Consider the following 57671-nt stretch of genomic DNA (forward strand, 5'->3'; position numbering starts at 1 on the left):
GTTCTTCAGACCTTCCATAAGTTTGCAAACGTCGATACAGAAAAAGGCCTCGTACTGATAGCAGCAAGAACAGCACGGCACCGATCAGGCCGTACTCGAAAACGATCCCGAGCCAGGTAATATCAGCAAGGAAGAAGAAGTGGTGAAAGTAGGCAATCAGACTGTCTTGGCTGGTTGGGCTGATTGTGCCCACACCAAAGATCCAGCGCATGGGGTCATCACCCAGGAACTGTGTCGCCAAAAGGATACTGATCGCGCGAGTGTCAAAGCCTGTACTGACGTCAGCGCTAAACGTGGTGGCGAGATAGCCAACCGAAAATATCGCAGCCAGTAAAACAGGAACAAGGATCATCAGAAAGACCCGTATCGCGGGGCGTGACCAAAGGAAAACGTTGAGTACCAGAACGCCTGTAACTCCGATAACCATCGCCCGGGTCTTTACAATAAAAACAACAACAAACAGAAATATAGCCGCGCCGATCAGGTAACGGAGGCTTCTCTCAAAAACGGCACGTCGAAAGCAAAAAAACAGGGCAATGATCGGAAAGTACATCGACATTCGAATGCGATTACCCCGATGATCATGCGAAAAAAATGGCGCATCTCCGACCACGTACTCGGTGCTGTACCAGGAATCAGGTATGAACAACCAGAATGCAATAAGCACGCCGGCCACAACAATACCCAAACGAATGAAACTGCGCTCAATTTCATACAAGGTTGGTTTTATCGTCAGCAGCACGGCCAAAAATGAGAAAAAATACAGCAGCGGCAGCAGCTTGACTTGAGCGGTGATACTGGTGAAGAAAGTCTGATGAAAATAAACACCGGCCGCGAAGCTTGGAACAAGTAAAAGCCACGACCATGAGACAAGAATCTGGCGAGTCATCGGAAATCGCGGGTAGTGACGCAAAGCAATGAATGCGGGCAACGAGATAACGGGAAACGCCTTGGACAACGCCCACAACGGCCAGACGGCAACGATGTAATGGAACACTTGACCGAAAAATAACAATAACCCGGCCAACAGCCAGACGACACCTCTGCGAGCCAAAGCAGGCGAGAACAAGGGTGCCAGTTCAGGCTCGGTAGGGGCGCTATGCATGCAGTGACATTTCTTGGGCCAGGTCAGACTGTATCAAGACCTTTAGACAGAACGCAGAAACCTCAGGGTTGATTAGTGTTTGTCTCGTTTGTAAAGCTGTAATTGATGCTCTTGTTAAACGGCAGGGCCAGATTGATGTACTGATTGATCCATTGATTAAGCTCACTAATGGAAGATTGCGGAACGAAGATTGTGTCCGAAGGCTGTAAAACCACGACTTGATCCGGGTCGCCTTGTCGTGTCAAGGAGACCAGATTGACCGTTCGTAACATGGGGCGTCCATCTGGCGCGCGACGAATCAAAACAATCTCTTGGGTACGGGCTGTATCACGCAGCCCACGTGCGGCCGTAATTGCTTGTAAAGGATCCATGCCCGGGCGCAGCAGAACTTCGCCTGGTTGAACCACTTCACCCCCCACATACACGCGACTGTTGTATTTAAGGACACTCACGAGAGCATGGGCGTCGGCAACGATACCTTTGGCAAGGAGAACCCGATCAATCTCGCTTGCCAATTGTTCGATTGTGCGCCCCTCGGCTTGTAGCTGACCAGCCATGGGCACGGTAAACATGCCGTCAGGCGCTACAGCCGCCTGGTGGTTGAGCTCGGCATTGAAAGGAAATGACACAGCCAGATCATCGCCAGGTTGGATTCGATACACGTAGGGCCCCGAGTCAACCCAGGTGGCAAAGCCTTCAGGTTGCCGGTAAGATTGCTCGACCCAAGTTGGGGTACATCCAGTCAAGGCAAACAGTGCAACAAAAAACACCGATACAAGTGTGTGATTGGAGCGAATGGTGTCATGCGACAGGGACATGTGGTACAGACCTTTGAAAAAACCTCACAACGGATGAGGTGTACACGAACAACATTTGAGTGTCATAATAAGGCAGTTTGTTTGAAATAGTAGCTTTCCTGACATTTTAGATTACGCGCGGTCAAGTAGGTACCCCGCCGGTCGTCCCGAAATTCAAGATGATTTTGAAGACTGCGTCCTTCCCAAGAAAACTCGATCATTTTTGACTTTGTGAGGCCATAGCAAGATGAAACAGAGGTTTGCCTTGGTACCCTTGAACGGTCAAATGCAAGATCTCTATTGATGCAGCTGAACTTGTATTTTGCTCACGCAACCGCAAGATGCCGCGAAACGCGGGGTCGCATCAGCGCCTCCACTTTGCTGCTTCAAGCGGCTCACAAACAAAGACTCCTGCTCTGTCAGGGGATTGTCATTTAGTATGGTTATATCCACCAGAGAGAGGCCGGCAAGTCGAGGGGCAGCTGCCCTGACGGTTCGTGACTATCTGAATACCTGTTTTTACTACCGAAAGGTAGGTATTGCGGTATTTTTAGCCATTATGCTGCTGGGGCTCATCGCTACGTGGCTTTTCCCCATGCCGTACCGCGCACAGGCCACTCTGCTGGTACTGAACGCGGCTTACTATGACCAGTCAAACAGTACGCAAGGTGTTCAGCTGACGCCCGCTGTGGGTCAGTTGGTAAGCGTTGAGGCGCAAATCATTAATAGCCCCGAACTGCAACGCAATGTTGTGATGTCACAACTGGGCAATAACGCAGCTCCAGGTCTGATCGAACGCGATCTGCAAAACTTCAAGAACAATTTTCATCTTAAGCAAAACGATCTTGCCAACACCATCACCCTTTCCTTTTACAGCAATGATCCCGAGCAGGCCGCCAAATCATTAGAGTCATTGCTAAAAGTCTATTTTGAGCAACGTGCCTCCATCTTGACATCAGGCCGCGCCGGGATGTTGATAGACCTGAGAGACGAAGCTCGCGTCACGCTTGAGAAAGCAAATCGTGCATTGACCGAATTTCAAAAAGCACACGATGTCGTCAACATTCAAGACCAGATCGCCCGGGCCGTCGCACTGGAAAGTCTGCTCGTGCAACGAAAAATGGAGAATGAAGCAGCATTGGCTCAAGATCGCAGCGGTCTGGAGGCTTTACTCGCCGCGACTGAAAACGTCACAGAGAACGTTCTGCTTTTTACTGATAACTCGGAAATGATGCGATCCCAGGCGACAATGCGGTTGTCGCTGATGGAGCTGGAAGCACGTCGAGCTGAATTTGCCGCTCGATACATGGAAACATCTCCGTTTGTGACGCAATTGGATCGCCAGATCGCGGAGTTGCGCGTCACTCTGGAGAAACAAAAGCTTTCTGATGGCGTGTCATCCCGACACGGTCGAAATACTTACTACGACACTGTTCAAGACAAGATTGCTTCGCTGAAAACCAGTATTGCCGGGGAAGTAGCCCGCCAGGAGGAGCTGGAGGTACAGGTCGAGACAACGCGAGCGCGATTACGCAGCCTTATTTCCGTATCCAACCAGATGCGCCAACTGGAAGTTGAGCGTGACATCGCTGCGGAAAGCTTTCGCGAACGATCACGTCAAGCAGAGCTGGCGCTCAGCCAACAAGAGCAGGCCCGGGAAGTTAATAGCACTAACGTGCGGGTGATTGAGGCTCCAGAGGTACCATCGCGCCGTACCGTTTCGATTTCCATGCTGATTGCAGCCTGTTTTGTCGCTGCGCTAACAACCGCCGCGCTGGTCAGCTTGCTTCTATCCTCACTGCGGGAGACCTTCTTAAGTCCGGAGCAAATTGAGCGCGCACTTTCTTTGCGCGTCTTGAGTTCGCCCATTTCACCACGCGGCCGCATGCGTAAACGGGATGTGACCAATGACCTGGCCACTTATGGAGAGCATAGCCAGTTAGCTTCAAAAATATACACTTTGCCAGGTGACCGAGGTAAGGTCGTGATGGCTATTTCTCATGACAAACATGACGGAGCGCAAGCGGTTATCAAACAGTTAGCATTAGCACTAGAGGTTCGCACAATCAAGCCTGTTTTGATCATGGATATGTCATCAGGTTTGGATGAGCACGCATATGGCAGTCCTAACGATGAAGGAAAGGTGGTCTGGGAGTGTCCTGACAGTGCAGTCGCTTTGTCCTGCTCAATGCCAGAGAATGCGTTTGAAAACCAAGATAATAACGCGCTCGCTTTTTATCCGGTTGAAAATCATAACATTGTGATCGCACGTCATCGACTTTCCGCTCAACATCTTGCTCAAAACAAGATTTCCGAGATGTTTGATGTAGCACGTTCGTATTACGACTATATACTGGTGGACATGCTACCCGTCGGGCGATCCCCGGTAGTTATCGAGAACGCCCCCCTGGCTGATGCGGTATTTTTGGTTATCCGAGCAGAATCGACTCGCAAACCAATAGCCCAGATGCTAAAGAGTCAAGTACAGGAGGCCGACGGCAATATTATTGGTGTCGCCATGACGGATCGTCGTGTTTATATTCCTGACTTCGTTTACAAAGTCATGGCAAATCGCTCCCGAAACTTGAAAACATCATGACTCAGATCAGCGCAATATTGCCACTTAAAACGCGCGGACGTCACTACGCTGACAATATTGGCCGTTGCGACATTTTGTTCTCCTCATTAAGACATTTCACGACGCCAGAAACCTTTAGCCGGTTTGTCATTGTCGTGCCCCATGAAGAGGTAGATGAGGTCAAGTCCTACGCCAAAGCCTGGTCCGATTTTCCGATCGTCATTGTGGACGAATCTGAACACATGGCAGTCTTCGGCGAGTTTTCACAACGCCATCAAATCCGGAATTGGCATCGTCAGCAGATCATCAAGCTTTATGCGCCAGCCCTGATTGATACCGAGTACTTCCTGGTCTTTGATCCAGACTGCTTTGCGACGCACCCATTCACGGCAGACTCATTAGTTGTCGACGGCAAAGCCGTGACACATTACATGCCGCGTGCGGCTGAACCGCATTTTTGGGAAGCGTCTGCACAGCTCCTGCAGCAGGATCCGTTTCTGGATCGTGACGGGATCTGGTGGACCCCCGCGACATTGTCTCGGACTCTCTGTCTCGCTCTGCATCGGCAGCTTGAACATTTGTATGGCACAGAGTGGCGCAAAGTGTTGCTCAGCAATTACATGATCGACTGGACCGAATACACGCTTTATTGGCTTAATGCTGAGCGTGAGGGTTTACTGGATCAATATCACGCTGCTGCCAAACCAGGCCAGCCTACCTTGCATGCGAGTGAAAGTGTCTGGTTCGCAGACAAGATGCAAGCATGGGATCACGCCAAGCACTTTGCTGACGACAGTAAAGGTTTATTTGCTGTTGTTCAGAGCAATACACACATTTCCCCCCAGGCAGTGCAAAAACTGCTGTCACCCTATTTCCCCATTTCGATACAACCTTACGAGCGACATATTGACTATAAGCTGAAGGGTGCAGAACTCTATTCTGCCCTGACCCGCCGTGCATTAAAGTGGTTGCGACAGTTACGTGGAAAATAGTGCCTGACCCATTCGGGATCATCTCAAGGCACAGAAGACCGCAGGCCGTTGTCATCACATCGATACTGCCCTTCATCTGAATCCCAGAGTTCGACAGTTTGCCGCCTTCGGGCGGTTTTTGTTTGCTAATTTTCCTTTTGAATCAAAGAAAGGCTAACAAACAAGTCCGCACCGGCCACAACACCTTCAGTGCTGCATTGCTGTCGAGCCTCACAATGTGATCCGCCCATCGAATTCCACAGTATGTCGCGTTGCGCCGTACCCAATAACTTTTGGATCCCGATCGTTTACTATGGGTAGAATTCCGATTGTCTTAAAAAAAACCACACTGTTGCTTACAAGTCGCTAATGATTGAAGATGCTAACCATGTTCCTGCCAATACCACGCTGCAAACAGATGTTTGCATCATAGGCGCGGGGGCAGCAGGAGTCAGCCTTGCTCTCGCGTTACAAGACAGTGATTTGCATGTCACCTTGCTAGAAAGTGGTTCTGATCAGTTTGCGGAAGCATGCCAGGCGCTTTACCAGGGGAGCATTACAAACGAACAGTTGCACCCACCCGCAGACAGCTACCGCGTTCGTCAGTTTGGCGGGTCCACCACTTTGTGGGGTGGGCGATGCATGCCACTGGATCCGATTGACTTTGAGGAACGCGACTACATCGCAAATAGTGGGTGGCCAATCAACCAGGCTGATTTGTTACCGTATTACACGCAAGCGAATCAACTGTGTGAGGCTGGCGAATTTGCCTACACGGCAGAAAAAGCATTTCCAGCTTCTAGGCCGATGCGCCCAATGATCGGCGGTTTTGTCAGCGACACTTATTCAAGCGACACCTTGGAGCGCTTCAGCTGCCCAACCGACTTTGGAAAAAGATATCAAAGACGCTTGCAGCGCGGTCCTGTAAGGGTACTGCTCAACGCGAACGCTGGCTGCTTTTCGATTGGGAAAGATGTTCGAACAGCTGGCCCGCTACCCGTCAAAACACTGGCGGGTAATTACTTTACAGTGAATGCCCGTGTCTATGTCATTGCCACCGGTGGACTGGAAACGGCTCGACTTTTGTTAGCAAGCCCAGGCATGAGCGGCCGTGGACTCGGCAATGCGTATGGTGTCGTCGGACGCTATTACATGAGCCACATTGCTGGCACTATAGGTATCGTTGATTTGTCGCAAGCCTCTTCGGTGTGGCACGGTTACGAGATTGCGGAGGATGGCACCTATTGTCGCCGTCGTCTGGCGTTGGTTCCCCAAGCCCAAAGGGAGCTACGTTCTGGCAATTTCATCGCACGCTTGCACCACCCGCACATTCCAGATGCAGGACATGGCAGTGGCATTCTTTCAGCTCTCTACCTCGCACGACCGATCGTACCTTACGAATACGCAAAGCGCCTGTACGGAGAAAAGCCCGAGGCGCAAGCAAGCACCATCGCTCATCTGAGCAATGTCATTAAGGACAGCCCTCAAACGGTTGCGTTTCTTTGGAACTGGTTGCGCCGCCGCACACTAGCAGAGCGAAAATTTCCATCTGTGATTGTCCGCCCCAAGAACCTTCGCTTCTCCCTTGATTTCCATGCCGAGCAGGAACCAAATCCATCCAGCAGAGTGACACTTAACTCAAGTTTTGACCCACTTGGTATGCCGCGTATCAACATTGACTGGCGGTACAGCGAACAGGACCTTCGAACGGTCAACGTAGCACTTTCCGCTCTCAAAAACGCTTTTGAAGAAAGTAAAGTCGGGAGTTTTTCCTACCAACCCGAGGAAGTGGAATCAGAAATGACTCGCTATGGCGCTTATGGTGGCCACCATCTTGGTACGGCCCGAATGGGAAACGATCCTGCGACGAGCGTGGTGAATGCAGATTGTCGTTTACATGAAGTAGATAACGTCTATGTTGTTGGCGGGGCTGTATTCCCCACCTCAGGACAGGCTAATCCTACCCTGACCATCGTCGCCCTGGCTCTGAGAGCAGCGACCCATCTTCGTAAAACATTGTCTGCCGGCAAAGCCGGCAGCGCTCCTGCAACGACCCATCTATGAATACCATCCGAGTCCTGGTTCTTGGTGCGACCGGCTATATTGGACGTCACGTTGTCGACGCCCTAGCCTCAACCTCATGGTCCCGACCAGTGGCCGCCGCTCGCCGCGGGGCAACGGTTCAGCTCGACGCAACCGATGAGACCGCATTACTCAAGTCCGCTGATCACATAGATGTGATTGTCAACGCACTTGGGGGATCACCTGCAACGATGATTGCCAACGCAACGGCGCTTCGTACCACATTGATGCAGCGACCCAACTTGCGCTTGATTCACCTAAGCTCAATGGCAGCCTACGGATCTGCACGAGGCCTGGTCGATGAGACCCGGCCACTACTCGGTAACCTCGATGCTTACGCTGAGGCCAAAGCCAAGGCTGAGGAAATCCTGCAACCCTGTCAGGAACAGGTGACGATCCTGAGGCCGGGTTGTGTCTACGGAAACGGCAGTCCTCAATGGACGCTGCGAATTGAGAAATTACTACGCGCACACCGCCTGGGTGACCTAGGCGCCATCGGAGACGGATCAACCAATCTCGTACACGTTAATGATCTTGTCTACGCAGTGCTGGCAGCATTACAAACAAGCGAGGCCAGTGGCAACGCATACAATTTGGCCATGCCCGAAGCGCCGACTTGGAACGACTACTTGATTGAGTACGCCAGAGCACTCGCCGCCACACCGGTTACACGCATCGGGGCGCGTCGTCTGAAGTATGAAACACGACTCGCAGCACCCGTTCTAAAAATAGCAGAAATTCTCTGTCGGAAAATGCGGATTGACACGCGACATCTCCCACCAGCTATCACGCCCTCACTTTTGCGGCTTTGGCAACAAGACATCGTCTTATGCTCGAAAAAGGCGACGCATGACTTGAAAATATCATGGACCCCCTGGAAAAAGGCTATCCGTGAGGAGGCTCTTTTTCACCGACAACCCTGAAATCGATAAAAACATATTTTGTCAAAATGCAGGGGGAGCTGAAAAGCAAAACGCCAACCCCGAAGGATTGGCGTTTTGCTTGAATTTTTGGCTCCCCGAACTGGGTTCGAACCAGTGACCTGCGGATTAACAGCTAAAACCGGACAGAGTTAATTCACCATAACCGTTTGATTTTTTGGTTGTTTTATACATTGAGACCGCACGTAGATCATGCGGTTTTTGCATCAGCGTGCACGGATATTGCACTGTGGATTGGAGGCTAACGGTTGTCACGCCGCTAAAAGAAACGTCGTGAGTAGTACGATGTGGTCACCCATCTGTGGCTGCATTCGGCCAGAAGCGGCCGTCTACAGTCGTGAGAAGAGGACTTTCAATGATCGCAATAACATATGTCTACCAACTAAGGCAGTAGACTTGTTGAACAATCGGCTAGGCTTCAATGAGTGCCCTCGCTCTCGTCGCGAGGTCAGTGCAGAACTCCTGGTTCGCGCGCACCCAGAGCGCAAGGAAGGCCCCTCGAACGATCGGCTCAGGGATGAACCCAATAGCAATCCCTATTTGGTTAAAGAGAAGATGTGGATCCCGATTTGTGCGTGCAATTTCTTCGATCACTCGATGTACTTGGCCTTGGGCATCAGGAGGGCGTTGACAGGATACCGTTAATATGGCCAAGTCCCGGTCTAGCCTATTTTGAATCCCCTCAAAGACGGTGAGTTCTGGTTGAGTGCCGGGAAGTCGAATGATGCCCGCATCACGGTCTTCTTGTTGCTGTGAGTCACCATCAATCACACAAAGCGACTTGAATTGCACAGTGGGATTAGTCATGTGTCCACGATGAGTCTTCACTGCGTTCCCATCACCGTGTACAGCATGAACCTCGACTTGATCGTAGTCCGCCCCGAGCGTTTCACGGAGGATAGTATCCACCCATGTCTTTGCGAAGACATCTTCTACAAAAACCGCTAATTTCTTATCGACACGACCTGCAACCGCACGCAATGCCTCCACTGATAGTTTCCCTTGTTGGAGTTTGCCGTCGATACTCGCCCAAATAGCCTCGTTCGGTAGAGGCGACAGAGCGTAGTCGCTGTGGGTTGTAAAAATCGTCTGGATCGACTTCCGACTGGCAACGTCGATCAGATACTCGACCATACGCCGCGTAGCCACAGGATGGAGACCGTTCTCGATCTCTTCTATAAGAATCAAGCTATTCTCAGGTGCTTGTTCAATCTTCGTGACCATCCGAATGATCGACGATTCACCTGCTCCAAAGTGAAATTCGGAATATTGGTTCGTGCCAGCGTTGCCAACTAAAAACGTGTCGTCGTGACCGTATCGCGTTGCACGATAAGCGGCGACTGACTTTCCTAAAATATGTTCCACTTGCCTTACGACGCCTGCGGCAAGCGGTTCTAAAGGCAGGCTGTGCACATAGGTGGAGCGCATTAACTGTTTGTAGCGTGTTTTTTCGCCAGCTGGGACTGTCCGTTCAATGCCGAAAAATAAAACCTCACGGTCTGCAACGTCTCCGCGGACCCATTTCGCTTGTCGAAAATTTGAAGTCCTTTTGACCGTTTGTCGTGGATTGAGCTGTTTATCTATTAATTCGTACTCAACCCTCCACCCGGACATCGACTCATCGCCGACGGTGCTCTTCGGAAAGAACATGCTCGGCTTCACTGGCTTATAAGCACATCCAGCAGCGCCCAAGACAGCAGACTTTCCGCTCCCATTCGGTCCGATGAGGGCCGTTACAGGAAACTCGAAGTTAATGTCCTCGGTTATAAATCCGCGAATTTTCTCGATGCTTGCTTTGAGAAGATACTTTCCATAGTCATGCTTTCGGACTTTTTCCAACAATTCGGTCCTGGTTGAATCGCGGATTTCGCTAGTAGCCATCGTTTTCACTCCCCTTGCTTGCTGACTATGTGGCGTTAATGCCCTTGAAGCCTCACGTTGGAGCCAACTAGTGGCAGCAGGCTCGGGTCGAAAAACGCCCAGCTAAGACCCCATAGGGGACAAGCTGGTAAGTCGTCTACCTATGCTTTTAACCGTTGAGCAAAGTCGAATTCCGTGAGTGTGCTTCTTACAGAAAGTATAACTTGCGTGCGCAGCAAGACGTTGTGCAAGAGATTTTTATATTTGTTAGTGAACGACGGCTTTGCGGTTTTTATATGAACAACAGCTTTGGGTCGAAAGTTGCCGTTGGCGATGGTCCGTTTTCGACCCATAACAGCCCTTCAATCCCTTGAAGCGGACCTTCAATGTTCCGCATCATTGATAAGTGAAAGTAGACCGTAGCTGCGCTTTCATCTGTCCGATGCATGCGGTTGTCCAAGCGCTACTAGCCATTTTCACTGGAAACCGCTATAAAGTAGCGACTATGAGCCCACCCACGCTTAAGTTCATTTGCAACATAATCGAAGTATTCTACGTTCACCCACACTCCGCTCCCCCCTATTTGCACAACCTTCTGATTCCGCAACAACATGCCGAACGCATTATGGTCTGAGCCAGGCCCTGTTCTGAGGTTTACCGCTCGATCGGCAACCAAGTAGACACGTCCTTGGATATCTTGCTTCAGCGCATCTAACTGAATCGATATGGTTTGCTCCATGCCATCGATCCTGCTTAGCAGACGTTCTTCGGACTGCTCTGCCGAGATTTGCGAGAGATAGAAAAGGAACAAAGCAAAGACCAATCCTAAATAGAATTCGGCGCTCAGAGGGGCGAATGGCGCTTGAGCAGCTCTGTCCTTTACCGATTCCGCCAAGCTGTCCAATGGTTCAGCAGCATGGTCCGCAACCTGCTCCTCATACTCTTCGATTAGTAACCCATAAGCCTCCGAAAATGCCAGCGCCCCGTAGCCGTGAGTTATTCGCGTTGCAACAGTCGAAAACGCCTCTAGAATTGGACTGCGCTCAAGCGCCTGGATGGCTTTGATTGCCGGGGATTCTTGAAGGCTACGAATAGCCATGAACGCTGGAGATCCTTCGATTTCGCGTATGGCTTTCAGAGTCGGCGAGTCGTCGAAGTCACGTAGCATTCGCATGACAGGCGATTCTTCAATCCCCCGAATTGCTTTCATCGCGGGAGAGTTCTCCAAGTCTCTCATGATGCGGATGGCTGGTGAATTATCCAAATCCCTCATTAATCGAGCGACCGGCGAATCCTCGAACGCACGTATCGCCTTCATTGTTGGTGACTCGTCTAGAGCACGCAGAGCAAGTAATGTGGGGTTGTCGAAAATATCCTTCATGGCACGATGATTGTCCCCAAAGTTCTGACAGTTATTCAACGGACCTACCAATCCGCATATGCGATGATAGTACGAAGCGGCGAGCATTTGGCATGTCCACAGCAAGAACCTTTTGACGAATAGCCGCCACGGAAGAAAAACGTGAATAGCTGATCGTGGTCGAACCTCGACATTCGTAAATCGACCCGAAGAAGACATTTGCCTTATATTTGGGCTGGTCATGCGCAACCCTCGTAGGCACCACAAACAGACGTACACGATTTCTGGAAAATTTTTTCCGTACATCTGCTTAGTGGAATAACTATGAATTTAAGCCTTCCTTCGGCGTGAAACAGCGCATGCTGCCGAATTCAAAAATCATATTGATTGGGGTAAATCGAGAATGTTGACACCTACGTTCAACGCACTTCTCCGGGAAGCACAGTTCACTAAAGAAATGCTAGGAACTGGAGCTACTCAGATTCGACTAGCTAACTATGCGACGAAGGGCATCTATTTCCAGGCTTTCACAAGCCTTTCGACAGGACTGGAACGGATTGGGAAACTCTGCCTAATGCTCGACTATTTCATCGAAACAGGTGGGAAATTTCCAACGCTGAAAGAAATGAAGCATGAGGTTGGCCATAAGTTGGAACTTCTTTATCACCGCTCCCAGGAAGTCGTTCAAAGACGCTCCATTCAGCTTCGGTTTATGCATGATCTTTCTGATCCTGTTCGCTCGGCGATCATATCTGTGTTGCATGACTTCGCAGACGGTGACCGCTACTCCAACATTGACGTGCTTATCACCGGTGGCGCTTCGGCTGATCCCATTGCCAGATGGTTCAACGAGGTTGATATGCCGCTGTTTTCATCTTGTGTATCTCAAAAGAAAAAGGAGCAGATTGCGCACAACGCTAGAGTCGGTGCTCAGCTTATGAGCTCGTTCTCAATGGTTATGCACACCGCCGAGACAGGTGAAGAGATTTCAACCTTTGAGAAAGCAAGCCGATGCACAGGCATTTGGGAGGCAGTCGCGCCCCATCGTCAGCTAGCTGTTCTTCAGGTTATTCGGTATTGGACGGAACTCATCAGGGAGCTTGGGTATGCTGCGCAGGCTTTACCAGGCGAACACATCCCACACTTTGAAGAGATCTTTGGAATGTTCTATAACGATGACTCATACCTAAAATCGAGAAAAACGTGGGAGAAACTTTAGTAGATTATTAGGTCGTAGCGGGGCTGTTTCTGCTGACAGCCTGCAGCTACTGTAAACCCTGGTTTGAAAGGCCGCTTTTGGCCGAAATAGGCCATTTCTATCAGCACCGTTCCGGTAGCGCGGCAACTAAAGTCACACACGCTTTCACGAGGGTCTAGTGATCAGCTCGTGATATGCGGTTTGGCCGTCATATCGACCCAAGTGCTCGCATCACGGCCAGGGTGGTCTTCAACGTCGGATTGCCACGCTCACTGAACGATCGATAAAGCTGCTCACGGGAAAGGCCGGTTTTTTGGGCTATTTCTGTCATGCCCTTGGCTCGGGCAACTACGCCAAGGGCTTTGGCTATATAGGCAGCATCGCCTGTTTCAAAGGCATCGGCCATGAAGAATGCTATTTCTTCATCATCTACCAGGGCAGCGGCAGGGTCGTAGGTTGTTAGTTTTTCAGCCATCCTGGTCGCTCCATTCGGTGGCAAGTTTCTTTGCGGTAGCAATGTCGCTGGCCTGGATGCTTTTATCCCCGCCGCATAGCAGGATAACCTGAAGGTCCCCCGTCGCTGGAAGTAGACTCGATAGCCTAGGCCCTAGTGAATCCGCAGCTCGCTAATTCCGTCGCCTACCGGTTCAACATCACCTGGCAAGCCTTCCGCCAAACGCATCAAACGGGCCGCGGTAATGGTTCGCGCGCGTTTGTAACGGAGTCGGACCTCTCACTTCTCGTAGGTTGCTGTTTGCTTTAGCTCTATCATTGGCTAAATGTAGTCTATAAACTACGTCCTTGCAGTTTCTACTTAAGGCAGGGACGAAGCAATTGGTACTAAAGGTGGACGTGGATGAGCTAAGCGCCGAGTCTGCAAACTCCGCTGTGTATATCATTACTCGCTGGGTATACCATCACGCCAGAATTGAATATTGCGGAATGACAGATTGTCCACCAGATACGCCACTTCGTCCCGATAGGGCTTGATAGTCTGCGTAAACCTTTGTTTTGCATCTTCATCAAGTTCCGGCGCCGTGTTAACTAGCTCGTCTATGATCTGTGGCGCTTGATTCAGTGGCGATCTATAAAGGCGATTAAGGCAGTTTGAATAGTAGTTATCAAGGTTCTGCTGTCGTCGGATGAGTGCGGCGTTTTCTTCCCCTTGGCTAGGTGTCAGTGGCGCAGTGTTATGCATTTGGGCTTGTAGTTTTTGGCGAAATGGCTGGCTATATTCCTGAAACACTTCACCGGGCTTTAGCATCAGATCAAAAACACATATTTTGAGCAACGGTTCCCAAGTTTGCCGTATCTGGTCTTTTGTGGCTCCAGTTTCGCTGAGGATTTTTTCAAAACCCATTATCAGTTCACGCCGTTCGTCAAAAGTCGGCGTTCCACCAAAACGTCCCACCGAGCTGAACAGCCTCACCGTGGTTTTCGAAGTCAGTAGCGTTAGTTCTTTCAATCCGGTTAATGCTTGCTCTGCTTTGTCTATGGTGGCGTCCAGTCGCCTGACTTTGGCCTCTATCCCGAATCCTTTCAGAAATTCAAACCTGCTGACCGTCGCTGCAAATAACAGGACGATACCTGCGGCTATGCCTGTAGCCGCTAACGCCACAGAGTCCCGATATAACGCCAACAACCCGCCGACTAACGCAGTCAGCCCTGCGATTGTTAGGGCAGCGTCAACGATACCTATCTGAATGCTGCGTGCGGTGTAATGCGCGGTCTGTTGCTTAGTCATGCCTACTCCGTTGGATAGTTAAACCTTCCCACCCACACCTTTAAACTTCTCCACAAACGCCGCGATCTTCTGTAAAACAGTTTGTTTCTTGGTCAGGTATTGCGGGTTCAACGGGCTCATCTTGGGCAAAATGGTGTTCAGTTCGGTACCGTTTTCGCTGGCGTATTCGCGCCTCAATGAGTTGGCAATGTAGCGTCGGGCTTCTTCCGTGTTCAGGTTCTCTGTGCTGATCAGCTCGTTGGCTTCCCGCTGTTGTTCGGCTTGGGCGAAGGCGAAGAAGGCTTCAATGACGCTGGCTTTGTCGCCAAGCTGATCCAGGTTGGTTTGATTGATAAAGTCCACCACTAGGCTTTCTTTGGCGCGGTTGCCAAGGCTGGCGCGTATCACCCGGCGTACCTCTTCCACCAGGTCGGCTTTGCTTTTGGTTTTCTTGTTGTGCTGAAAGATCAACTCCAGAATGTAGTCCAGGTTGATCTCCTGGGATTTCAGCAGGTCCACCTCAAACACCACGTCGTCCCAGTCGATGGTAGAGGCGTCTTTTTCGTTGGCCGCTTTCTCTCGGCGCAGCCAATCGCGGATGTCGTTGTAGGTGGAACGGTAATCCTGAATTTTGCGCTCTGGCGGAATTTTTATGGCTTGAAGCGCCGCCAGGTCTTCATCACTCAAATAGTGCGCTGCTTTAAAAGCCTGTAGCGCCTCCGGGTCGTTAACGTCGATGTCTTGCAGAGCTTTCAAGCTGGCAAATTCATCATAATTCTGCAGTATGTTTTCTACCCGCAGGTATTCACCAAACAGTTTGGCAAAGGCTTTCTTGTCGGCTTCTTTTTCAATGGCCGCTGGGTCTGGAAAACGTTGTTCAAGCTCGCTGACGACATCCATAAAGCCGCGCCTTGCTTCACCGGTGACCACATCGGCAAAGCCTTCCATGTATTCCTTGTAGCTCTTTTCCAGCACCACGTTTTTGGTGTTTTTATCCCCAAACAGGGTTATAGCGTCGACCGTTGCCTTTTCCAGGTCGCGGAAGGTGACGATATTGCCGAAGATTTTAGTTGCATCGTAAATGCGATTGGTACGCGAGTAAGCCTGCATCAAGCCGTGGTAGCGCAGATTCTTGTCTACGAACAAGGTGTTCAGGGTGGGGGCATCAAAGCCGGTCAGGAACATGCCGACCACAATCAGCAGGTCGATGTCTTTAGACTTCACCCGCTTGGCCAGATCGCGGTAGTAGTTCTGAAAACCGTTGCTATCGACGCTAAAACTGGTTTTGAACCATGCGTTATAGTCGGCAATAGCCGCAGTTAAAAACTCTTTGGCGCTGCTGTTCATGGCAGAGACATCGAAGCTTTCGTCGGCGATATCACCTACCGCATTCTGCTCCTCGTTGGCAGCAAACGAAAAAATCGTGGCGACCTTCAGCGGCTTGTCGTTGCCTGCTTGAAGCTTGTTGAGCGATTCGTAATACAGCTTGGCGGCATCTACGCTGCTTACCGCAAACATGGCGTTAAAGCCCTTGGCACCGGCGTGCAAACGATGGGTTTTCTGGCGGTAGCTCTTCAGAATATACTGCGATATTTCCTGAATACGGTCTGGGTGCAACAAGGCCTGCCTGTTTTCTGCTGCACTCAGCTTTTTCTCATCTTGCTCGGTTTCAATGGCTTTGAACCGTGGACGTACATCGTTGTAGTCCACCTTGAATTTCAGCACCTTTTCATCACGAATGGCATCGGTAATGACGTAGGAGTGAAGTTCGCGCCCAAACACGCTGGCCGTTGTTTCAGCGCCCAGGGCGTTTTGCGGGAAGATGGGCGTGCCAGTAAAGCCAAACTGATAGAACTTCTTGAATTTTTTCTTCAGGTTCTTTTGCGCTTCACCGAATTGGCTGCGGTGGCACTCGTCAAAAATAAACACCACCTGCTTGCCATAAATGGGCAAGTCACCTTCGCTTTTCATTAGGTTGTTAAGCTTCTGGATTGTGGTGACGATAATCTTGTTATCGTCTTTTTCCAGGTTGCGCTTCAGGCCCGCCGTACTGTCAGAGCCATTCACGCTATCGGGCGAAAAACGCTGGTATTCGCGCATGGTCTGGTAGTCCAGATCTTTGCGGTCCACCACGAAAAACACCTTTTCTATGAACTCAAGTTCGGTGGCCAAACGTGCAGCTTTAAAACTGGTCAGGGTCTTGCCAGAGCCTGTGGTGTGCCAGATGAAGCCGCCGCTTTCCGTTTTGCACCAGCTTTTGCTTTGATACGAACTATTGATCTTCCACAAGATGCGCTCGGTGGCCGCGATCTGGTAGGGGCGCATAACCAGCAACGTGTCACTGACATCAAATACCGAGTAACGCAGCAACACATTCAACAGCGTGTTTTTCTGGAAAAAGGTTGCGGTAAAGTCCTTCAGGTCTTTGATCAGGCTGTTGTCCGCCTTCGCCCAATTCATGGTGAAGTCGAAGCTGTTCTTGTTGCGCTGGGTGGTGTTGGCAAAGTAACGGCTGTCGGTGCCGTTGGATATGACAAACAGCTGCAAATATTTGTACAGCGAGTTTTCGCTGTTGAAGCTTTCCTTGCTGTAACGGTGAACCTGGTTGAAGGCCTCACGAATAGCCACGCCACGTTTTTTAAGTTCAATTTGCACCAGCGGCAACCCGTTCACCAAAATGGTGACGTCGTAGCGGTTGGCGTGGCTGCCGGCTTGTTCAAACTGCTTGATGACCTGCACTTTATTGCGGGCAATATTTTTCTTGTCCAGCAGGTAAATGTTCTGGATGCGTCCGTCGTCGAACACGAAGTCGTGAATGTAGTCATCGTGAATTTTTCGGGTTTTATCGACGATGGTGTCACTGGGCTTGTCCAGATAGGTTTCAACAAAACGCCGCCATTCACTCTCTGAAAACTCTACATTGTTCAAGGCCTGCAGTTGCACCCGCACGTTGGCCAGCATGGTATCGGGGTTGTTTAAACCGGGCAGATATTCATACCCCTGGTTAACCAAGTCCTGGATCAGTTCACGTTCCAGATCACCTTCACTTTGGTAGCTTTCGGCTACCCTCCACTCCTTGGTGTACTTGTCCAGAACGATGAAGTTATTGGATTCAGCGATGGTTTTGTAGTCACTCATTGGGCCGGCCCTTTCTTGCTCAGCATCTTTTTCACGGCACGGTCAAAGTCGGACTCGATTCGCTGCTGCTTGTTGAACTTTTCGTATTCAGCAAACGCCTTTTGCTCGGCCTGGCTCCGGGTGATGGAACCGTAGCCCTCCAAAACCTGGTATTCGTTAAAGGCCAGAAATTTATTGACGCTTTCAGCAAAACTTGCCATGGTGAACGGCTTTTTGCGCTCGATAACGCCCTCGATATAATCAAAAAAAGCAGAGACGGTACGCTCCAGTTTCTTGATGTCTGCCTCGCTTAAATAGTTTTTTGCCACTACCGAGTCCGACTTCAATACCCGGCCCGCCGGTGCATTTTTGTAGGTGCTCATACCCATCAACGGCTGGCTGGCATCGGCTTTCAGTGCAATTATTTCTGCTGCCGTGTGGCCGGTTATGGCGAAGTGAAATTTGTCTTGTACGTGGGCATAAAACAGGCGTGTGGTTTCAGACTTCGGGTCGTAATCGATGCTGCATTCGGCAAAAATATCGGTAATCTGCTGGTAAATTCTCCGCTCGCTGGCGCGAATAGAACGCACCCGCTCCAACAGTTCGCGGAAATAATCCTTGCCAAAGTAACGGCCGTTCTTCAGGCGCTCATCATCCATGGCAAAGCCCTTGATGATGTACTCTTTGATCAACTGCGTTGCCCAGATACGGAACTGGGTAGCCTGGGCGGAGTTAACGCGGTAGCCGACCGAGATCACCGCATCGAGGTTGTAGTACTTCACCTGCTGGGTTTGGGTTAACCCTGCCACTGCACCGTGCTCAGTGGTTGTTTCCAAAATGGAAATAACCAGTTCCTCTTGCAACTCCCCACTGTCAAAGATATTTTTCAGATGCTTGGATATCGCCGGCACGCCTACGCCAAACAATTCTGCCATGCGTTTTTGGGTTAGCCACAGGGTCTCGTTGCCAAGCAGTACTTCGACTTTGATCTGGCCATTGGGTGCGGTGTAGAGCAGAAATTCGGTGGTCTGGTCTTGCAGGCTAAGGTTGGCCATAAGCTCCCTCCTATGCGTTTACAGAAGGCTTGACCGCTTCCGGTTTGGGGAAACTTAGCAGCAGGTCGCGGTAATATTCGTATTGCTTTTGGCGAAGGGCGATTTCGCGGGGCAAACCTTCTGCAATGGAGGTGGTGAGGGTGTCAAATTTATCGAGAATAGCGGCGATGCGCGCTTGTTCGTGGAGTGATGGTAACGGTATCGGAAAATTTAAAAACATTGGTCTACGCAGTGAGGTAACAGATGAACTCACTGACGCTCTTTGTATATACGTATAAAAATTTGCTTCTATATAGTGGTACACAAATCTCGAATCCATCGTGTTATTCGGGACAATACGATATGCCCGCTGATGCAGCGCATACTTACCTTGGGCGTAATGAAATACCTTCCCAACTCCTGCGCCATCTCCGGCAGTGATTATTGCAGTTTCATCAAAGTCAAATACGTTTAGTTTTAACGGCTCTCGGCCGCGAGCATAAAAAATATAATCACCATCCTCTATGGCATCTTGCGTGTCATGACTGCCTGTGCCGATTTGGGCCACTTCTCCCAACGTTTTCCACTCCACTTCCCCGTCTTCAAAACTTAGCAGCTTGTCGCGATAGTAGTTGTACTGTTTTTTGCGGGCAGTAAGCTCGGTGGTAAGCTCGGTGGTAAGCTCGGTGGTAAGCTCGGTGAAAGCATCCAGAATGCGGACGATTTCGGCCTGGATTTCAAGAGATTTTTTGGGTTTTTCCGGACATGGAATAGGTATTCTAATTTTCGCCATATCTGTGGCGGATACGTCAATTACCTTTGTTCCTTTTGCATACTTTCTTTTTTCACTTGAAAACTTATCTGTCTGGGAGAAATACGCAAAGTATTTTCCCAATATACAGCTGCCAGGCTTGAAGATGGTTGCATGCCCTCCGGTGACTGCTTGAAGTTCGCCAAGATATACGAGGGTTTTACCCACATCCTCCAGATTCTCGCTAGTATTTGTGATTACGACATCGCCCTTTTCAACCTTTCTTAGCTGCCTTGCCAAGTCAGAGGAAACAAACGACTTAGTCTTCGTCGTCGATAGTCCGTAGTATGTATAAATCTGGCCATAGTGAATAGCAGGTATGCCTTCTTCGGTGAAGTCCTTCTTCTGCAAACCATTGCCGCGAACTAACTCACCAAGTTCACCCAGAGGCTTCCAATCCACCTCAACCCCATCCAGCAGCCTATCCATAAAACTCACGCTGCTCATGTCCCAAGCTCCTTACCCTCAATCTCTGCCACAATCGCGTCAATTTCCGCCCGCAGCCTGTCGATCTTGGTAACAGTACTTTTCAGCTCCGCATTAATCCGGGCAATATCCACCACTTCACGGCTATCTTTGGCTTCGACATAGCTGCTAACTGACAAGTTGTAGTCATTTGCGGCGATGTCTTCAAAGGGAACGGATCGGGCAAGATGGTCAACATTTGCCTTGCTGTCGAACACCTGCATAATTTCTTCGACGTGTGCATCGGTAAGCGTATTGTTGTTGGTTTCCTTTTTGAACAGGCCACTGGCGTCAATGAATTGAGTGGTGGTGTCGGTTTTGTGTTTTGACAGCACCAGAATAGTCACTGCAATGGTGGTGCCGTAAAACAGGTTGGGCGCCAGCGAAATCACTGTTTCTACGTAGTTGTTATCTACCAGGTACTTTCTGATTTTTTGCTCGGCACCACCCCGGTAAAAAATACCGGGAAAGCAAACGATGGCGGCGCGGCCTTTGCTAGAAAGGTAGCTAAGCGCATGAAGCACAAAAGCGAAATCGGCTTTCGATTTCGGCGCCAGCACGCCCGCCGGGGCAAAGCGCTCATCGTTAATCAGCGTAGGGTCGTCGGCGCCTACCCACTTCACCGAGTAAGGCGGGTTAGACACAATGGCATCAAAGGGTTTGTCGTCGCCAAAGTGCGGGTCGATCAGGGTGTTGCCCAGCCGGATGTTGAACTTGTCGTAGTTGATGTTGTGCAAGAACATGTTCATACGCGCCAGGTTGTAGGTGGTGTGGTTGATCTCCTGGCCGAAGAAGCCTTCTTCAATAATGTGGGCGTCGAAGTGCTTTTTCGCTTGCAACAGCAACGATCCCGAACCGCAGGCGGGGTCATAAATTTTGTTGACGCTGGTTTGCCCATGCATGGCCAACTGAGCAATTAGCTTGGAGACGTGCTGCGGTGTAAAAAACTCACCGCCTGACTTGCCCGCGTTGGCCGCATAGTTAGAGATCAGGAATTCATAGGCATCGCCAAATAGGTCGATTTGGCTGCCGTGAAAGTCGCCAAGATCCAGGCCGACTACGCCTTTAAGCACAGCGGCCAGGCGCGCATTTTTATCCTTTACCGTATTGCCCAGGCGGTTGCTGGTGGTGTCGAAATCGGCAAACAGGCCTTTAATATCGCCCTCTGACGGGTAGCCGTTGGCCGAGCTTTCGATAGCAGCAAAAATAGCGGCCAAGTCTGTGTTCAGACTTTCGTTGCCAAGGGCGTTTTTGGTAACGTTTACAAACAGCTGGCTGGGGTAAATGAAGTAGCCCTTGGTTTTGGTAGCGTCGTCTTTTATTTCCGGCGTAATGACGCTATCGGGCAGTTCGGCATAGTTGATGCTGTCGTCACCTGCCTGAATATAGCTGGAAAAGTTTTCGCTGATGAAGCGGTAAAACAGAGTGCCCAGCACATACTGCTTGAAATCCCAGCCATCTACGGCACCACGGACATCGTTGGCAATGGCCCAGATTTGGCGCTGCAGGGCGGCCCGTTGTTGGCTACTCGTCATACTATTGATCCTGTTTCCGTTCACATCTATTCAAGCCGGCCACCCGTTTACAAAACAATGGCTCACCGGTTGTTTACGTTTAGTAACATCAAACCATGGCACTTGTCCAGACTCCCAACACAAAAGCCTTTAGCCAGCGCCCAAAAGCAAAACGCCAACCCCGAAGGATTGGCGTTTTGCTTGAATTTTTGGCTCCCCGAACTGGGTTCGAACCAGTGACCTGCGGATTAACAGTCCGTCGCTCTACCGACTGAGCTATCGGGGAATTGAAAGAACATAACTATAGCACATTTATTTTTTGGTGTGCAAGCCAGCCCTAACTTTTTTTGCGTTTAACTTTGCTTGCCAAACCGCTGCACCTGCAATGATCAAACGCTACACCCACCTTTAAATACCCTTTTAGCCGGCGGCAAGCCTGCAATTGGGTGTAGGCGGCGTAATCCCCCATTTTACCGTAAAAATGGGGCTCTTGTCAGACGACCATTGCTGTTTAAATTCACCCTGCATTGGCGACTTGTCGAACAGGGCCATGAGCTCGGTCGACCAGTACCCTCGACCGTCGGGCGTGTAAACGACCAGCACCCCACAATCAAGGGCGGTTTCAGGGGTCAGCCATGGCGACTGAAAGTAATCGGCGCTGATAAATACTTGCGTGTCGTCAGAAACATTCATGGCTACATTACCCCCAAACCAGGTATCGGACGCGACCAGTCTCAATGGGGCGTTGGGCACATGCTGCGCCCATACCTGCTGCAATTGCGCGGCGATTTCGGGGCCCGGGAATGTTGAGCGTGTCATACGCCCTGTCTCGTAAGCCACAGGGCCGCGCGCGACCGCGTAGCCGACGGCCATGAGCACATGCAAGGCAATAGCAACGACAGCGGTGCGGCGCAGCCATACCTGGTCGCTGCCCTTAAGGCGCCAGAAGGCGTAAAAGCCAAACAGAATAAAAAACGTTGTGCCCCATGAGGCCACCAGCTTGGTGCCCAAAATAGCCGACACCAGCAAGGTCATGGCAAAGGGCCCTAACCCCACCCACAACAAAAAGGCTCGCGCCTCGGGCGTTATCGACTGAGCATAGGTGTATGTTTGCGCCGAGTGCAAAGTGGGCGCGGCGTCGCGGCGCTGCCACCACCACAAGGCAAACCACAGCACAAAAAGCGGCGCCATCCGGGCCACCTGGTCTACCGAAAAATCAACCATGCTTTTCAGGACGTCGATATAGCCACCATCTACGTCCATGGAATTATCGGCGTAACGCAGCGGTGCAAAGTCGTGGGCAACCAACCAGAACACATGCGGCAACACCACCACTAAAAACACCACGGTTGCCGCGCCAATACCCTTCCATACGGCCGGGCGGCGCAAATACCCATGCGCCAACATGAAGACAAAAAACACCGCAAACTGGATGAGGGCACTGTACTTGGTCAGCATGGCCAAACCGGCCACCAGACCCAGCCATAACCAGTTAGACAACCCGTCGTCTCGTAGCGCCCTGAACAACAGCCAGATGCACGCGGCAATAGACCACAGCTGCGCCGTATTGTGGTTATATATGGTTGCCCGCAACGAAAAATACATGGTGACCGACACCATAATGGTGGCAATCAGGGCGCGGCGTGGCGTGGTGAACTCGCACCCCAGCAAGTACACAAACCATAAGGCCAGTGCCGACACCAGTTGCCCGGCAAAAAATGTCAGCCAAATAGGTCGACCAAACAGCTCTACCAGTACGTACATTAACCACGACGGCAACGGCGGGTGCTTTGAGTACCCCCACTCAAGGCTGGACGCCCACACCAGCTCTTCCATGCCGTCAAGATCAGGCGCTTTATGGCTGAAGGCACAAAGTGCCGTCCAGAGCACCACCACCACGGCCAAGTAGGCCAGCAATAACCAGTGTGTAGTGGAACCAGACTGACGTTGAAACGACGAAGGGACGGAACCAGAATGTGAAGTCATGAAGACGCCCGAGAGTAAAAATGGGTTAAGCGCAAATAATTAACGGTATGATGCTGATCTGATTTTTACGGGATTTTATGTGAATCACGGAGCCCATATGCGCAATAGTGGCATTTACTTTCGAAGCTTTGTAACCCTGCTGATTATTGTATCGGTGGCCTTCGGCTGGCTGCTGCTGCCTTACTACAGCGCGCTGTTCTGGGGTTGCGTGTTTGCCATCAGTTTTACGCCCCTGCATCGCAAGCTGCTGGCCAAGATACCGGCGCACCCCAATACAGCGGCGCTGGGCACATTGCTGCTGTGCTTGGTTGCCGTTATTTTTCCGCTGATCATCTTGACCAGCGCGCTCATTCGCGAAGGCGCCACCATTTACCGGCGCATCGAAAGCGGGCAGCTTAATCTGGGGCTTTACTACGAACGCATCATCAATGCCCTGCCCGAGTCGCTACACCACTGGCTCGAAGAGCTCGGCGTCGCCGACGTGTTCAGTATTCAAGAAAAGCTATCGGCCGGCGCCCTTGAGGGTAGCAAGTTCCTGGCCAGCCAGGCCGTCAATATCGGGCAGAACACGGCCGGCTTTTTAGTCAGCATGGCCATCATGCTGTATTTGCTGTTTTTTTTGCTGCGTGACGGCCCCTCATTGGCACGAACCATCAACCTGGTTATACCTTTAAGCGACGAGCACAAGCAGATGCTCATCCAGAAATTCATCACCGTCGTGCGCGCCACCGTCAAAGGAAACATTGTCGTGGCGGCCACGCAAGGCGCACTGGGTGGGTTCATTTTCTGGGTACTGGGTATCGACGGCGCACTGCTGTGGGGTGTGATTATGGCGTTTTTGTCGTTGCTGCCCGCTGTAGGCGCCGCCATCATCTGGGCGCCAGTGGCTGTCTACTTCCTGGTCACCGGGGCATATTGGGACGGCGCCATTTTGATTCTGTTCGGGGTGCTGGTCATTGGCCTGGTCGACAACATTTTGCGCCCGCTGCTGGTGGGCAAAGACACCAAAATGCCCGACTACGTCGTACTGATTTCTACGTTGGGCGGTTTGGCCACCTTCGGCCTTAACGGCTTTGTCATTGGGCCACTGCTGGCCGCCCTATTCATGTCGGTGTGGTCGCTGTTCCCGGCCGCCATCAACGCTCAAAAAACGTAACAAATTAAGGGTAATGTACCGAATAGCACTTGTTGTGCGTTGCAGACGCCCCAAAGCAACCACACAATCGGTACAATTTGCCTATTACATCCGGCGAGCCTAGGCCATTTTCCCTAAAAAATGTAACAATTCGCACAGGGCTTGCCATATTGCTGCACCTATAAAAACATTGCCATGGACAACACCCCCGACACACTGCCAAACCCAAACATCGACGTCAACGACCCGCATACGATTACGGCGGAGCTCGAAATTCAGTCGGTGCTGCGCAATATCCAGCGTCAACGTTCGCTATTGCATGTGCATGTGTCCAACAGCATCACGGCCATGATCAGCACCGTCCTCGACGTCGATCGCAACAGCAATCAATGGATATTCGACATTTCGGCCGACGCCAGCACCAATCAACGGGTACAGTCGGCCAACAAAATCATTGTCGAAACGTCGCTAGAAAAAATTCATATCAAGTTTGTATGCAGCGGTGTAAAACCCTGCGATTTCGAAGGCAAGCCCGCTTTGTGCGCTCCCCTGCCCCAGGCCCTCAGCTACCTTCAGCGGCGCGACTTCTACCGTATTAACACACCCATTACCCATCCGATCATGTGCCGCATCCCGGTGCGCGAACACCAAAAGCTCAAAGTGGTGTCGCTACCCTTGGGCGACATCAGCGGCGGCGGCATCGGCGTGTTCGACGATCATCATCTGCCCGAGCGCTCCATGGGCACCATCTACGACAACTGCGAAATCACGCTGCCCGATGTCGGTGTTATTACCGTCACCCTTCGTATTCAACACGTTGTCGCACAAGAGCTACCCAGCGGCAAAACGCGTTTTCGCGTGGGCTGTGCCTTCGTGCGGCCTTCCGGCCCCACCCTTAACCTCATCCAGCGTTACGTGGGCAAGCTCGAGCGCGAACTGATCGCCAAGCGGCGCGGCTTCGGTTAATGGCCACACGGCTTCCTGGCATTGCACCCGAAAAACAAAATTCGGTATAATTTTGGGCTTAGCTTTTACAGCTTTGGCCGATATAGCTCAGTTGGTAGAGCAGCTCATTCGTAATGAGAAGGTCGTAGGTTCGACTCCTATTATCGGCACCAAAATACAAAGCCCTTTCTGGCAACAACCAGAAAGGGCTTTTTCTTGGGCGGTATTGGCCGATGAATAGCCTGTGAACCTGGCCGCTACCAACCGTGGCCGGCGAAGTAGCCGGCAACGATTAGCGCACAACCGCAATTAACCAGGATTGGACTCAATCGGGGTGCCGTTGTCCTCGATGACGCGACTGACCTGCACCCAGGCAATACGGCGCTCGGTCACCTCGACGACCTCGAACTCGAGCCCATGTACAAAGGCACGCGCGCCGGGCTCGGGCAAACTGCCGAAATAGTCGAGCAACAGGCCCGCTACCGATGTGATCTCAACATGGTCAACAGGCAACGGGTCGACGTCTAGGGTCAGTTCCAGGTAGCGCAAGTCGGTGGCGCCGGCAACACGCCACTTACCTTCATCCAGCACCTGAATATCGGGTTGCTCATCTTCGTCGGGGAAGTCGCCGGCAATGGCTTCCAGAATATCGATGGGCGTAATCAACCCCTGAATGGTGCCGTATTCGTCGGCCACCAGCACCAATTGGCCACGCGAACGTCGCAAGGTTTCCATCGCGCTTAAGACACCCGTAATCTCGTTGATAATGATGGGCTCGCGCAAACACGACAGCTTGGCCAACGAACGGCCCTCCATAATGTCGGCCATCAGGTCTTTGGCGCGAGCAACACCCAACAGGGTGTCAAGGTCGCCACGGCAAACCGGAAAGAAACTATGAGGTGTGGCGCGCAGCATTTCAATAATTTTGGCCGGCTCGTCATTGACATCAACCCACGACATGTCGGAACGAGGCGTCATGATGGAGCGCAATGAACGCTCGCCCAGCGTCAATACCCCGCTGACCATCGTGCGCTCTTCGGCGGCAAAGACTTTGGCCGCTTCATCGGTCTCTTCGGCGGGCAAATCGCTCGACGTCTCGGACGCCGCTTTACGACCGCCCAAAATACGCAATACGGCTTCGGCCGTACGATCGCGAAACGGTATGGCTGCGCGATTGCGCAAAACGCTGCGCCGGGCCAACTGGTTGAAAAACTCGATAAGAATCGAAAAGCCAATCGCTGCGTAGAGATAGCCTTTGGGAATTTTGAACCCAAGACCTTCGGCCGTCAGGCTCAAACCAATCATCAGCAAGAAGCTAAGGCACAACACAACCACCGTGGGGTGCGCGCTGACAAAACGGGTCAGCGGCTTGGAAGCCCACAGCATGATCCCGATGGACACAATCACTGCAGCCATCATGACGGGCAGCTCGTCGACCATACCCACAGCCGTGATAACGGCATCAAGCGAGAACACGGCATCAAGGACGACGATTTGGGCCACCACAACACCAAACCCCGCGTACACCTTAGACTGAGCGTGCTGATGTGTACGCCCCTCCAGGCGCTCATGCAGTTCGGACGTGGCTTTGAACAACAAGAACAGACCGCCCAGAAGCAAGATCAGGTCACGCCCGGAAAATGACAGGGTGCCGATCGTGAATAACGGCGTTGTCAGTGTGACCAGCCACGAGACAATAGTCAACAGGCCCAGGCGCATCAACAGCGCAAGCGACAGACCAATGACGCGGGCCCGGTCGCGCTGATGCGGCGGCAGCTTGTCGGCCAAAATAGCAATAAAGATCAGGTTGTCGATACCCAGTACGATTTCGAGGACAACCAAAGTTAGAAAGCCTACCCATATATTGGGGTCTAGCAGTAATTCCATGACGAACAATTTCCTGAAAAGAAAATATCAATGACTTTTAATAAAACGTCGAGCCCCAAGTCGCAGGGTCAACGTATTTGATGCCAACAGCACAATGCGTTTTCAGGCCCGCAGTCTGGGCGGGTCGAGCATCGGAAAAGTCAGGACAGGGAATAGATAGACAGGGGCGGCGACGCGCTGTACCGGCGGCTCGGTCGTTACAGTACCAAGCGCCCAACGCACAACAGAGTCAGAAAGATCGGCATGAGGCGACTGGGACGCCGGGTCGGCGTGCGATGCCGCGACTTCGGAGGTGGCGTGCGACGAAGCGTCGACCAGAAAGGCAATGATGGCAGCTGGCGCCACCGGCGTTAACCCGACGTCGTCGAGCGATTCGTCGAGCAACTGGAAAGCAGTAAGGAAGGCGATGAACAGGACGAAAAATCGTCTCATACAGCGAAAGGAGAGTTTCGGAAGTTTCGAGTATAGCGGAACTTCCGTCGCTCGCCGTTTCGCCCACTACGCGGCCCGCCAGCCGTTGCGGGTCAGTTGTTGCAGTTGGGCCGGGTCATCATCAAGCCTGAACAGATGCAACCATTCGTTATCGACAAGCGCCTTTACCGCAGCATGGCGGTTGTAAATATCTTCAATCGGAGCCGCCGGGGCCGCCAGATACGCCGCCAGCCTTAAAGGCTCGTGACGCCAGCGCTTACCGTCGTGCACCGACTGCAAGGGCAAGCCAATGCGCAGGTCTCCACCATTGCCCTCGAACACGCCCAAATGACCGCCCACGACATTGTGCAGAATCTTGTTGCCGCTGCCGTAATGCCGATGATCGGTAACCGACGCGTAATACTGCATGTTGATCCAGTGCGCCACCACCATCGGCGCCGTCATGATCAGCTCGAGCACAGCGCCATCGGTGTCCCGGCGCCAATCATAGTCATGCAAAAAGGCACGGCCGGCCAGGTCGATATGACGGGTACGCGCACGAGGTGCGGCAATAAACGCGGCATTGTTGGCCAGCCCCCATTCGGGCCGAGGCTGGGACCAGTCGCGCGCGCGCTGCTCAAAGCGCTTCTTCAAAAGCGCATCGTTGTCAGGCTTGATACCCAGTTGCGGCGCCCGGCGACGACGCGCCATACACGAGGCCGCCTCAAGCCAAACTCGCCCCTGCGCCGACAGCACGGCGTCAAAGCAGATGACTTCATCTGTCGTCGTATCGTGCAGCGCGGCGACGAACTGGGTGTCATCAGGGATATCAATCGACAGCCCGCGCAAACCCGAACGGACTTGTGCGTCGTTCAGCAGCATGGCCAGCACACGCGCATTCAGCGCGCCGTCATGCCCGCCACATGCACCGCAATCGAGTCCGGCAGCATGCGGATTGTTCTGACTGGTGCTCCCATGACCCACTAACAATACTTCGGGTGCAAAAGGCCCAGTCAGACTCATATTTCGCAGGATACCGGCCACCAGCGCAATACGCTCATCTGGGGTCAATGGGACGCCACCCTTCTGCAATTGCCAGGTCACGTTCGCCGACTTGACCGAATCAGAGGCCTGCCCTGAAGACGGGAAAAAGCCCGCTTTGAACAGTTTGAACGCATAGCCCAGGCCCAGGCTTTCGACAAGACTGAATGTCGTCGGCGCAAGGCCGTTGCAATCGAGCATGCGAGCCCGCCGATTCAGACGCTGTGCATAACGCTCGGCTTTGTCATCAGACTTTACAGGCTGCTCGAGCACATCGATCTGCCCCTTGAGCAAACCCGGCAAACGCGCCTCGCTGCTCACGGCGCCCAAGGCTCGATAGCGTATTGGCAATCCGAAAAAACCGGCGAAGCCCAGCGTTTGTATCGTTGGGTCTTGGGCTTCGAGCGCACGCCGGTAGGGCTCGGAACGGACATCGATACAGAACACGGCCTGCAGATTGGGACGAACTGCCAATGGCGCAGGTACAGGCATGCGCAAACGCGCGTGCAAGGGCGAACGATAAGCGCGCTCTATATCCGCCTGCTTTTCCCACAGTAGCGTCTGGGCTTGCGCATGCCACTGCACCATGTCGTCTAGCGCCTGCCACTGTTTTTGCCAGGCCGCTTGCAATGACCGCCACACAGAAGGGTCGGCTGATTGGCAATGCCGCCACAACGCCAGTTCCCAGGCCAGGCGCACTGCCAGCAACTGCAGCATCATGTGGCTACCCACCCCGGGCGCAGCGTCGGCGTAACGATCAAAGTAGGCGCAAAGCGCCGCCCAACCTTTCACATCAAGCAGTAAGGCATGCAGGTAATCTTCGGCGCTGTCCCCATGGGGGACCAAGACCTCGATGGCTTCGGCAAATAATTGTTCGTGCGTGGGCGCCAGCCGTTCAAACGCATTATGCAACCCCGGTTCGCCCATCAAAATTTCTATGCCACGATCTGCCTGCACGAAGGCAAGCCACTCGGCATAAAGAGACCCGCCCAACACGCGACCGGACGCAGCGCTGCGATGCAAGGCGCCCTGCTCCCGCTGCAAAAACATGGCGCAAAACTGACTGATCTGATGCGTCACTTCATCAGACCATCTCATCTTGTGACGGCGATCTTGCAAATTATCGAGCCAGGCCGGAATATTTTTCCAATGCGGCGCTGCTACAGGCCTATTCGCTTTGCCAACGTCGGGCGCGCCATCAGGCCGCTGCTTTTCAAACCAACTGGCCGACATCAAACAATGCACATCACCCAGCGCGGCAAGCCTTGCCGACACGCAATGGAACGGTTCATCGCGCATTTCCCACCATGGGTTGACGGCAATCAGGGCATCCAGCGGCCACGACGGTGCAATGCGTGCGCACGCCTGCTCTGCAGCGAGCCGCCAGGCCGCTTGCGCTGCCAGGGGTTCGTTCAAATCGTTGGGCTTCATGGTGTTACCCCCTCGACCCGGGCAAAATGCGTGCCACGTGACCGCGACGGCACCGGCAGTTGTACCGGCCAGACACGCAAGGTAATGCGGGTGGCCCACTCATCCAGGTACAAGCCGGCAAACAGCCAGCGTTGAAAATTTCGGCCTAAGGGCGTGTCTGGCCCGTGCACCAGAAGCAGGTGTCCGGCAAACAGCAACGCAGTCAGCGCGATTAAAGCGATATCGGCCCAAAGGCCCACAGCAACCGGCACACCATGAACCCAGTGGCCAAACAACACCTTTTGCCCGACATACAAGGCGGCAATCAGAGCGGCGACAAACGTCGCATAAAGCATACCGCCCTTAACGGCAACGCTGGAGCGCTGGGCTACCAGCACCGCCAACGCCAGCCCCAACAACACCCAGGGGCCTGCCGGGCCCTGGCCACCCGATGCCAGGGCCCCCGCCCCGGCCAGACCTGCACCGACAAGCAATGCGGGAAACCAGACCCAGGCGCGCACCGCCGCCGCAGGCGACATTTGTGTGAGGCGATAGGCTTGCACAGCAGAGCCTGAATTTAAAAATGCAAAGGCCTTGTAGCAAGAGTGCGCCACGAGATGCAACAGCGCCAGCTCGAACAAACCCATGGCGCATTCAATAAGCATGAAGCCCATTTGGGCGCATGTAGACCATGCCAGCCTGACCTTGACGCTGATGCGCGTGGCCATGGACAACGCCGCCAGCACAACGCTGGCACCGGCAACGGCAATGACCAGCGCCTGCGCCGATGTGGATTGCAGCAACAACGGCCCAAACACGATCAGCAAGTACCCACCCATATTGACGACACCCGCATGCAGCAACGCCGACACAGGCGTAGGTGCCTCGACCACCTGCATCAACCAGCCATGAAACGGCAACTGCGCGCATTTAATCAGGGCGGCCATGGCAATCAGCACGGCGGCCCACTGTCCTGCGGTAGACGCGTCATTGTCAAGATAGTGCTGTGCAATGGCGCTGATTTGCCAAGTGCCATGCTCGTGGTGCAGCAACAAAAATGCAGCCAGCAAGAACAATTCTGCCAAACGGGCAAACAAGAACTTTTTGTGTGCGGCCAGTGCAGCGCGGGGCCGGTCGGGATAGAAGCGCAACAGCGCATGCAACGAAAAGCTGATGGCAACCCAGCCAGCCAGAAACACCAGCAAATGGTCAGCCGTTACGGTAACCGCCACCGACAGCAAAACACCCGTCAATGCCGCGTAGTAACGATATCGACGCGGTTCGCCTTGCAAATAATTTTGTGAGTATTTAACGATGACCAGCCCGATGAATGTGATCAATATCAACATGACCACAGACACGACATTAAGTGATGGACCCATGAAAACTTCCTAGTTGTTGGATGGCGCCAGTATGAATACGCCCAACCATTCTGTAAAATATATAATTATTAATTAATCGTTCGCTTTTATTAATATGAGCCGTCTGAACTACCATCATCTGTACTACTTTTGGCGCGTCGCGGTTATTGGCAACCTGACGCAGGCGGCAAAAAACCTGCATGTGTCGCAGTCGGCACTGTCGGCCCAAATTCGCCAGCTCGAAGACACGCTGGACGTCAAACTGTTCGACCGCGTCGGCCGCGCATTGGTATTAACCGAAACGGGGCGACGGGTGCTCGTCTACGCACAAGACATTTTTTCGAAAGGCCAGGAACTTGAGTCTTTGTTAAGACGCGGTGAAGAGCCCACCGTACAGACGTTGCGTATCGGCGTGCTGTCGACCATGTCCCGTAACTTCGTCGAAGCCTTTGTCTCGCCGCTCATGGGCAACCCCAACGTCCGGTTTACCCTGAACGCCACGCATTTCGACAACCTGCTGAACGGGCTGGGCAAACACCAATTTGATCTGGTGCTGTCCAACATTAGTGCCACATTAGGCACGGGGGCAGGCATCGATGGCGAACACCTTTGGCAAAGCCAGTTGCTGGCGCGCCAACCGGTATCTATCGTGGGCCCGGCGCACCTCAAGCCCGAGACCCGCTTCCCGATCGGTTACACCGACAAAAGCTGGATTCTGCCCGGTCGCAACAGCGATATACGCACGGCCTTCGAAGGCTTTTGCGCCCTCGTCCAATTTGAACCCAAGGTACAGGCAGAAACCGATGACATGGCCATGCTGCGCCTGCTGGCGCGAGATAGCGGGTCATTGGCTGTCCTGCCTGCGGTGGTGGTGCGCGACGAAATCCAGAACGGCGTGCTGGTCGAATACATGACGATTCCCAACCTTTACGAACATTTCTATGCCATTACGGTAAAGCGGCAGTTCGTTCCTGCCATCGTCGGCGAACTGCTTTCCCGCCCATTGCAGCAAGTCCTGCAATAGAAAGCATTTACACTAAAAGCGTTCACTCACGAGGTAACCAAATGGCCACAATCACCATCAATGGCAACGTCAAAACCATCGACGTTGCACAAGACACCCCACTGTTATGGGTCTTACGCGACGAACTGGGCATGACCGGCACCAAGTACGGCTGCGGCATGGCTCTGTGCGGCGCCTGTACCGTGCACATCGACGGGCAGCCGGCGCGCGCCTGTGTCACGCCGATTTCAGCCGTAGCCGGCAAAGCCGTCACGACTATCGAAGGCCTGGAATCCGACCCCGTCGGGCAAGTAGTGCAACGCGCCTGGGTCGACAACAACGTCGCCCAATGCGGCTACTGCCAGGCAGGCCAGATCATGACCGCCGCCAGCTTGCTGAAAACCACACCGCAACCCACAGAAGACCAGATCGATGACGCCATGAACGGCAATATTTGCCGTTGCGGCACGTATCCCCGCATTCGCAACGCCGTCAAGCAAGCCGCGCAAACCCTCGCGGGGGAGGCCAAATGAACAACAGCACACCCCACATTTCACGCCGCCGCTTTCTGCAAGGCAGCCTTGGCGCCCTGACCCTGGCGGTCACCAGCACAGGCATTATCTCTCGCGTACATGCGGCCGAAGCCCAGAAGTACGGGGCCGACTCGATGCCTGGCGGAACCGTCGACGACCCGCTGACGTTTATTTCAATTGCGGCCAGCGGCCTGGTCACGATTGTTGCCCACCGGGCTGAAATGGGTACTGGCGTGCGCACCAGTCTGCCCATGATTGTGGCCGACGAGCTCGACGCCGACTGGAACCAGGTCACTATTGTTCAAGCAGGCGCCGAAGAGGCCCGTTACGGCAACCAGAATGTCGATGGCTCACGCAGCGTGCGTCACTTCTTGATGCCCATGCGACGCGCCGGCGCGGCAATGCGCCAGATGCTTGCTACGGCTGCGGCACAACGTTGGGGCGTACCGCTCGACCAGGTACGCGCCGACAACCACAGCATTGTTCATGTCCCATCGGGCAAAAAACTGAGTTATGGCGACTTGGCCGCCGATGCAGCAAAGCTGCCCGTCCCCAGCGGCACAGCCCTCGTACTAAAGACGCCAGCCGAGTTCCGTTATATCGGAAAAGAAGCCGTCAAACTGGTCGACCTGGAAGACATCGGCGCCGGCCGCGCGACCTACGGCATTGATTTTCATTTGCCAGGCATGGTGTATGCCGTCGTGGCCCGCCCACCTGTCGTGGGCGGCAAAGTCAGAAAATTTGATGCGAACAAAGCTCTGGCGGTAGCGGGTGTTCTTAAAGTAGTCGAGATCCCGACGTTTTCAGGGGCGCCGGCTTTCCAGCCCCTGGGTGGCGTGGCCGTGGTTGCACGCAACACCTGGGCCGCCATGCAAGGCCGCGCGGCGCTTGATATTGAATGGGATGACGGCCCCAATGCGTCTTACGATTCTGCCGCCTACCGCCACACCCTTGAAGCGGCAGCGCGTGCACCGGGCCAGACGATGCGCAACGAAGGCAACGCAGCACAGGCATGGCAAGCCGCCACCGCCGAAGAACGCGTCAGTGCCGAGTATTACATCCCGCATCTGGCGCATGCTTCTATGGAGCCCCCGGCCGCCACGGTAAAAATAAGCGATAGCGGCGCCGAAGTCTGGACGTCAGTGCAAAACCCGCCAGCGGCGCAAAGCGCCGTCGCATCCAGGCTGGGCATCAAGCCGGAACAGGTCAAAGTCAATGTCCTGCTGCTGGGCGGCGGATTCGGACGCAAGTCAAAGCCCGATTTCGTCGACGAAGCAGCAATCGTGGCCAAAGCTATGCCCACGGGCACCCCGGTAAAACTGGTCTGGACACGAGAAGATGACATCAGGCACGACTACCTGCATACCGTATCGGTCGAACGCCTGGAGGCCGTCATGCGCAAAGACGGCCAGGTAGCGTCATGGCTGCACCGCAGTGCGGCACCAACCATCGGTTCGCTGTTTACTGAAGGCGCCGAGGGCGAGCAACTATTCGAGTCTGCCATGTCAGCGATCAACATGCCTTACCGCATCCCCAATGTTCGCATCGAAACCGGGAAGGTTCCGGCACACGCACGCATTGGCTGGTTCCGGTCGGTATCGAACATCCCCCACGCTTTTGCGGCGCAAAGCTTCATCGCCGAACTGGCCCATCGCGCAGGCAAAGACCACAAAGCCTTTGCACTCGACCTGATCGGCCCGCCCAGACGCATCAACCCAACGACGCTGGCCGACACATGGAATTACTCGGAATCACCCGAGACTTACCCGTACGACACCGGGCGGCTGCGCGATGTTATCGAAGCGGCAACACGCGGTGCCGGTTGGGGACGCGAGTTACCTAAGGGGCACGGGTTAGGCCTGGCGTTTTGCTACAGTTTTGTCAGCTACACCGCCACGGTGGTAGAAGTGGCCGTCAACGACCAAGGCGAGCTTCAAGTTGTGGCCGTCGACATGGCCATCGACTGCGGCCCGCAAATTAACCCGGAACGTATACGGGCACAAATGGAAGGCGGCGCGATTATGGGGCTCAGCCTGGCATTAAGCGGCGAGATCAGCTTCAAGAACGGACGTGTCGAGCAAGGCAATTTCCACGATTACACGGTACTGCGCCACCCCAAGTCGCCCCGCGTCATTCGCACGCATCTGGTTAACGACAATATTGATACCCCCCCGGGCGGCGTTGGTGAGCCGCCGGTACCTCCCGTGGCACCCGCCTTGTGCAACGCCATTTTTGCCGCCACAGGCAAGCGCATTCGCAGCTTGCCCATACGGGCCTTAACCTGAGTTGACAAAATCCCGAGGCAGGTTGACCCGAAAAGTAACTTGCTGAATAATCAGGTATTACTTTGATGCAAATTAAGTACCGGCCTTATACAGGCCGGTACTTTTTTCACCAAGGGGAAACATGGCCCAGGCAAACCGACTCATTCGCAAGACAAAATGGCTGCTGTCATCGGCGCTGCTGTCGGGGCAGTGCCTGGCCGCACCGGCATTTGTTGCCGACCCCTCCTCCTTCATCAATACCGAGTTTCTGGCCAGCCGGGCCCTTCTTGATATCAAGGCCCAGTATGCCTATGCACGCGGCTTCACCGGCAAAGGGGTCATCCTGGCCATCGTCGACAGCGGCCTCGATATCAACCACCCCGAGTTTCTAGGGCGCATATCCGCGTTGTCGCGCAGCTTTGCGAACGCATCGGCCCCCAACGACCTGAGCGACGTTGAAAAAGACGGGTCGATCGACGGCCACGGCACGCACGTTACTGGCCTGGCCGGGGCGGCACGAGACGGCTCAGGTATACATGGGGTTGCATTTGACGCAACACTGCTGGCACTGCGCGCAGTTGGCTTTGAAAACCAGGCCGAAAACCGGGCTATCTTGCACGCCATTGAATCGGGCGCCCAGGTACTGAATGGCAGCTACGGCCCAGGCACAGTCGAAAGGTACATCACCGACGAAAACGGCAACCGCGTCAAGAACCTGAAGTGGGCAGAGCTGAACCAGCCGACGCTGCTTGCCGATGAAGTCATACCCGAATACAACGCCCTGAAGCGGGCGGCGGATGCAGACATTGTGCTGGTTTACGCCGCCGGCAACGAATATACCGATCAAGAAAAGGCAGCGACACTGCCTTCCGGTGCCGGCCTTTACCCGCTCATCACCCCGACCAACACGGCATCGGAGTTATATAAATTTATTGAAAACGACCCTAACGCCGAAGAGCAAGACCCCAGTACCTGGACGTACATCGACAAGACAGACGCCCGTATTAAAGACCTCGACTTCTCGGCGCTGAAAGGCGCGCTAATTGCCGTTGTGTCGGTCGACCGGGAAGGCAATATTGCCAGCTACAGTAACCGCTGCGGAGCAGCCGCCGCCTGGTGCCTGGCCGCCCCCGGTGGCGATTTTTACACCACTGCGAACTACAACAGCGATGTCTCGCAACTGTGGTCGACCTACCCGTACGGCAGTTATACCAACATGGCTGGCACGTCTATGGCCTCGCCCATAGCGGCTGGCGCCGCAACCATCTTACGCTCGGCCTTCCCCTATATGACGGCCCGCCAGATCATCGAAGTAATTTTGACCACGGCAAACAGCACCGGCGTCTGGGGCGACACCGCCATCTATGGCCACGGCATGCTTGACCTGGACACTGCCACCAAAGGGCCCAAAGTCTTCGGCGAACCTGGCTTCCCCGACACCTTCGACGTCAACACACGCGGCTATGACTCTCACTGGAGCAACAATATTAGCGGCACCGGCGGCCTGATCAAAAGAGGAGCCGGAACGCTGACGCTTTGGGGCGACAACACCTACGGCACGACCCGGGTTGCAGGCGGGAAACTGGTCATTAATGGCAATAGCAGCGCTGCCGGCAAGGTAACGGTGGACGCCCCTGGTATTTTGGGCGGTACCGGCACATTAAGCGACCTCGACCTGTACGGGCGCCTAGAGCCAGGCAATTCAATTGGTACCCTGACCGTTAGCGGCAATTACCAACAGTTCGCCGGCTCGGTGCTGCGTATCGAAATCAATGATCAGGGCCAGTCTGACCGGGTTGTGGTGATGGGTAACGCGGACATTCAGGGCGGCGCTCTGCAAATCGACGGGTTGACGGCAGGCGCCCTGGGTAAAGATTACAACTTCTTCTCTGCAGGGACTATAACGGCTGGCAGTGCCTTCGACACGACCTCGCTTGGCCGCGCGTTTATCGACCTGAACACGACGCTGGCAGGCACTGCATTTACGCTGCAAGTCCGTCGTAATGCTAGCCGGTTCGCACAGGTGGCCGACACAGGTAACCAGCGTGCAACAGCCAACGCCATCGAGACACAAGGCTTGGGCGGCACAGTTCACGATGCTTTTGTACTGCTCGATACCGCCGCCAATGGCCCGGGTGTGCTCGACGAACTATCCGGCGAAATCCATGCCTCGATGCAAAGCGCACTGTTGAATAACAGCAGCATCTTTTACCGTGCCGCCGCCGATCGCCTGTGGCAACGTACCGCATGGCCCGTCCACGCCACGAAAGCATCGGGTTCACCACGTGCGCAGGCCTCAGGCCACATCGGCGCAAACAGCGCACCGGGCCAGCGCCAAAGCTGGATTCAAGGTATTGGGCGCTGGGGCCATTTGGGTGGCACTGCCAATGCAGCGTCGGCCCAGCAATCACTCGGCGGCCTGATGTTTGGCGCCGATACCCACCTGGGCAATCACCACTATGCCGGCGTAGCCATAGGGCTGACCAACGAAACGTTGCGTACCACGGGCAGCGCCCGTGCACGCACCGATGGCTATCACCTGATGGGCTATTCAGGCTGGTCTTTCGGCAGCTTGAATTTACGCAGTGGGGTCGGTCACACCTGGTACAGCACATCGACGAATCGCAACATTGCTTTTGGCGACCTGGGTCGGGCCCGTGCAGCATCGCGCGCGCAATCTACACAACTTTTTGTCGAAGCGGGCTATGCCCTGGGTGGTGCCGCACTGCAGCTCGAACCTTATCTGGGTCTGCAGCATGTCTGGCTATCGCGTAGTGCGTTTAACGAAGACGACAGCCGAGCCGCGCTGAACGTGGCACGTTCAAGCCAGCATGTCACGCTGTCCAACCTTGGCATACGAACGCAGTGGGCCCTGCATGACACGCCAAAATTTAATGTAGCCGGCACCCTCAACATGGCCTGGCGGCGCGCGTGGGGCGACACCGAGCCTGCTTCAATACAGCGCTTCGCCACCGGGCCAGCGTTTACAGTGTCTGGTGCAAGCCTGGGCCGCAACGTCATGGTGTCAGAACTGGGGCTGACCTTTACAGGAGCCCATGGCAGTGTTCTCAGTCTGGGGTATTCGGGCCAGTTTGGCAGTGGCAACCAACAACATGGGTTTGCAGCGCGCGCCCAATGGCGGTTTTAAGCAGCGGCAAACGCCTTTAACCCGCAGTTGAGGGCGCCCAAACCTGATAACCGTTACGGCCCGCTTCTTTAGCCTGGTACAGCGCCTGGTCGGCTCGGCGCAACAAGGTACGCGCCTTGTCGCCATGATCGGGGTAAAACGCAATGCCAACGCTAGTGCCAATATCAATATCGCGTTTGCCGACAACAAACGGGGCTCCGATCGCATCGACTATTTTATGGGCCACTTGCCCGGCGTCAGCCTCTGACGCAATGCTTTCAAGCACGACGACAAATTCATCGCCCCCCAGGCGCGACACGAGGTCGGACGCCCGCACGGCGGAACGCAGTCGGTCGGCCACCTGCTTCAGCAACTGGTCGCCTACCTCGTGGCCGAAAGTATCATTAACGGGTTTGAAACGATCAAGGTCGCAGAACAAAACCGCGATTTTCCGTTGCTGGCGCGCCGAACGCGTCATCGCCTGTTCAAGGTGTTCGCGCAACAATGTGCGGTTGGGCAAGCCGGTCAAACTGTCGTAAAGCGCCAGCTGTTTAAGCCGGTCTTCTTGCTCTTTTTGGTCAGTAATATCATTGAACACGCCCACGTAGTTGACCACGCTGTCGTTGTCGTCGCGGATAACGCTGATGCTGAGCAGCTCGGGAAAGACCTCTCCGTTTTTGCGAAGTGCCCAGACTTCGCCCTCCCAATGGCCATCAGCCAGCAAAAACCCGACGACGCGACGGAAAAAAGCATCGTCGTGGCGGCCCGTCGGGCGGTGCAAGAGTTCGTCCATAAGTCGGCCGGCAGCTTCGGCGCCCGCATAGCCGGTAATACGCGTAAACGCCGGGTTAACCGATATGATCGTACCCGACGCATCCAGAATGACCATCGCTTCAGCAGCCTGCTCGACCGCTTTGGCAATCAACCGCAATTGCGCCTCGGCGCGCCTACGCTCGGTGACGTCTTGCACCATGCCCACCACACGATTCAAGCGACCGTGACGATCGGTTTGCGCTTCGGCCCTTAAGACCACCATTCGGGGATTACCGTCGGGACCATTGAACACGTGTTCGGCCTCGACCTCGGTGCGCTGAAAGTCTTGCACCTCGACAAGCTGAGCGCTGAGCCGGTCGCGATCGGCGTCAGAGAGCCGCGCAAAATAGGCGTCAAGCGTCGGGAGCGGATTATGCTGCTCTGGATCAAAACCCAACGCGCGCAACGTGCCATTATTAATATGCAATTGGCCGGTCAGGGGACGCCACTCCCAGTGGCCCATGCGGGCGATGCGCTGCGCTTGCGCCAGACGTGCATTTTTCTTCTCAAGCTCAGCCTCGTATTTCATGGCCTCAAGGAAACGCCCGATATCTCGTCCCAACAAGCGAAACAGCAGGCGCATCCCCTCTTCCGGGGGGTCGCACTGCGTACTGGCCAGCTCGATAACCCCATACACGCACTGACCGTGCCGAAGTACAAAAACCAGCACGTTGCAGATATTGTTTGCCGCTGCGGACGCTTGCCGCGTAGCATTGGGCAACTGTTTAAGCTCGGGAATCCACACGACATCGCCAGCTTCGAGCGCCTGGGCAGGCGCATGTCCCCCTTGGGCAAAGTCAAGCCGCCGACTAGCCTCAAGATAAGCCGCCACATCGACATCGGGGTCGAACCAATAAAAATGCTGGACGTGGTCATCATCGAACAACCAGGCCTGGGTGAGGTCCCAACCTTTGGTGCGCCCCAGCGTGGTCAACACATCATGCATTGCGTCGTCGACAGACTGCGCCTCGGCCAAAATGCCCGCAACCTCGTACTGCAAATGCAAACGTTTAACCAGTGCAGAGGCGTGCGCGAGCCGCGCCTCGAGGTCTTCGGTGGAAGTCGGTGCAGAGGGTTGAACCAAGATAAGCTGCCTAGACGTTAACAACAAGCATGAGATTAACGAGCGAAATTTTACTCTGGGCAGCCCCAACAAAAAGCACCTGCCAAACAAACAAGGGGCAGGCAAATATTTGGCTTGCGCCTTACAACAAATTTATGGCGTGACGGCTAATCGAAACTGAAATGCGACCAGCGCGCGGCCTCGTCGGCCGGCATGGGGCGGGCAATATGAAAGCCCTGCGCAAAATTACAGCCAATGTCACGCAAGAACTGTAAGGTTTCGCGGTCTTCGACGCCCTCGGCGGTAGATTGAATACCCAGGCTCTGCCCCAAACCCACAATGGCCTGAACGACCTGTCTGGATTCAGAAGACTGCGAGGCGGTAATCACAAACGACTTGTCGACTTTAAGCTCGGAAAACGGCAGCCTGACCAACTGAAGCAACGAAGAAAACCCGGTCCCCAGGTCGTCGATCGACAAATGAATACCTTTCATGCGCATGCGCGTGAGCAGGTCAAGGGAGGCCACTGGATCTTCCATGGCGCTGGTTTCGGTCAGCTCGAAAATAAGTTGGCCGGGCGCCAACCCGCATTTTCGGCAACGGCCAATAATGTCTTCGACGAAAACGTCATCCAGGCGTGACCGGGCAGAAATATTAATGGCCAAACGCACTGACGTGCTGCCGTAGTGCTGCGCGAACCACTCAAGCGAGAGATCGAACATGCGCTGTGTCAGGGCGTCGACGAGGCCGGAGTTTTCGGCGCACCCGATGAATTTGTCGGGCGGCACCATACCCAACTGCGGGTGCCGCCAACGCATAAGCGCTTCGAAACCGACTAACTGGCCACTGAAACAAGAAATTTTCGGCTGATACACCGGAAAGAACTGGTTGCCATCGAGCCCGGCTTGAATATCATGCGGCTGGATCAGATAGTTGCCCACCGCTGCCATGGCCTGCCCGGGTTGCCGTGATGCGGACGTTTCGGGCAAAACGCCACTGACCGAAGGTGTGGCAAACATTCGCCGAAGCGCCGACGGCATGAAGGGCTTGGGCAAGACGCCCACAATATTCAGCCCTCGCTCGGTGGCCGAACGACCGGCAGCATCAAGCACACGATGATCGACGCCGCTGGTCACAATGATACGAGCCGGACACGAACGTTTGGCCAGTCTCGCCAACACCTCGACACCGTCCATATCGGGCATAACCAGATCAATCGCCAGATGGTCAGGTTGCCATTCGTCGACCAGCCGAAAAAAAGTATCGGGCGACGACGTAAAGCGGGTCTCGAGACCAGCGGCCTTCGCAATGAGTTCTATGGTTTGCCCAACCGAGGGGTCGTCATCGAGAATCAGTAAACGACTGGGGGACGAGCTCATGAATGGGCCTCCGAACTATGTTGTTGCAGTGCCTGACGAACTTTGATTGCCAGTTGCGAGCGACGATAAGGCTTGTTCAAAAGTACTACCCCCGGGTCGAGACGGCCGTGATGCAAAATGGCATTTTCGGTATAGCCGGACGTAAACAATACCTTAATCCCCGGATTAACCGTGGCCACCTGGTCGGCCAGTTGCTTGCCGCTGATGCCACCCGGCATGACCACGTCGGTAAACAGCAAATCGATAGACTGCCCCGACCGAATGATACGCAGGGCCTCACTGCCATTGGCGGCAGGCAAGACCTTATAGCCTAACGCCGCAAGCTGACTACCCGCGTACTCACGAACCAAAGGCTCGTCTTCGACGAGCAAAATAGTTTCGTTACCGCCCGACACGTCGACGGCGTCGTCTGCTGGGATGTTTTCGGAAACAGCAGCCCCAGCCTTGGGCAGGTATACCTTGACGGTCGTGCCTTGCCCCGGTTCAGAATAAACCGATATATGCCCGCCCGACTGCTTTAGAAAACCATAGATCATGGGCAGTCCCAGTCCTGTGCCTTTGCCCTTGGGCTTGGTGGTAAAGAACGGCTCGAAAATGCGGTCGCGGTGGTGCTCGGCAATACCTACCCCAGTGTCAGACACAGCAATCATGACATACTGGCCAGGCTTCAGGTCGGCATAGTTGCGCACATACTCGTCGCTAAACCATATATTACCGGTCTCGATCGTCAGCCGTCCGCCATCGGGCATGGCGTCTCGGGCGTTAAGGGCCAGGTTCAGCAAAGTGTCTTCGAGCTGCGACGGGTCGACCAGCGCCGGCCATAAGCCAGCACCCGAGACAAACTCAAGGTCGATGTGTTCGCCTAAGGTGCGCGCCAGCATAGGCTTTAGCCCACCGATAATGTGATTGACATCAAGAGACTTGGGCTCGAGGGGCTGTTGCCGAGCAAAAGCCAATAAACGCTGGGTCAGCTGCGCGCCCTGCAGACCCGCCTGAACAATCAATTTAGCGGGTTCGAGCAAATCGGGCTGATCTTCAAGCTGTTCGCTTAAAAGCTCGGCATTGCCCAGCATCACCGTAAGCAAATTGTTGAAGTCGTGCGCTACGCCGCCGGTAAGTTGCCCCACAGCATCCATACGCTGCAGATGACGTAAGCGGTCTTCAAGCACCTTGCGCGAGGTGATATCGCGTTCGACCGCTACCCAATGGGTATACCAACCCGTATCGTCGGCCAGCGGCACAATATCGATTTCGATCCAGAACTCGTCGCCGGCCTTGGTGTAATTGAGTAGCTCGGCCCTGACAGGCTGCCATTGCTTGATTGCTTTTTTAATACGGTCGAGCTCGGCCCGCGATGTGCCCGGCCCTTGCAGCAGACGCGGGCTCTGGCCAATGATCTCTTCGCGGCTATAACCCGTACGCCTGATAAAAGCATCGTTGACGAAGACTACTCGAGGGCCCGGCGCCTCAATGGGCTCTGCTTCGGTAATGATCACAACATCGTTCAAGCGGGAGATCGCCAGTTCGAGCAGCCTGACTTGCGCTTGGGCGGCACGACGCTCAGTCAGGTCCTGGAAGTAAACAGCAAGCCCTTCGGGCGAGGGATACGCATGCACGTCAAACCATAAATCGAGCGGCGCATAAAACTGTTCAAACACCACAGGACATTGCTCGACCATGGCGCGACGATATTCAATTTCAAAGGTTGTACCAACTGCGGCAGGGAATTCCGCCCATACGCACTTGCCTATCAAGTCTTCGCGAGAACGTTTCAGCAAACGCTCTGCCTGAGAATTCAAGTACGTGAAATTCCATTGGGCATCTAGGGTAAAGAACGCATCGGTGATGCTCTCGAGTGTGGCGGTCAGACGTCCAGCCAGTTGTGAGGCTTGATCGAGCGTCTCTTTCTGATCATGTACATCGGTAATTGACCCATACCACTTGCTACGCGATTCAGCCGACTCGTTGACCCGCAAGGCACGCACCAAATGCCAACGATAAACGCCGTCATTGCGCCGTAGACGCATTTCTATTTCATATTTTTCGCCGGTATTTACCGCATAGGACCAGGCTTCGAGTACTCTGGCCTTGTCGGCCGAATGTATACAGTTCATCCACTGTTCAACATTCAAAGTACGCCCAGAGATGCCGGCATACTCGAAAAATAAGGGCGTGACATAGTCGATCTCGCCATCGACAGTCGCTGTCCAAACCGTAATAGGCATGGATTCGGCCAACTGCTGGAACCGCTGCAAGCTAACAAGCACGGCCTGATCGGCCAACTTTCGGGCGGTGACATCTTGCATGGCGCCTTCAATCCGTACAACCCTACCCGTTTCATCGACTATGGGTTTACCCACCGCGCGCACCCACACCCGCCGCCCGTCAAGCGTGTTGATCTGGGCGTCGATCTCGACGGGTTTGCCGTCGACCCGCGCTCGATGAAACACAGCCTGAACGTAAGCCCGATCTTCTTCGACATAAAAGCCGAAACTGGCATCGATGGAGCTGGGAGTGTACCCGGGCTCGGCCCCGTGAATACGCGCAACGTCTTCAGACCATGTGACCCGACCGGAAATTAGATCGATAGCCCACCCGCCCAGACCGCCCACCGCAGAAGCGGCCTTGAGTAGCTGTTGCTGCTCGGTGAGCTCGCGGCTAACCGCGCGCAAACGGTTATTGACGGCCTCTAGCTGCGCATAAGCATTTACCCGGTAAATAACCAGCCACCCGGTAACCCCTACAGCAATGACTGAAATAATGCGATTGAGCCAAACATGCAAAATTGGAAAGGTCAGCGGCGCGGGCGGAGATGCAACAAAACCTATACCAATGGCGACTACCGCGACGACGGCAACACACAATGTAAATTGAGGCCGACGTACAAGAATGGTGTAGAGCACCACTGGCGCATACAAAGCGCCAATGGCCAAGCCCAACGGGGTGATCAGATCTAGCAAAAATACGGCCATCAAGGCCAGGCACACCACAAAAATGTGTATTTTTTCGGGGCTGACACCTGGGCTTGCCAAAGGCAATGAGTTGTTCTCGGGCATGAGTTCGTTCTTGTAACAAAACGTCAGGTTCGGACGCAGCGCGACACAGCCCCGAGTGTACCCTTGCTAACCCTGCGGTTATCGCGCCCTGGAAAAAATAATTCTTGAAATCATCTTTTCGGCTTCGGCGACAAAAAAGACACTCAGACCGATACCCACAACTTTCAGCCAGTCGGTGAAAGACAAACCCGCCGAGACAAAAATAGTCTGCATGAGCGGCACATACGTGAACGCCAACTGCAAGCCAATACAAACCAAAATAGCCACAAGACAATGCCGACTTCCGAGGATACCCTCGCGATTCAGCACCGAATCGTAAATATGGCGGCTGTTCAATAAGTAGAACATTTCGCTGAACACCACAGCATTCACCGCCAAGGTCCGGGCAACCGCCAGGTCGGTGCCTTGCGCAATTTCCCAAACGAACAAACCCAAGGCACCGCCGCCCATAAGTACCGATACAAACACAACCCGCCAAGCGAAAAAGCCAGACAAAATGCGCTCGGTTGGCGGACGTGGATCGCGCTGCATGATGCCCGACTCGGGTTTCTCGAAGGCAAGCGCCAAGCCCAGCGTGCTAACGGTCGCCATGTTGATCCAGAGCACTTGCGCAGGCGTCAGCGGCAAGGCCAAACCTAAAAGCAATGCCGCAATCACGATCAAAGCCTCACCACCGTTGGTGGGCAACATGAACAAAATGAATTTTTTGACGTTGTCGTACACCGCACGGCCTTCGCGCACCGCCGCCGCAATGGTAGCGAAGTTGTCGTCGGCCAGCACCATATCAGACGCATCTTTGGCGGCCTCTGTGCCCTTAAGCCCCATGGCCACACCGACATCGGCCCGTTTAAGCGCGGGCGCGTCGTTAACGCCATCGCCGGTCATGGCGACCACATGACCTTGCTGCTGCAGCGCATGAACCAGACGCAATTTATGCTCAGGGCTTGCCCGGGCGAACACGTCGATATCGGCAACCACCCGCGCCAATGCGGCATCGTCGAGCAGCGCAATTTCTGCCCCTGTCAGCGCCGGCTTACCCGGGCCGATATTCAGCTGCGCGCCAATCGCCTTGGCCGTGTCAGCGTGGTCACCAGTAATCATCTTGACGCGAATACCCGCCCCATGACAGTCGGCCACGGCACGAATCGCCTCGTCTCGGGGCAAATCGATAATGCCGACCAAAGCCAGCATTACATAGCCTTCGACGACGTCCTCGGGGGCAAGGCAAGCGCCTGCAGGCTCGGTCTGCTTTTGCGCCAATGCAAGCAAACGCAAGCCCCTGGCAGCCGTATCGTTGGCCATGCGACGCCAGTAATCGACCTGAATACGACGCGGCCCATCCGCCGTTAGCTCGAAGCTGCACATATCAATAATGCGTTCGGGCGCCCCTTTGACAAACACCCACGACAGGCCCTGCGCGTCGCGATGCTGTGTCGCCATGTACCGGTTTTCGGACTCGAAAGGAATAGAATCGACCCGTGGCCAATCGGCATGCCGCTCGGTCTCGGTCCGACCCGCCTTGCGCCCGAGAACCAGTAACGCGCCCTCGGTCGGGTCACCTTCAACCTGCCAACGGTCACCCTCGAAGAACAAGCCGCCGTCGTTGCACAGCGTACCGACCCGCAAGGCCGCCGCGAGCACGGGATGCAGTTCGGGATCGACCTCTTGCCCGTCGACACTGAATTTGCCGTCGGGCTCATAACCGACGCCACTGACGTCAACGGCCTCGTCGGAACACACCACCCGCTGAACCGTCATTTCGTTGCGCGTCAGCGTGCCTGTTTTATCACTGCAAATCACAGTAACCGACCCCAGAGTTTCGACCGCTGGCAAACGACGAACAATTGCCTTTTGACGCGCCATACGCTGAACACCAAGCGCTAATGTAACCGTCATGATGGCGGGCAACCCTTCGGGAATGGCCGATGCGACCAGCGCAACCACCATCATGAACATGTCGATAACAGGCTCGCCGCGCACCCACACGCCGTAAGCAAACGTCAGGGCGGCAATGATCATAATGACCAGCGCCAGCACATAAGAAAAATGATTGATCTGGCGCATCATTGGCGTACTGACCTGCCGTATCGACGCCAGCATCTGATTGATTTTGCCCAGCTCGGTATGCGCCCCCGTCGCCACAACAACACCCGTGGCCTGCCCGTTGACCGCCAGCGTTCCCGCAAAGGCCATCCCGGTGCGGTCGCCCAGGGCTTCGTCCGGGCCAACCGGGTGTATGTCTTTCTCGACAGGTAACGATTCGCCCGTCAGTGCGGCCTCTTCGATGCGCAGCGTTTTGACGGACATGAGCCTGACGTCGGCGGGCACCTTGTCACCCGGATTCAGCACAATGATGTCGCCGGGTACCAGCAGGCTTGCGTCTATTTCGTAACGCCGCCCCGCGCGCACCACGGTGGCGTGCGGCGACAACATGTTTCGGATGGCGTCGAGTGCGGATTCGGCTTTACCTTCCTGGATGAAGCCAATAACCGCGTTGATAAGCACCGCAGCCAACAACACGCCGGTGTCAATGAAGTGGTCGAACAAGGCGGTAACCACGGCTGCCGCCAACATGATGTAAAGCAATATGTTGTGGAACTGCGCCAGAAACCGTTTGATGGGCCCGCGCTTGCGCGGGGGCGCCAGCCGGTTGGGCCCGTACTGGGCAAGTCTTTTGGCCGCCTCGTCTTCAGAGAGGCCTTCGGGGCTGGTTTGAACCCGCTCGCGAGCTTCGTCGGCACTTAAGGTATGCCACAGCGGGGTTTGACTTTCGGGGGGTAAAACAGGCATTCTCCCTCCGGTGGCAACGACGTTGCCTGGGTCGCGGTTCAGGATGAAAAGAGTTCGATAGCCTTTTGAACAACCGCATATAGCGTGGCCATTAAGCCAATGCCCAACAGCACCATGCCGGGGTTGCGATCACGAAAACCTACGCCGATGATCAGCAAGAGCACGCCCACAATAAAAATAATCAGGACGGTATTGTTATGAAAAAACATGAGGATCCCCAGACTAGAATTTCTGTTTGAGATCGTACATGCAAAATGCGACGGGCGCCTGCAAAAAACGGCGCCCGGATTGATACAAATCAAGGGCCGGACAGCGCCGGCCCATCGCAACACATTACTGCAGCAGCAACAACGAACCACGCTGCAAGAATTCGGCCACCGACAAGGTCTGGCCATTGACCACAACCTGCTGATCTTGGTAGCGGATATTTGAAGACAATACACCGTCGGTGTAAGCGGCCAGGCCGGCACGCTGCAGACGCCCGGCGTACGCATCAAAGAGCATGCGTGCACGCGCGTTGGCCTGAGCCTCAGAGGGTTCGTCTTCGGCCAACTGACTGTAGGTCTTGGCCATCATTGATTTATTAAGCGAGAACGAAAGATCGAGCGCGCCGATGGCTTGCAGAAGGACGTCTTCGGTGGGTGCGTCGAGATAGACGATGTCGGGCCGGACGAAATCGGCCTTGACCGAAATTTGACTTTGACCATCACCGTTATCCAGAACAACAGGGTCGATACCCAGCGAAGGCTTGGACTTTAACGCCTCGAAGAGGTGCTCACGCAGACGCAGCAAGTCGTCGTGATCGAGTTGCGGAATGTCGTCTTCTGACAACCCCTGCTCGGCCAGGAGCTCATCGTATTGCCGGGTTAAAGCACCCAATGCCTGAAGGTCGAGCCGGTTAACCTGAAACCCGGCTGCAAACTTACCCAGGTTCTTGCCCGAAAACGCCACACTGCCGATGTCGTAACGGGCAGCACCATCGAAACTATTGTTTTGATCGCTGCTGTTACCCGATACCGACACGTCGGACAGGCCAAGCACCTCTTGCTTTTCGGCAAGCAGGCCAAAGCGCTGCACGTTGAGTTTGAACTGGGTGACATGATTACGATCGGCTGCCGCAAACTGGTATGTTTTGTCGAAAACCATATTGTCGACAAGCACGGATTCGTCGCTTGTTGTGTTGGTAATTTGCAGCTTTGGAAACACGCCCCGGGTTGTGGCCGAATCGAGCCCACTGCTGAATTCGATGGTCATGTCGCCGCCGGCAAACGACACCTGCAAATCTTCAGGCGTCGTGTGTTCGACCGGTGCAAACGAGACCTGTGTGGACCCCGCACCCGAGAACCCCACCCGAGTCGTGATGTCGACCGGATTCGCCCCCTTCAGGCTATCGAACCAGGCTTGAGTCGCCGTATTGGGCACCAGACTGGCATGGCTTAGCGCCAGCATCGGGGCAAATTGGCCCTGACGCAAGGCCGACAGCGGGAATGGGCCATGATCGAGACGATCGCCAAGCAAATACTCGGTGACTACGCCACCTGGCCCGACGATTTTCAACGAGTAAATAATATTGGACGAGAACAAGCCGCGGTCGTAACGACTGACGGACAGTTGTATGGGCTGCGTACTGGCTTCGGCACCGAAAATACGCCCAAGGTTTTGATTACCGGTTTGCACGGCATTTTCGATGACGTCTTGGGCACGCTGGCCCACATACCAACTGGAGGCACCATAGGCAACCGCCAACACCACCACCAACACCACCAACTTCACGCTTTTTTTCATTTTTATTCCTGATCAGATTTTCCGGACAAGCCTTTAGGCAAGGGAAATGCAATGTTTTCTTCGGCCCCGGGTAAGGTACGCACCGAGACAACGCCCAGCGACTTGAGCCGCTGAATAACGTTTTCTACGAGCACCTCGGGTGCCGACGCGCCGGCAGTCAGCCCTACGCGACGCGCACCAGCGACCCACTCGGGCTGAATCATACCGGGATCGTCGATAAGATAGGCCTTGGCGCCCTTACGCTCGGCCACTTCGCGCAAACGGTTGGAGTTCGAGCTGTTGACACTGCCCACTACCAGGACCACGTCGCACTGCGGTGCCATGAACTTGACCGCATCTTGGCGATTTTGCGTGGCATAGCAAATATCGCTTTTTTTAGGCTCGACAATAGAGGGGAAGCGGACTCGCAAAGCGTTGGCGACCTTTTCAGCATCGTCGACTGACAACGTTGTTTGCGTAACAAATGCGAGGTTATCGGGGTTTTTAACCTGCAATGACTCAACGTCTTCAGGGGTTTCAACCAGGTACATGCCGTCGGGCACCTGGCCCAACGTGCCCTCGACTTCTGGGTGGCCCTTATGACCGATCATGATGATTTCACGGCCCGCCCCACGCATTTTGGACACTTCTACGTGCACCTTGGTAACCAGCGGGCACGTCGCGTCGAATATCTTCAGACCAAGATCGTCGGCTTGCCGACGTACGGCTTTAGAAACCCCGTGCGCAGAAAACACCACGATTGCGCCAGCTGGCGCATCGTCGAGTTCGTCAATAAAAACAGCGCCCTTTTCACGCAAATCGTTAACCACATAGCGGTTGTGCACGATTTCGTGGCGCACATAAATAGGCGCGCCGTAAATTTCAAGGGCACGCTCGACGATTTCGATGGCGCGATCAACCCCAGCGCAAAACCCCCTGGGTTGCGCCAAAACGACTTCGGTAGCGGATAAATCCGGATATTCGGCTTGCATTACAACACCCCCAAAAGCTTGACGTCGATGCGCAAATCGGCCCCAGCCAGCGGGTGGTTGAAATCGAAAATGGCTGAATCGCCGTCCCATTGTTTACAGATACCCGAATACCGGCCGCCATTAGGGGCTGCAAACTCAACGATATCGCCGGGTTCGTATTGCACGCCCGGCTCGGAGTGCGCCTCGAGCATATTGCGGCTGACGCGCTGGATCAGTTCGGGGTTACGGTCACCATAAGCTTGTGCGGCTGGCAGCTCGAGCACGAACTCGGTGCCTTCTTCGCGACCGACAAGCGCAGCCTCCATGGTGGGCGCCCATTGCCCCATGCCCAGCTGCAGCGTGGCAGGTTTTTGAGAAAACGTATCGACAAAGACTGAACCGGCCGCAGGGCCCGTTACCAAAGTAATGCGATAGTGCAAAGTCAGGTAGGAGTCCGGACGGACAAAAGCATTCACTGGATCTGTAGAGGAAGTCAAAATCTGTCACCGTAGAGGTCATTACCGACCCCTATTTTAGAGCTTCTCATGACGCTTCACAGCAACCCGCAAAACGACGAACGCCCCCGCGAACGATTATTGACGCACGGGGCTCATACGCTTACCTCGGCAGAGCTGCTGGCCATCATATTAAGAACCGGTACCAAAGGCCGTAACGCGGTCATGCTGGGGCACGATTTGCTGCAAGCCTTCAAGGGCTTGCGCAACCTGCTTTCGGCAGATGCAGCTGACCTGATGCGTGCGCCCGGACTTGGGCAAGCCAAAACATGCGAGCTGCTTGCCGTTAGCGAGCTTGCGCGACGGGCGCTAACCGAAGAGTTGACGCACGGCGTTGCGCTTGATCAACCCCAACGGGTGCGCACCTATTGCATCGCCACCATTGGCCACCACAAGGTAGAGCATTGCATTGCCCTTTACCTGGACAGCCAGTTTCGCCTGATCACCAGTGAAGAAGTGTCCAAGGGTACGCTTAGCCAGGCGTCTGTATACCCGCGTGAACTGGTCAAGGCGGCATTACAACATCATGCAGCCGCGGTTATTTTGGCGCACAACCATCCGTCCGGAGTGGCCGAGCCGAGTCAGTCCGACCTGAACCTGACCCGTCACCTGAAACAGGCGCTGGCTATGGTAGACATCAGGCTACTTGACCACCTGGTCGTGACCGGGTCGGGGGCCGTCTCATTGGCAGAGCGCGGGCAACTGTAGCACCGCACAATGGCAACTACACAACAAGCTTTTAGAAAAATTATCGGCGTGTTAATATTAGGGGTTACCCAGGATACGTAGCCTGCGCTTTTGCACCACACACATTACCCGGTGCGGTGCGCGCCAAGCCGGCGACCCAAAATTTTACCTACAGGAACTTATCATGAAAGAAGGCATTCACCCCGAATACCGCGAAGTCGTTTTCCTCGACCAGCAAACCGGCAACAAGTTCGTTTCGCGCTCTACACTGCACACCCGCGAAACCATCGAACTCGACGGCAAAACCTACCCGCTGTTCAAGTGTGAAGTCACTTCCGAATCGCACCCCTTCTACACCGGCGCTCAAACCCGCATCGTCGAAACAGGTCGCGTTGAGAAGTTCCGTGCCCGTTTTGCCCGCACCGCCGGCACCGTCAAAAAAGGCGCATAAGCCCCTTATTTGCACTGGTCAGGCTGCGTTTTTTGCGCAGCCCCTGAAGGCAGCCTCAAGGCTGCCTTTTTAATTTAAGATTGCACCTTTACCCGTACCCTTTTCCAACTCGTGGCCGCCCCTGAAAATCGCTCCACGCCCGCGCGCCTGACCGCGCCGGCAACTGCGAAGCTACCCCGCCTGTATCTGCTGGTCTTGTGCCTCGTCTACATTTTTGCGGGGCTGTATTTCCGCGACCCCTGGAAAACCGATGACGTCGTCGGCCTGGCCACCATGATGTCGGCCCTTAACGAGCCCGGCCTGGCTGCTTGGCTGCCCCAAGTGGGCAACCTGGCCCACGCACAAGACGGGCCGTTAACAATGTGGACAGGCGCCTTTTTTATCTGGGTATTCAGCCCGCTATTTGCCCTATTCACCACGCCGCTCGACGCAGTCTTTGCCAGTTCGCGCCTACCCAATTTACTGTGGTTCGGGCTCATGACGGGCTCTGTGTGGTATGCCACCTACTTGCTGGGGCGGCGACCCGAGCCCCAGCCGCTACCGCTGCCTTTTGGCGGCGAACCTACCGTCAAAGCCTACGGGCGCATGATTGCCGATGCCGCGCTACTGCTTATTCTGGCTACGGCAGGCATTATGTGGCGCATGCACGAAACCTCCGAAGTGCCGGCCATCGTTGCGTTTCAAGCGCTGGCCTTTTATTCGGTCGTGCGCATGCTAGACCGCCCCATGTCGGGCGCTGTTACCTTGGGTCTGGCGCTGGCCGGCGCGTTTCTTACGCGTGGGTTTATTGGCGCACTGCCCATTGCGCTGGCTGTTTTGTGCGCTTTCGCGCCACAATCAGCGCTGCGCAGCCAACTGCGCTGGCTGGTCATTTCATTTGCGCTAGCTATTGGTATTGCCCTGCTCTGGTGGATGCCAGCCCGTCATTTTGGCCCCTACTGGGTCGAGCACTGGTGGCTTTGGCATACCGAGTCGCTCAGCCTGCCCAGGCCCACGCAGCTGCTAGATATTTTCCGCGACCTACCCTGGTTTCTCTGGCCGACTTGGCCCTTTGCAATCATGGCCGTCTGGCAATGGCGATCCTGGCTTAAGTCCCCGCACATCTGGTTTCCACTGATGTTCGCCCTCTGGCCACTGCTGACGCTTATGTTTCTGGCCGACCCCTTCGAGCCCGAATACAGCCTGATGGCCGTACCGTTTGCCGTTTTGGCGGCGTTTGCCCTGCCCACCCTGCGCCGGGGGGCAGTCAACTCGCTCGACTGGTTTGCGGTCATGTGCTTTTCGCTGTCCGCAGCAACCGTCTGGCTAGGCTGGGTGGCGCTGCACGCTGGCTGGCCCGAGCAAATTTCCAATAATATTGCACGGCAAACCCAAGGTTACGAAGCCCACATTTCTATTCCGGCACTATTCGTTGCCGTGGCGGGCACACTGGCCTGGGTGGCACTGGTACGCTGGCGCCTGAAACACCGACCGGCCGCGCTGTGGCGAGGCACAGTACTTTCAGCCGGCGGTATTGTCACCACCTGGCTGCTGCTAGTCACCCTCTGGATGCCAGCCCTCGACTTCGTTCGCAGCTACAGAAGCGTATCGGCCGAACTGGCGCAAGCCATCAATTTGCAAGTGGGCCCCAACGAATGCATACGCCCGCTCGCCCTGGGCTTGGGCCAGCGCGCCGCGTTTTACGCGTTCAATGGGCTCAAATTTAGTCCGTCTGGCGAGTGCCGAGTAGTCCTAGTACAAACCAGCCCTCAAGCACTCGAAGAGGGTTACCCCCCCCTGCCCGGTCAGTCTACACAACTGATCTGGCAAGGAAAACGCCCAGCCGAGCGTAAAGAAAACTTCCTGCTCTTGCGTATTTTGCCGCAATGAACACCCGCGTCGTCCCACCCCGAACGCTGGGACACTATTTTAAAGAAACCGTGCGCCAAGCCTGGCCAGTGCTGGTCAGCGCCTGGGCCAGCATGGCTTTTGCCGTGGCAGACACCACCATGGCCGGCCATAGCAGCGCCGCCGACCTGCAAGCCATGGCGCTGTCGGTGTCGATATACCTGACAGTGTTTGTTGGCCTGATGGGCGTTGTGCATGCGCTTATCCCCATTATTGGTCAGCATTATGGCGCCCGGCGCCTTGAAAGCGCCGGCAAGGCCTGGGGTCAAGGCGTATGGCTGGCACTGGGGCTGTCGGCTGCCGGCGCCGTGACATTGTTATTTCCCAATGTATGGCTTATGTTCTCGGGGGACATTGACCCGGTGGTCATGAGCAAAATCAGCAACTACCTGCTGGCACTTATTGTGGCCATGCCGGCCGCGCTGGTTTTCCGCACTATTTACTGCCTGGGCACCGCAGTATCGCGCCCGAAGGTCGTCATGGCCATCAATCTGGTCAGCATCCCATTCAAAGTGCTCTTCAACTGGATTTTTATTTTCGGGCAGTTCGGCGTTCCCGCCATGGGCGCGGCCGGCGCGGGGCTAGCTACCGCAGTGGTTAGCTGGTTGATGCTGGGTATGGGTTTATGGGTGCTCAAACACGACTCATTTTTCAAACAGTTCCAGTTGCGGCTCGGGAGAATCGACTGGCCCACCCAAAAAGAACTGCTTCGACTGGGCCTGCCCATGGGTGGCTCGTACCTGATTGAAGTGTGCGCCTTTACCTTTATGGCCCTTATGGTGGCCCGCGAAGGCATGTTCGTTACCGGCAGCCACCAGATCATGGCCAACCTGGCAGCGCTTTGCTACATGATGCCCATGGCCATCGGCATCGCCTCGGCATCGTTGACGGCGCAGGCCATTGGCGCCGAGGACCCGGCGCGGGCCAAACTCACTGGGCAGGCGGGCTTTTTGTTGGCGCTAGCCGGCGCAGCCCTGACAGCGACACTGCTGCTTGTATTCAAGCCGCAAATCATTGCCCTGTACACCAGCGATGCCCAGGTAGGCGCGCTGGCCGCACTGCTGCTGCAAATTTTGCCTTTTTTCCATTTGTGCGACGCCATGCAATGCATCAACACGTACCTGCTGCGGGCATACAAGGTAGCGGTTATCCCTTTGATTATGCAGATATTTGCCTTAACCGGGGTTGGCCTGGTGGGGGGCTGGGTGTTGGGCTTTGGACCTGCGGCCGGCACATTGCAGCCGGTCATTGACACGCTAATGCCTGGCGCACCGACCGGTGCGGCCACGCTGTGGCTCATGGCCGGGCTCGGCCTGGGTATGTCGGCCTTGCTGCTTCGCTTCTGGTACTGGCGCACCCAGGCCCAGTACCAGCGCGAAAAATCAGCCTATTTATAAATGTAGTCGCGACGCCACGGAAAGGTAAGGTCGGCCGGGTTGTCGAGCTCGTCTTGCCGGCCAGTCGCCTTGTGCTGAAACAACACCTGATGCAGCGCGATCCAACCTTGCTCGAACCCCAGCGCACAACCTGCCAGATAGATACGATAGGCACGCAACGATTTGTCGCCCTGCAAACCGGGTTTCAGTGTGGCGCGGGCCGCTTCAAGCTGAGACTCAAGCGAATCGCTCCAGGCCCATAAGGTGCGCGCATAATGAGGACGCAAGTTTTCGACGTCGGCATCTTCAAGACCGGCCATAGCCGCCTTGGCCAGTTCGTTACTGATATGCGTGAGCTCCCCCCCCGGGAAAATATACTTTTCGATGAACTGCCCCATGCCGGCCCCCACCTCGGCGTTGTAAACACCGCCGGCAGTAATGGCATGATTCATGATCAGGCCACCGGGTTTAAGCAAGCGGCGCAACTTCGAAAAATACCCTTCAAGCTGGGCCCGCCCCACGTGTTCGAACATACCCACAGACGCGATTTTGTCGTAGGCTACCGATTCGTCAAGATGACGGTAATCGAGCAGCTCCATACGTACGCGCCCGCGCAACCCCTTTTCGTCGATCAAGCGATTAACGTGGGCATGCTGGTTTTTAGACAGCGTAATGCCGGTAGCGTCGACACCGTAGTTTTCGGCAGCCCAGAGCAGGAGCCCGCCCCACCCCGCGCCAATGTCTATAAAACGCTCGCCACTCTTCAAGCGCAGTTTCCGGCAAATGTGATCGAGCTTGGCCTCTTGCGCCTGAGCAAGCGTCATGTCGGGTGTGCGGTAGTAAGCACAAGAATAAACCCGGCGCGGGTCTAGCCAAAGCCCGTAGAACTCGTCGGATAAATCGTAGTGAAACTGAATCTGGCGGGCATCCCGCGCGGTGGAGTGCCGGTAAATGGACACGAGATGCCGGGCCAGGCCAGTGAGCCAGTTACCCCGTGCAGCATCAATCGGTGATTCGTTCAAGATGGCAGCGGCAACGTTCATCAGGTCGCGCATCGAGCCCTCGACCTCAAAACGCCCCTCGACATAGTCTTCGCCCAGATTGCCCGCCTGCCCGGTTGCAAAGTTGACCAGCGTGGCGCGGTCATTGACTTTCATCCGTAACCGGGCGTTGGCGTCACCAATCTTCCCCCCGTCGGGCAACTGCATTTGCACCGACACTGGCAGCGCCGCCAGTTTTTTTTCTACTGTGGACAATACCGAACTCACACTTCACTCCCTATGTTTAAAAACTTCTTGAACATCTCTCGTGGTGTCGTGATGCCGATGACACATTTTTATTTGTCCGCCAATTTATCATCAAAAGATGCAAATTGAAGCGAATCGACCTTTTACAGGCGGCCATGCTAATTAAATGCCATTTGCATTACCATAGCAATAATCCGATACACTGTCGCTTCCGACCCGTCGGGCCATTTCTACGCAGTTGCATGTCCACTCCCAAAACTTCTTCTATACCCGGCTGGCTGTTGCTCATGGGCGCGCTGTCGGCGCTTGGCCCATTGGCCATCGATCTCTACCTGCCGTCATTTCCGTTTATTGCCGAAGGTTTGGCTACGTCGCAAGGCAACGTTGAGCGCACTCTGGCCAGTTACTTGTTCGGGCTGTCGCTGGCGCAACTGGCTTATGGCCCATTGGCCGACCGCTTCGGTCGACGCCCCCCGCTGATTTTCGGGCTGGTGCTGTTTACGATAGCGTCGATTACCTGTGCGCTTACCAGCGACATCGAGCACCTGACAGCCTGGCGTGTGGTTCAAGCCTTTGGCGGCGCCGCCGGGATGGTCATCCCCCGCGCAGTCATCCGCGACCAGATGGACACGCGCGAAGCCTCAAAAGCCCTATCGCTGCTCATCTTGATCATGGGCGTTACGCCTATTCTCGGCCCTCTTATTGGCGGGCAAATCCTTCCTTTTGTAGGCTGGCGAGGCATCTTCGGCCTTATGGCCATCAGCGGCCTGGTATTGCTGTTCGCCTCTTGGCGCCACATGCGCGAGTCACTGGTTCCCGAAAAAAGAATTCCGCTCAATGTCAAAACCATCGGGCGAAATTACTGGGGGTTGCTAGGCGATCGCCACTTTATTTTCTACGCACTGGCCGGCAGCTTTGGTACCGCAGGCCTGTTCACGTATATCTCCGGCGCCCCTCGCGTCCTCATGGACGTTTACAAAGTCGGCCCCGACTCTTTCGGCGTTTTGTTCGGC

At 54.7% G+C, this 57671-nt stretch carries 40 protein-coding genes and 2 tRNA genes (1 of these 42 running past the window's edge); 17 read left to right on the top strand and 25 right to left on the bottom strand.

All coding sequences use genetic code 11. The features are described 5' to 3' along the window. Both PuT2_RS00005 and PuT2_RS00010 read right to left on the bottom strand, forming a co-directional pair. Positions 1 to 1069: hypothetical protein (locus tag PuT2_RS00005; RefSeq protein WP_143516074.1), on the bottom strand; the 1069-nt coding region annotated here is incomplete at its 3' end. 98 nt (positions 1070 to 1167) lie between these two features. Beyond that, positions 1168 to 1923, bottom strand: a complete 756-nt coding sequence (locus PuT2_RS00010; RefSeq protein ID WP_093968992.1) for a polysaccharide biosynthesis/export family protein — start codon at positions 1921 to 1923, stop codon at positions 1168 to 1170. Positions 1924 to 2341: 418 nt separating this feature from the next. Here PuT2_RS00010 and PuT2_RS00015 point away from each other — a divergent pair, with 418 nt between their 5' ends. The 4 genes from PuT2_RS00015 to PuT2_RS00030 all read left to right on the top strand — a co-directional run bounded on the left by PuT2_RS00015 (position 2342) and on the right by PuT2_RS00030 (position 8456). Continuing rightward, positions 2342 to 4501, top strand: a complete 2160-nt coding sequence (locus PuT2_RS00015; RefSeq protein ID WP_093968993.1) for a hypothetical protein — start codon at positions 2342 to 2344, stop codon at positions 4499 to 4501. Continuing rightward, the gene (locus tag PuT2_RS00020) at positions 4498 to 5472 is read left to right on the top strand and encodes a DUF6492 family protein (protein WP_093968994.1); all 975 of its coding nucleotides are present in this window, start codon (positions 4498 to 4500) and stop codon (positions 5470 to 5472) included. The genes PuT2_RS00015 and PuT2_RS00020 overlap by 4 nt, the downstream gene beginning before the upstream one ends. A gap of 348 nt (positions 5473 to 5820) precedes the next feature. After that, complete coding sequence (locus PuT2_RS00025; protein WP_093968995.1) at positions 5821 to 7515, top strand: FAD-dependent oxidoreductase; 1695 nt, start codon at positions 5821 to 5823, stop codon at positions 7513 to 7515. Beyond that, on the top strand, positions 7512 to 8456 hold the full coding sequence (locus tag PuT2_RS00030) for an NAD(P)-dependent oxidoreductase (protein ID WP_093968996.1): 945 nt from the start codon (positions 7512 to 7514) through the stop codon (positions 8454 to 8456). The genes PuT2_RS00025 and PuT2_RS00030 overlap by 4 nt, the downstream gene beginning before the upstream one ends. Positions 8457 to 8885: 429 nt before the next feature. Here PuT2_RS00030 and PuT2_RS00035 read toward each other — a convergent pair whose 3' ends face one another. Both PuT2_RS00035 and PuT2_RS00040 read right to left on the bottom strand, forming a co-directional pair. Further along, a complete protein-coding gene (locus tag PuT2_RS00035) occupies positions 8886 to 10355 on the bottom strand; it encodes an ATP-dependent endonuclease (RefSeq protein ID WP_093968997.1) in 1470 nt (489 codons plus the stop codon). Positions 10356 to 10800: 445 nt separating this feature from the next. Beyond that, positions 10801 to 11802 (bottom strand): SH3 domain-containing protein, encoded by a 1002-nt coding sequence (locus PuT2_RS00040; protein ID WP_093968998.1) that lies wholly within the window; start codon positions 11800 to 11802, stop codon positions 10801 to 10803. A 295-nt stretch (positions 11803 to 12097) separates the two neighbouring features. Between PuT2_RS00040 and PuT2_RS00045 the strand changes: the two genes are divergently transcribed. Continuing rightward, positions 12098 to 12913, top strand: coding sequence for a hypothetical protein (locus PuT2_RS00045; RefSeq protein ID WP_093968999.1), 816 nt, complete (start codon positions 12098 to 12100; stop codon positions 12911 to 12913). 187 nt (positions 12914 to 13100) lie between these two features. Here the strand turns inward: PuT2_RS00045 and PuT2_RS00050 are convergent, their stop codons facing one another. The 8 genes from PuT2_RS00050 to PuT2_RS00090 form a co-directional block, all read right to left on the bottom strand. Then, entirely contained in the window at positions 13101 to 13367 is a 267-nt protein-coding gene (locus PuT2_RS00050) for an addiction module antidote protein (protein ID WP_093969000.1), read from the bottom strand. A 423-nt stretch (positions 13368 to 13790) separates the two neighbouring features. After that, complete coding sequence (locus tag PuT2_RS00060) at positions 13791 to 14636, bottom strand: hypothetical protein (protein WP_093969001.1); 846 nt, start codon at positions 14634 to 14636, stop codon at positions 13791 to 13793. 18 nt (positions 14637 to 14654) lie between these two features. Then, positions 14655 to 17753, bottom strand: a complete 3099-nt coding sequence (locus PuT2_RS00065) for a type I restriction endonuclease subunit R (RefSeq protein ID WP_093969002.1) — start codon at positions 17751 to 17753, stop codon at positions 14655 to 14657. Then, entirely contained in the window at positions 17750 to 18787 is a 1038-nt protein-coding gene (locus PuT2_RS00070) for a virulence RhuM family protein (RefSeq protein WP_093969003.1), read from the bottom strand. Before PuT2_RS00070 ends, PuT2_RS00065 begins: the two co-directional genes overlap by 4 nt. 10 nt (positions 18788 to 18797) lie before the next feature. After that, positions 18798 to 20024 carry a restriction endonuclease subunit S gene (locus PuT2_RS00075; RefSeq protein ID WP_093969004.1) on the bottom strand — a complete coding sequence of 409 codons (1227 nt, stop codon included), beginning with the start codon at positions 20022 to 20024 and terminating at the stop codon, positions 18798 to 18800. Then, a complete protein-coding gene (locus PuT2_RS00080) occupies positions 20021 to 21577 on the bottom strand; it encodes a type I restriction-modification system subunit M (RefSeq protein ID WP_093969005.1) in 1557 nt (518 codons plus the stop codon). The genes PuT2_RS00075 and PuT2_RS00080 overlap by 4 nt, the downstream gene beginning before the upstream one ends. A 189-nt stretch (positions 21578 to 21766) precedes the next feature. Then, positions 21767 to 21842, bottom strand: a tRNA-Asn gene (locus PuT2_RS00085). A 134-nt stretch (positions 21843 to 21976) separates the two neighbouring features. Further along, positions 21977 to 23542 (bottom strand): glycosyltransferase family 39 protein, encoded by a 1566-nt coding sequence (locus PuT2_RS00090; RefSeq protein ID WP_093969006.1) that lies wholly within the window; start codon positions 23540 to 23542, stop codon positions 21977 to 21979. A gap of 97 nt (positions 23543 to 23639) precedes the next feature. Here PuT2_RS00090 and PuT2_RS00095 point away from each other — a divergent pair, with 97 nt between their 5' ends. From PuT2_RS00095 to PuT2_RS00105, 3 genes are all read left to right on the top strand, one after another. After that, on the top strand, positions 23640 to 24698 hold the full coding sequence (locus PuT2_RS00095; RefSeq protein WP_093969007.1) for an AI-2E family transporter: 1059 nt from the start codon (positions 23640 to 23642) through the stop codon (positions 24696 to 24698). A gap of 174 nt (positions 24699 to 24872) precedes the next feature. After that, a complete protein-coding gene (locus PuT2_RS00100) occupies positions 24873 to 25643 on the top strand; it encodes a flagellar brake protein (RefSeq protein ID WP_093969008.1) in 771 nt (256 codons plus the stop codon). Positions 25644 to 25719: 76 nt separating this feature from the next. Then, positions 25720 to 25795: transfer RNA gene (locus tag PuT2_RS00105), tRNA-Thr, on the top strand. 136 nt (positions 25796 to 25931) lie between these two features. Here the strand turns inward: PuT2_RS00105 and PuT2_RS00110 are convergent. From PuT2_RS00110 to PuT2_RS00125, 4 genes are all read right to left on the bottom strand, one after another. Then, the gene (locus PuT2_RS00110; protein ID WP_093969009.1) at positions 25932 to 27509 is read right to left on the bottom strand and encodes a TerC family protein; all 1578 of its coding nucleotides are present in this window, start codon (positions 27507 to 27509) and stop codon (positions 25932 to 25934) included. A 102-nt stretch (positions 27510 to 27611) separates the two neighbouring features. Further along, complete coding sequence (locus PuT2_RS00115) at positions 27612 to 27941, bottom strand: hypothetical protein (protein ID WP_093969010.1); 330 nt, start codon at positions 27939 to 27941, stop codon at positions 27612 to 27614. A 66-nt stretch (positions 27942 to 28007) separates the two neighbouring features. Continuing rightward, positions 28008 to 30392 carry a YbcC family protein gene (locus PuT2_RS00120; protein ID WP_093969011.1) on the bottom strand — a complete coding sequence of 795 codons (2385 nt, stop codon included), beginning with the start codon at positions 30390 to 30392 and terminating at the stop codon, positions 28008 to 28010. Beyond that, positions 30389 to 31753, bottom strand: coding sequence for an NADH-quinone oxidoreductase subunit L (locus PuT2_RS00125; protein WP_093969012.1), 1365 nt, complete (start codon positions 31751 to 31753; stop codon positions 30389 to 30391). The genes PuT2_RS00120 and PuT2_RS00125 overlap by 4 nt, the downstream gene beginning before the upstream one ends. Positions 31754 to 31847: 94 nt before the next feature. On the opposite strand from PuT2_RS00125, the gene PuT2_RS00130 reads away from it, so the two are divergent. From PuT2_RS00130 to PuT2_RS00145, 4 genes are all read left to right on the top strand, one after another. Beyond that, positions 31848 to 32756: a LysR family transcriptional regulator gene (locus PuT2_RS00130; protein WP_093969013.1), complete on the top strand. Its 909-nt coding sequence runs from the start codon at positions 31848 to 31850 to the stop codon at positions 32754 to 32756. A 41-nt stretch (positions 32757 to 32797) separates the two neighbouring features. Continuing rightward, positions 32798 to 33268, top strand: coding sequence for a (2Fe-2S)-binding protein (locus PuT2_RS00135; protein WP_093969014.1), 471 nt, complete (start codon positions 32798 to 32800; stop codon positions 33266 to 33268). Then, positions 33265 to 35553, top strand: coding sequence for a xanthine dehydrogenase family protein molybdopterin-binding subunit (locus tag PuT2_RS00140; RefSeq protein ID WP_093969015.1), 2289 nt, complete (start codon positions 33265 to 33267; stop codon positions 35551 to 35553). Before PuT2_RS00135 ends, PuT2_RS00140 begins: the two co-directional genes overlap by 4 nt. A gap of 121 nt (positions 35554 to 35674) precedes the next feature. Further along, positions 35675 to 38680, top strand: coding sequence for an autotransporter domain-containing protein (locus tag PuT2_RS00145; RefSeq protein WP_093969016.1), 3006 nt, complete (start codon positions 35675 to 35677; stop codon positions 38678 to 38680). Positions 38681 to 38696: 16 nt separating this feature from the next. On the opposite strand, the gene PuT2_RS00150 is transcribed toward PuT2_RS00145, so the two are convergent. From PuT2_RS00150 to PuT2_RS00185, 8 genes are all read right to left on the bottom strand, one after another. Next, entirely contained in the window at positions 38697 to 40556 is a 1860-nt protein-coding gene (locus PuT2_RS00150) for a diguanylate cyclase domain-containing protein (protein ID WP_093969017.1), read from the bottom strand. 146 nt (positions 40557 to 40702) lie between these two features. Next, positions 40703 to 41914 (bottom strand): EAL domain-containing protein, encoded by a 1212-nt coding sequence (locus PuT2_RS00155; protein WP_093969018.1) that lies wholly within the window; start codon positions 41912 to 41914, stop codon positions 40703 to 40705. Further along, positions 41911 to 44970: a PAS domain-containing sensor histidine kinase gene (locus PuT2_RS00160; RefSeq protein WP_093969019.1), complete on the bottom strand. Its 3060-nt coding sequence runs from the start codon at positions 44968 to 44970 to the stop codon at positions 41911 to 41913. Before PuT2_RS00160 ends, PuT2_RS00155 begins: the two co-directional genes overlap by 4 nt. A gap of 78 nt (positions 44971 to 45048) precedes the next feature. Then, positions 45049 to 47760, bottom strand: coding sequence for a cation-transporting P-type ATPase (locus PuT2_RS00165; RefSeq protein ID WP_093969020.1), 2712 nt, complete (start codon positions 47758 to 47760; stop codon positions 45049 to 45051). Positions 47761 to 47798: 38 nt separating this feature from the next. Further along, positions 47799 to 47969 (bottom strand): hypothetical protein, encoded by a 171-nt coding sequence (locus PuT2_RS15885; protein ID WP_093969021.1) that lies wholly within the window; start codon positions 47967 to 47969, stop codon positions 47799 to 47801. A gap of 124 nt (positions 47970 to 48093) precedes the next feature. Continuing rightward, positions 48094 to 49545 (bottom strand): YdgA family protein, encoded by a 1452-nt coding sequence (locus tag PuT2_RS00175; protein ID WP_093969022.1) that lies wholly within the window; start codon positions 49543 to 49545, stop codon positions 48094 to 48096. Positions 49546 to 49547: 2 nt separating this feature from the next. Further along, complete coding sequence (gene ispH / locus PuT2_RS00180; RefSeq protein ID WP_093969023.1) at positions 49548 to 50516, bottom strand: 4-hydroxy-3-methylbut-2-enyl diphosphate reductase; 969 nt, start codon at positions 50514 to 50516, stop codon at positions 49548 to 49550. Further along, complete coding sequence (locus PuT2_RS00185) at positions 50516 to 50992, bottom strand: peptidylprolyl isomerase (protein WP_093969024.1); 477 nt, start codon at positions 50990 to 50992, stop codon at positions 50516 to 50518. The genes ispH and PuT2_RS00185 overlap by 1 nt, the downstream gene beginning before the upstream one ends. A gap of 48 nt (positions 50993 to 51040) precedes the next feature. On the opposite strand from PuT2_RS00185, the gene radC reads away from it, so the two are divergent. From radC to PuT2_RS00205, 4 genes are all read left to right on the top strand, one after another. Continuing rightward, positions 51041 to 51718 carry a DNA repair protein RadC gene (gene radC, locus PuT2_RS00190; protein ID WP_093969025.1) on the top strand — a complete coding sequence of 226 codons (678 nt, stop codon included), beginning with the start codon at positions 51041 to 51043 and terminating at the stop codon, positions 51716 to 51718. A 163-nt stretch (positions 51719 to 51881) separates the two neighbouring features. Then, on the top strand, positions 51882 to 52148 hold the full coding sequence (locus tag PuT2_RS00195) for a type B 50S ribosomal protein L31 (RefSeq protein WP_093969026.1): 267 nt from the start codon (positions 51882 to 51884) through the stop codon (positions 52146 to 52148). Positions 52149 to 52259: 111 nt separating this feature from the next. After that, positions 52260 to 54017, top strand: a complete 1758-nt coding sequence (locus tag PuT2_RS00200; RefSeq protein ID WP_093969027.1) for a glycosyltransferase family 39 protein — start codon at positions 52260 to 52262, stop codon at positions 54015 to 54017. Then, positions 54014 to 55432: an MATE family efflux transporter gene (locus PuT2_RS00205; protein WP_093969028.1), complete on the top strand. Its 1419-nt coding sequence runs from the start codon at positions 54014 to 54016 to the stop codon at positions 55430 to 55432. The genes PuT2_RS00200 and PuT2_RS00205 overlap by 4 nt, the downstream gene beginning before the upstream one ends. On the opposite strand, the gene PuT2_RS00210 is transcribed toward PuT2_RS00205, so the two are convergent. Continuing rightward, a complete protein-coding gene (locus PuT2_RS00210) occupies positions 55423 to 56679 on the bottom strand; it encodes a class I SAM-dependent methyltransferase (RefSeq protein WP_093969029.1) in 1257 nt (418 codons plus the stop codon). The two genes, PuT2_RS00205 and PuT2_RS00210, sit on opposite strands and share 10 nt — an antisense overlap. A 221-nt stretch (positions 56680 to 56900) precedes the next feature. Here PuT2_RS00210 and PuT2_RS00215 point away from each other — a divergent pair, with 221 nt between their 5' ends. Beyond that, positions 56901 to 57671, top strand: the 5' portion of a protein-coding gene (locus PuT2_RS00215; RefSeq protein WP_233574976.1) for a multidrug effflux MFS transporter. The gene runs 420 nt beyond the window's last position; only the first 771 of its 1191 coding nucleotides appear in the window; it begins with the start codon at positions 56901 to 56903; the stop codon falls past the right edge of the window.

The sequence above is a fragment of the Pusillimonas sp. T2 genome (assembly GCF_002236805.1).
Lineage (GTDB): Bacteria > Pseudomonadota > Gammaproteobacteria > Burkholderiales > Burkholderiaceae_B > Neopusillimonas.

Bases quoted from the DNA above. Each gene is read 5' to 3' on its own strand.
- PuT2_RS00010 (WP_093968992.1), bottom strand. From the start codon at position 1,923: ATGTCCCTGTCGCATGACACCATTCGCTCCAATCACACACTTGTATCG.
- PuT2_RS00015 (WP_093968993.1), top strand. From the start codon at position 2,342: ATGGTTATATCCACCAGAGAGAGGCCGGCAAGTCGAGGGGCAGCTGCC.
- PuT2_RS00020 (WP_093968994.1), top strand. From the start codon at position 4,498: ATGACTCAGATCAGCGCAATATTGCCACTTAAAACGCGCGGACGTCAC.
- PuT2_RS00025 (WP_093968995.1), top strand. From the start codon at position 5,821: ATGATTGAAGATGCTAACCATGTTCCTGCCAATACCACGCTGCAAACA.
- PuT2_RS00030 (WP_093968996.1), top strand. From the start codon at position 7,512: ATGAATACCATCCGAGTCCTGGTTCTTGGTGCGACCGGCTATATTGGA.
- PuT2_RS00035 (WP_093968997.1), bottom strand. From the start codon at position 10,355: ATGGCTACTAGCGAAATCCGCGATTCAACCAGGACCGAATTGTTGGAA.
- PuT2_RS00040 (WP_093968998.1), bottom strand. From the start codon at position 11,802: ATGCTCGCCGCTTCGTACTATCATCGCATATGCGGATTGGTAGGTCCG.
- PuT2_RS00045 (WP_093968999.1), top strand. From the start codon at position 12,098: ATGTTGACACCTACGTTCAACGCACTTCTCCGGGAAGCACAGTTCACT.
- PuT2_RS00050 (WP_093969000.1), bottom strand. From the start codon at position 13,367: ATGGCTGAAAAACTAACAACCTACGACCCTGCCGCTGCCCTGGTAGAT.
- PuT2_RS00060 (WP_093969001.1), bottom strand. From the start codon at position 14,636: ATGACTAAGCAACAGACCGCGCATTACACCGCACGCAGCATTCAGATA.
- PuT2_RS00065 (WP_093969002.1), bottom strand. From the start codon at position 17,753: ATGAGTGACTACAAAACCATCGCTGAATCCAATAACTTCATCGTTCTG.
- PuT2_RS00070 (WP_093969003.1), bottom strand. From the start codon at position 18,787: ATGGCCAACCTTAGCCTGCAAGACCAGACCACCGAATTTCTGCTCTAC.
- PuT2_RS00075 (WP_093969004.1), bottom strand. From the start codon at position 20,024: ATGAGCAGCGTGAGTTTTATGGATAGGCTGCTGGATGGGGTTGAGGTG.
- PuT2_RS00080 (WP_093969005.1), bottom strand. From the start codon at position 21,577: ATGACGAGTAGCCAACAACGGGCCGCCCTGCAGCGCCAAATCTGGGCC.
- PuT2_RS00090 (WP_093969006.1), bottom strand. From the start codon at position 23,542: ATGACTTCACATTCTGGTTCCGTCCCTTCGTCGTTTCAACGTCAGTCT.
- PuT2_RS00095 (WP_093969007.1), top strand. From the start codon at position 23,640: ATGCGCAATAGTGGCATTTACTTTCGAAGCTTTGTAACCCTGCTGATT.
- PuT2_RS00100 (WP_093969008.1), top strand. From the start codon at position 24,873: ATGGACAACACCCCCGACACACTGCCAAACCCAAACATCGACGTCAAC.
- PuT2_RS00110 (WP_093969009.1), bottom strand. From the start codon at position 27,509: ATGGAATTACTGCTAGACCCCAATATATGGGTAGGCTTTCTAACTTTG.
- PuT2_RS00115 (WP_093969010.1), bottom strand. From the start codon at position 27,941: ATGAGACGATTTTTCGTCCTGTTCATCGCCTTCCTTACTGCTTTCCAG.
- PuT2_RS00120 (WP_093969011.1), bottom strand. From the start codon at position 30,392: ATGAAGCCCAACGATTTGAACGAACCCCTGGCAGCGCAAGCGGCCTGG.
- PuT2_RS00125 (WP_093969012.1), bottom strand. From the start codon at position 31,753: ATGGGTCCATCACTTAATGTCGTGTCTGTGGTCATGTTGATATTGATC.
- PuT2_RS00130 (WP_093969013.1), top strand. From the start codon at position 31,848: ATGAGCCGTCTGAACTACCATCATCTGTACTACTTTTGGCGCGTCGCG.
- PuT2_RS00135 (WP_093969014.1), top strand. From the start codon at position 32,798: ATGGCCACAATCACCATCAATGGCAACGTCAAAACCATCGACGTTGCA.
- PuT2_RS00140 (WP_093969015.1), top strand. From the start codon at position 33,265: ATGAACAACAGCACACCCCACATTTCACGCCGCCGCTTTCTGCAAGGC.
- PuT2_RS00145 (WP_093969016.1), top strand. From the start codon at position 35,675: ATGGCCCAGGCAAACCGACTCATTCGCAAGACAAAATGGCTGCTGTCA.
- PuT2_RS00155 (WP_093969018.1), bottom strand. From the start codon at position 41,914: ATGAGCTCGTCCCCCAGTCGTTTACTGATTCTCGATGACGACCCCTCG.
- PuT2_RS00160 (WP_093969019.1), bottom strand. From the start codon at position 44,970: ATGCCCGAGAACAACTCATTGCCTTTGGCAAGCCCAGGTGTCAGCCCC.
- PuT2_RS00165 (WP_093969020.1), bottom strand. From the start codon at position 47,760: ATGCCTGTTTTACCCCCCGAAAGTCAAACCCCGCTGTGGCATACCTTA.
- PuT2_RS15885 (WP_093969021.1), bottom strand. From the start codon at position 47,969: ATGTTTTTTCATAACAATACCGTCCTGATTATTTTTATTGTGGGCGTG.
- PuT2_RS00175 (WP_093969022.1), bottom strand. From the start codon at position 49,545: ATGAAAAAAAGCGTGAAGTTGGTGGTGTTGGTGGTGGTGTTGGCGGTT.
- ispH (WP_093969023.1), bottom strand. From the start codon at position 50,516: ATGCAAGCCGAATATCCGGATTTATCCGCTACCGAAGTCGTTTTGGCG.
- radC (WP_093969025.1), top strand. From the start codon at position 51,041: ATGACGCTTCACAGCAACCCGCAAAACGACGAACGCCCCCGCGAACGA.
- PuT2_RS00195 (WP_093969026.1), top strand. From the start codon at position 51,882: ATGAAAGAAGGCATTCACCCCGAATACCGCGAAGTCGTTTTCCTCGAC.
- PuT2_RS00205 (WP_093969028.1), top strand. From the start codon at position 54,014: ATGAACACCCGCGTCGTCCCACCCCGAACGCTGGGACACTATTTTAAA.